The organism is Novosphingobium sp. PhB165, from assembly GCF_004341845.1.
In the GTDB taxonomy this organism is placed as follows: domain Bacteria; phylum Pseudomonadota; class Alphaproteobacteria; order Sphingomonadales; family Sphingomonadaceae; genus Novosphingobium.
On the sequence record NZ_SLVB01000001.1, the window covers coordinates 672584 to 728163 of the forward strand.

The 55580-nt window shown below is 64.1% G+C and carries 53 protein-coding genes and 3 tRNA genes (2 of these 56 running past the window's edge); 19 read left to right on the top strand and 37 right to left on the bottom strand.

Annotation, left to right across the window (positions count from 1 at the left end; translation table 11 throughout):
- Window positions 1-543, top strand: the 3' end of a protein-coding gene (gene carB, locus EDF56_RS03270; protein ID WP_132385280.1) for a carbamoyl-phosphate synthase large subunit. It extends 2781 nt beyond the left edge of the window; the window shows 543 of its 3324 coding nt (coding positions 2782-3324); its start codon lies off the left edge, out of view; its stop codon occupies window positions 541-543.
- A 130-nt stretch (window positions 544-673) separates the two neighbouring features.
- The gene (greA, locus tag EDF56_RS03275) at window positions 674-1150 is read left to right on the top strand and encodes a transcription elongation factor GreA (RefSeq protein ID WP_132385281.1); all 477 of its coding nucleotides are present in this window, start codon (window positions 674-676) and stop codon (window positions 1148-1150) included.
- An 89-nt stretch (window positions 1151-1239) separates the two neighbouring features.
- Here greA and EDF56_RS03280 read toward each other — a convergent pair whose 3' ends face one another.
- From EDF56_RS03280 to EDF56_RS03300, 5 genes are all read right to left on the bottom strand, one after another.
- A complete protein-coding gene (locus tag EDF56_RS03280) occupies window positions 1240-1461 on the bottom strand; it encodes a DUF4170 domain-containing protein (RefSeq protein WP_132385282.1) in 222 nt (73 codons plus the stop codon).
- Window positions 1462-1588: 127 nt separating this feature from the next.
- Window positions 1589-2161 (bottom strand): hypothetical protein, encoded by a 573-nt coding sequence (locus EDF56_RS03285; protein ID WP_207904607.1) that lies wholly within the window; start codon window positions 2159-2161, stop codon window positions 1589-1591.
- Window position 2162: 1 nt separating this feature from the next.
- The gene (locus EDF56_RS03290) at window positions 2163-2492 is read right to left on the bottom strand and encodes a hypothetical protein (RefSeq protein WP_132385283.1); all 330 of its coding nucleotides are present in this window, start codon (window positions 2490-2492) and stop codon (window positions 2163-2165) included.
- Complete coding sequence (locus EDF56_RS03295) at window positions 2492-2872, bottom strand: phage holin family protein (protein ID WP_132385284.1); 381 nt, start codon at window positions 2870-2872, stop codon at window positions 2492-2494. Before EDF56_RS03295 ends, EDF56_RS03290 begins: the two co-directional genes overlap by 1 nt.
- A gap of 26 nt (window positions 2873-2898) precedes the next feature.
- A complete protein-coding gene (locus tag EDF56_RS03300; RefSeq protein ID WP_132385285.1) occupies window positions 2899-3435 on the bottom strand; it encodes a hypothetical protein in 537 nt (178 codons plus the stop codon).
- Window positions 3436-3616: 181 nt separating this feature from the next.
- On the opposite strand from EDF56_RS03300, the gene eno reads away from it, so the two are divergent.
- The gene (eno, locus tag EDF56_RS03305) at window positions 3617-4903 is read left to right on the top strand and encodes a phosphopyruvate hydratase (RefSeq protein WP_132385286.1); all 1287 of its coding nucleotides are present in this window, start codon (window positions 3617-3619) and stop codon (window positions 4901-4903) included.
- A 169-nt stretch (window positions 4904-5072) separates the two neighbouring features.
- On the opposite strand, the gene EDF56_RS03310 is transcribed toward eno, so the two are convergent.
- The 7 genes from EDF56_RS03310 to EDF56_RS03335 all read right to left on the bottom strand — a co-directional run bounded on the left by EDF56_RS03310 (window position 5073) and on the right by EDF56_RS03335 (window position 10811).
- Window positions 5073-5624 (bottom strand): MarR family transcriptional regulator, encoded by a 552-nt coding sequence (locus EDF56_RS03310; RefSeq protein WP_132385287.1) that lies wholly within the window; start codon window positions 5622-5624, stop codon window positions 5073-5075.
- Between the two features lie 228 nt (window positions 5625-5852).
- Window positions 5853-5990, bottom strand: coding sequence for a hypothetical protein (locus EDF56_RS25835; RefSeq protein WP_165912026.1), 138 nt, complete (start codon window positions 5988-5990; stop codon window positions 5853-5855).
- 330 nt (window positions 5991-6320) lie between these two features.
- A complete protein-coding gene (locus EDF56_RS03315) occupies window positions 6321-7262 on the bottom strand; it encodes an aldo/keto reductase (protein WP_132385288.1) in 942 nt (313 codons plus the stop codon).
- An 11-nt stretch (window positions 7263-7273) separates the two neighbouring features.
- Window positions 7274-7693, bottom strand: a complete 420-nt coding sequence (gene ribH, locus EDF56_RS03320) for a 6,7-dimethyl-8-ribityllumazine synthase (protein WP_132385289.1) — start codon at window positions 7691-7693, stop codon at window positions 7274-7276.
- 1 nt (window position 7694) lies between these two features.
- Window positions 7695-9005 (bottom strand): 3,4-dihydroxy-2-butanone-4-phosphate synthase, encoded by a 1311-nt coding sequence (ribB, locus tag EDF56_RS03325; RefSeq protein ID WP_132385290.1) that lies wholly within the window; start codon window positions 9003-9005, stop codon window positions 7695-7697.
- A 58-nt stretch (window positions 9006-9063) separates the two neighbouring features.
- Window positions 9064-9867, bottom strand: a complete 804-nt coding sequence (locus EDF56_RS03330; protein ID WP_132385291.1) for a crotonase/enoyl-CoA hydratase family protein — start codon at window positions 9865-9867, stop codon at window positions 9064-9066.
- 116 nt (window positions 9868-9983) lie between these two features.
- Window positions 9984-10811 (bottom strand): coniferyl-alcohol dehydrogenase, encoded by an 828-nt coding sequence (locus tag EDF56_RS03335; protein WP_132385292.1) that lies wholly within the window; start codon window positions 10809-10811, stop codon window positions 9984-9986.
- Between the two features lie 189 nt (window positions 10812-11000).
- On the opposite strand from EDF56_RS03335, the gene EDF56_RS03340 reads away from it, so the two are divergent.
- Together EDF56_RS03340 and EDF56_RS03345 are read left to right on the top strand one after the other, a co-directional pair.
- The gene (locus EDF56_RS03340; protein WP_207904608.1) at window positions 11001-11480 is read left to right on the top strand and encodes an MEKHLA domain-containing protein; all 480 of its coding nucleotides are present in this window, start codon (window positions 11001-11003) and stop codon (window positions 11478-11480) included.
- Window positions 11481-11512: 32 nt separating this feature from the next.
- A complete protein-coding gene (locus tag EDF56_RS03345; protein ID WP_132385764.1) occupies window positions 11513-12298 on the top strand; it encodes a kinase in 786 nt (261 codons plus the stop codon).
- On the opposite strand, the gene EDF56_RS03350 is transcribed toward EDF56_RS03345, so the two are convergent.
- The gene (locus EDF56_RS03350; protein ID WP_243652411.1) at window positions 12295-13386 is read right to left on the bottom strand and encodes a YihY/virulence factor BrkB family protein; all 1092 of its coding nucleotides are present in this window, start codon (window positions 13384-13386) and stop codon (window positions 12295-12297) included. The genes EDF56_RS03345 and EDF56_RS03350 overlap by 4 nt on opposite strands.
- A 212-nt stretch (window positions 13387-13598) precedes the next feature.
- Between EDF56_RS03350 and EDF56_RS03355 the strand changes: the two genes are divergently transcribed.
- The 3 genes from EDF56_RS03355 to EDF56_RS03365 are packed head-to-tail and all read left to right on the top strand — an operon-like array spanning window position 13599 to window position 20400.
- Complete coding sequence (locus tag EDF56_RS03355) at window positions 13599-15938, top strand: BamA/TamA family outer membrane protein (protein ID WP_347812965.1); 2340 nt, start codon at window positions 13599-13601, stop codon at window positions 15936-15938.
- Window positions 15938-20212, top strand: coding sequence for a translocation/assembly module TamB domain-containing protein (locus tag EDF56_RS03360; protein ID WP_132385293.1), 4275 nt, complete (start codon window positions 15938-15940; stop codon window positions 20210-20212). Before EDF56_RS03355 ends, EDF56_RS03360 begins: the two co-directional genes overlap by 1 nt.
- On the top strand, window positions 20212-20400 hold the full coding sequence (locus tag EDF56_RS03365; protein ID WP_132385294.1) for a hypothetical protein: 189 nt from the start codon (window positions 20212-20214) through the stop codon (window positions 20398-20400). The genes EDF56_RS03360 and EDF56_RS03365 overlap by 1 nt, the downstream gene beginning before the upstream one ends.
- 299 nt (window positions 20401-20699) lie before the next feature.
- On the opposite strand, the gene EDF56_RS03370 is transcribed toward EDF56_RS03365, so the two are convergent.
- The 8 genes from EDF56_RS03370 to EDF56_RS03405 form a co-directional block, all read right to left on the bottom strand.
- Window positions 20700-20775: transfer RNA gene (locus tag EDF56_RS03370), tRNA-Lys, on the bottom strand.
- A 28-nt stretch (window positions 20776-20803) separates the two neighbouring features.
- Window positions 20804-20879, bottom strand: a tRNA-Lys gene (locus EDF56_RS03375).
- 25 nt (window positions 20880-20904) lie between these two features.
- A tRNA-Lys gene (locus tag EDF56_RS03380) sits at window positions 20905-20980 on the bottom strand.
- A 114-nt stretch (window positions 20981-21094) separates the two neighbouring features.
- Window positions 21095-22207 carry a rod shape-determining protein RodA gene (gene rodA, locus EDF56_RS03385; protein ID WP_132385295.1) on the bottom strand — a complete coding sequence of 371 codons (1113 nt, stop codon included), beginning with the start codon at window positions 22205-22207 and terminating at the stop codon, window positions 21095-21097.
- On the bottom strand, window positions 22204-24321 hold the full coding sequence (mrdA, locus tag EDF56_RS03390) for a penicillin-binding protein 2 (RefSeq protein WP_132385296.1): 2118 nt from the start codon (window positions 24319-24321) through the stop codon (window positions 22204-22206). Before mrdA ends, rodA begins: the two co-directional genes overlap by 4 nt.
- Window positions 24318-24863 carry a rod shape-determining protein MreD gene (locus tag EDF56_RS03395; protein ID WP_243652360.1) on the bottom strand — a complete coding sequence of 182 codons (546 nt, stop codon included), beginning with the start codon at window positions 24861-24863 and terminating at the stop codon, window positions 24318-24320. Before EDF56_RS03395 ends, mrdA begins: the two co-directional genes overlap by 4 nt.
- A complete protein-coding gene (gene mreC / locus EDF56_RS03400) occupies window positions 24863-25759 on the bottom strand; it encodes a rod shape-determining protein MreC (RefSeq protein ID WP_132385297.1) in 897 nt (298 codons plus the stop codon). Before mreC ends, EDF56_RS03395 begins: the two co-directional genes overlap by 1 nt.
- A gap of 122 nt (window positions 25760-25881) precedes the next feature.
- On the bottom strand, window positions 25882-26928 hold the full coding sequence (locus EDF56_RS03405) for a rod shape-determining protein (protein ID WP_132385298.1): 1047 nt from the start codon (window positions 26926-26928) through the stop codon (window positions 25882-25884).
- 263 nt (window positions 26929-27191) lie between these two features.
- Here EDF56_RS03405 and mutL point away from each other — a divergent pair, with 263 nt between their 5' ends.
- Complete coding sequence (gene mutL / locus EDF56_RS03410) at window positions 27192-29006, top strand: DNA mismatch repair endonuclease MutL (protein WP_132385299.1); 1815 nt, start codon at window positions 27192-27194, stop codon at window positions 29004-29006.
- Entirely contained in the window at window positions 29003-29557 is a 555-nt protein-coding gene (locus EDF56_RS03415) for a hypothetical protein (protein ID WP_243652361.1), read from the top strand. The genes mutL and EDF56_RS03415 overlap by 4 nt, the downstream gene beginning before the upstream one ends.
- 22 nt (window positions 29558-29579) lie before the next feature.
- On the opposite strand, the gene EDF56_RS03420 is transcribed toward EDF56_RS03415, so the two are convergent.
- A complete protein-coding gene (locus tag EDF56_RS03420; protein WP_132385300.1) occupies window positions 29580-30851 on the bottom strand; it encodes an ectonucleotide pyrophosphatase/phosphodiesterase in 1272 nt (423 codons plus the stop codon).
- 44 nt (window positions 30852-30895) lie between these two features.
- On the bottom strand, window positions 30896-31651 hold the full coding sequence (locus tag EDF56_RS03425) for a glutaredoxin (RefSeq protein ID WP_132385301.1): 756 nt from the start codon (window positions 31649-31651) through the stop codon (window positions 30896-30898).
- 42 nt (window positions 31652-31693) lie between these two features.
- Between EDF56_RS03425 and EDF56_RS03430 the strand changes: the two genes are divergently transcribed.
- Window positions 31694-32131 carry a MerR family transcriptional regulator gene (locus EDF56_RS03430; RefSeq protein WP_132385302.1) on the top strand — a complete coding sequence of 146 codons (438 nt, stop codon included), beginning with the start codon at window positions 31694-31696 and terminating at the stop codon, window positions 32129-32131.
- Between the two features lie 4 nt (window positions 32132-32135).
- On the opposite strand, the gene ychF is transcribed toward EDF56_RS03430, so the two are convergent.
- From ychF to EDF56_RS03455, 5 genes are all read right to left on the bottom strand, one after another.
- Window positions 32136-33236, bottom strand: coding sequence for a redox-regulated ATPase YchF (ychF, locus tag EDF56_RS03435; RefSeq protein WP_132385303.1), 1101 nt, complete (start codon window positions 33234-33236; stop codon window positions 32136-32138).
- A 72-nt stretch (window positions 33237-33308) separates the two neighbouring features.
- On the bottom strand, window positions 33309-33878 hold the full coding sequence (gene pth / locus EDF56_RS03440) for an aminoacyl-tRNA hydrolase (RefSeq protein WP_132385304.1): 570 nt from the start codon (window positions 33876-33878) through the stop codon (window positions 33309-33311).
- A 116-nt stretch (window positions 33879-33994) separates the two neighbouring features.
- Window positions 33995-34606: a 50S ribosomal protein L25/general stress protein Ctc gene (locus EDF56_RS03445; protein WP_132385305.1), complete on the bottom strand. Its 612-nt coding sequence runs from the start codon at window positions 34604-34606 to the stop codon at window positions 33995-33997.
- Window positions 34607-34757: 151 nt separating this feature from the next.
- Window positions 34758-35612 carry a TraB/GumN family protein gene (locus EDF56_RS03450; protein ID WP_132385306.1) on the bottom strand — a complete coding sequence of 285 codons (855 nt, stop codon included), beginning with the start codon at window positions 35610-35612 and terminating at the stop codon, window positions 34758-34760.
- 7 nt (window positions 35613-35619) lie between these two features.
- A complete protein-coding gene (locus tag EDF56_RS03455) occupies window positions 35620-36510 on the bottom strand; it encodes a TraB/GumN family protein (protein WP_132385307.1) in 891 nt (296 codons plus the stop codon).
- Between the two features lie 178 nt (window positions 36511-36688).
- On the opposite strand from EDF56_RS03455, the gene EDF56_RS03460 reads away from it, so the two are divergent.
- The 3 genes from EDF56_RS03460 to ppdK all read left to right on the top strand — a co-directional run bounded on the left by EDF56_RS03460 (window position 36689) and on the right by ppdK (window position 42433).
- A complete protein-coding gene (locus EDF56_RS03460; protein ID WP_132385308.1) occupies window positions 36689-37594 on the top strand; it encodes a glycine--tRNA ligase subunit alpha in 906 nt (301 codons plus the stop codon).
- The gene (glyS, locus tag EDF56_RS03465) at window positions 37591-39708 is read left to right on the top strand and encodes a glycine--tRNA ligase subunit beta (protein ID WP_132385309.1); all 2118 of its coding nucleotides are present in this window, start codon (window positions 37591-37593) and stop codon (window positions 39706-39708) included. The genes EDF56_RS03460 and glyS overlap by 4 nt, the downstream gene beginning before the upstream one ends.
- Before the next feature lie 61 nt (window positions 39709-39769).
- On the top strand, window positions 39770-42433 hold the full coding sequence (gene ppdK, locus EDF56_RS03470) for a pyruvate, phosphate dikinase (protein ID WP_132385310.1): 2664 nt from the start codon (window positions 39770-39772) through the stop codon (window positions 42431-42433).
- Between the two features lie 36 nt (window positions 42434-42469).
- Here the strand turns inward: ppdK and EDF56_RS03475 are convergent, their stop codons facing one another.
- On the bottom strand, window positions 42470-43240 hold the full coding sequence (locus tag EDF56_RS03475; RefSeq protein ID WP_132385311.1) for a methyltransferase domain-containing protein: 771 nt from the start codon (window positions 43238-43240) through the stop codon (window positions 42470-42472).
- A 119-nt stretch (window positions 43241-43359) separates the two neighbouring features.
- Here EDF56_RS03475 and EDF56_RS03480 point away from each other — a divergent pair, with 119 nt between their 5' ends.
- The 3 genes from EDF56_RS03480 (at window position 43360) to EDF56_RS03490 (ending at window position 45643) form a co-directional block, all read left to right on the top strand.
- Entirely contained in the window at window positions 43360-44100 is a 741-nt protein-coding gene (locus EDF56_RS03480; RefSeq protein WP_132385312.1) for a ComF family protein, read from the top strand.
- A gap of 361 nt (window positions 44101-44461) precedes the next feature.
- Window positions 44462-44839, top strand: coding sequence for a phosphoribosyl-AMP cyclohydrolase (hisI, locus tag EDF56_RS03485; RefSeq protein WP_132385313.1), 378 nt, complete (start codon window positions 44462-44464; stop codon window positions 44837-44839).
- Window positions 44840-45238: 399 nt separating this feature from the next.
- Window positions 45239-45643, top strand: coding sequence for a hypothetical protein (locus EDF56_RS03490; RefSeq protein WP_132385314.1), 405 nt, complete (start codon window positions 45239-45241; stop codon window positions 45641-45643).
- A gap of 64 nt (window positions 45644-45707) precedes the next feature.
- Here the strand turns inward: EDF56_RS03490 and EDF56_RS03495 are convergent, their stop codons facing one another.
- The 6 genes from EDF56_RS03495 to tyrS form a co-directional block, all read right to left on the bottom strand.
- On the bottom strand, window positions 45708-46406 hold the full coding sequence (locus EDF56_RS03495) for a dienelactone hydrolase family protein (protein WP_207904610.1): 699 nt from the start codon (window positions 46404-46406) through the stop codon (window positions 45708-45710).
- A 5-nt stretch (window positions 46407-46411) separates the two neighbouring features.
- Window positions 46412-47329 (bottom strand): cysteine synthase A, encoded by a 918-nt coding sequence (gene cysK / locus EDF56_RS03500; protein WP_132385316.1) that lies wholly within the window; start codon window positions 47327-47329, stop codon window positions 46412-46414.
- Window positions 47329-48639, bottom strand: a complete 1311-nt coding sequence (locus EDF56_RS03505) for an MFS transporter (RefSeq protein WP_132385317.1) — start codon at window positions 48637-48639, stop codon at window positions 47329-47331. Before EDF56_RS03505 ends, cysK begins: the two co-directional genes overlap by 1 nt.
- Before the next feature lie 63 nt (window positions 48640-48702).
- Window positions 48703-50817 (bottom strand): TonB-dependent receptor, encoded by a 2115-nt coding sequence (locus EDF56_RS03510; RefSeq protein WP_132385318.1) that lies wholly within the window; start codon window positions 50815-50817, stop codon window positions 48703-48705.
- A 172-nt stretch (window positions 50818-50989) separates the two neighbouring features.
- Window positions 50990-51328 (bottom strand): PilZ domain-containing protein, encoded by a 339-nt coding sequence (locus EDF56_RS03515; protein ID WP_132385319.1) that lies wholly within the window; start codon window positions 51326-51328, stop codon window positions 50990-50992.
- Window positions 51329-51445: 117 nt separating this feature from the next.
- The gene (gene tyrS / locus EDF56_RS03520) at window positions 51446-52675 is read right to left on the bottom strand and encodes a tyrosine--tRNA ligase (protein WP_132385320.1); all 1230 of its coding nucleotides are present in this window, start codon (window positions 52673-52675) and stop codon (window positions 51446-51448) included.
- A gap of 150 nt (window positions 52676-52825) precedes the next feature.
- Here tyrS and EDF56_RS03525 point away from each other — a divergent pair, with 150 nt between their 5' ends.
- Entirely contained in the window at window positions 52826-53362 is a 537-nt protein-coding gene (locus EDF56_RS03525; protein WP_132385321.1) for a DOMON-like domain-containing protein, read from the top strand.
- A gap of 11 nt (window positions 53363-53373) precedes the next feature.
- On the top strand, window positions 53374-54570 hold the full coding sequence (locus EDF56_RS03530; RefSeq protein ID WP_132385768.1) for a DUF1343 domain-containing protein: 1197 nt from the start codon (window positions 53374-53376) through the stop codon (window positions 54568-54570).
- Here the strand turns inward: EDF56_RS03530 and EDF56_RS03535 are convergent.
- Window positions 54564-54854, bottom strand: a complete 291-nt coding sequence (locus tag EDF56_RS03535) for a hypothetical protein (protein WP_132385322.1) — start codon at window positions 54852-54854, stop codon at window positions 54564-54566. The genes EDF56_RS03530 and EDF56_RS03535 overlap by 7 nt on opposite strands.
- Window positions 54855-54918: 64 nt before the next feature.
- Window positions 54919-55580: the 3' portion of a VWA domain-containing protein gene (locus EDF56_RS03540; RefSeq protein ID WP_132385323.1), read on the bottom strand. 520 nt of this gene lie beyond the right edge of the window; the window shows 662 of its 1182 coding nt (coding positions 521-1182); its start codon lies off the right edge, out of view — the gene reads right to left on this strand; it ends in the stop codon at window positions 54919-54921.

The window sequence follows — 55580 nt, forward strand, 5'->3', positions numbered from 1 at the left end:
GCGGTGTTCCCGTTTGCGCGCTTCCCCGGCGTCGATCCGGTGCTCAGCCCTGAAATGAAGTCGACCGGCGAAGTCATGGGCCTTGATGCCGACTTCCCGCGCGCCTTCCTCAAGGCCCAGCTCGGCGCCAGCATGCGCCTGCCCGACAGCGGCACCGTGTTCGTCTCGGTGAAGGACAGCGACAAGGCCGTGATCCTGCCCGGCGTGCAGACGCTGGTGAAGGAAGGCTTCAAGATCGTCGCCACGGCCGGCACCCACAAGTACCTGAGCGAAGCGGGCGTTCCGGTGGAACTCGTCAACAAGGTGGCGGAAGGCCGTCCGCACATCGTCGACAAGATCGTCGATGGCGAAATCGCGCTGATCTTCAATACCACCGAAGGGTGGCAAAGCCTGAAGGACTCGCAATCGATCCGCGCTTCGGCGCTGACCGGCAAGGTTCCGTACTTCACCACGGCCACCGCCAGCGTCGCTGCTGCACAGGCAATTTCCGCACTGCGCGGGACCCAGCTTGAAGTGCGTTCGTTGCAGGATTATTATAGCTGAAATCGATCTAGCCTCCCCACATCGCTGCGGATCGGCCCAGTCCTCGGGAATGACCTGAGGGACGGGACAGGAAACTAGTCTCCCTCGACTGGTTTCGCGGAGCGGGGAGGCAGCAGGAAGGAAGTGTTTGATGGCCAGTATCGAAAAGCTCCCCATGCTCGCTGAAGGGTATGAGAAGCTTACCGCCGAGATCAAGGCGCTGCGTGAAGAGCGCCCCCGGATCGTCGATGCGATCGAGGAAGCGCGCGCGCACGGCGATCTCTCGGAAAATGCCGAGTATCACGCCGCCAAGGAGCGTCAGGGCCAGGTCGAAGCCACGATTGCCGACCTCGAAGACAAGATCACGCGCGCCCAGATCGTCGATCCGGCCACGCTGACCAGCGACAAGATCATCTTCGGCGCCACGGTTACGTTGCTCGATGAGGACGACAAGCCGGTGAAGTACCAGATCGTCGGCCCTTACGAGGCGGACGCCCGTGTTGGCCGCATCAGCTACAACTCGCCGCTGGGCAAGGCGCTGATCGGTCGCCGGGTCGAGGAAGAGGTTGAAGTGACCGTGCCTTCGGGCGACAAGTTCTACCTGGTGCAGAAGATCGAGTTCATCTGAACCGGACTTCGCCGGACGAGAGCAAAAGAAAAGGCCGGCGAAAGCCGGCCTTTTTCGTATCCGCTGCCGTTCGGTAGCGGAAAGCCCGTTCAGGCTTCCGGCTGGTCCGGCTGGAGCAGGCGGTGAAGATGGACGATCACGTACTTCATTTCCGCATCGTCGACCGTACGGTGGGCTGCCGAACGCCAGGCGTCTTCGGCCGAGGCGTAATCGGGATAGACGCCGACAAGGTCCATTTCTTCGAGATTTGCGTATTCAAGGCTGCGCGGATCTTTGACCCGGCCACCCATCACGAGGTGAAGTTTCTGCATGGGGAGGGACCGCTTTCCTGTGGGAGAGAGATGAGGTCCCCATAAGTCTTGGCGGTCTGCAGGGCAAGAGCCGATCGCATGCGCGATACGGCCCTTTACGCTCCTGCAAATCAATAGCAATATTAACTCAGTGAGTCATGCGCTGCGCGAAATCCTGCATGCGTTCCATGAAACGATGCGACTTCTCGCTGGCACTCTCCGCCGCGTCGTGGCCAAGCTTGCTGACCTTTTGTGCGGCAGGGCCGCCGACTTTTTCCGCGCGCTCCGCCGTCGCGCGGCCCAGTGCACTGGCTGCTGCAAGAGCGGCAAGGCCGTAACGCTCAAGCCGTTCAGCTGCATTGCCGCCGACTTTTTCGGCACGGTCGGCGATCTGTCCGGCCTCGCGCTTGGCGCCGATGCCAAGGCTTTGCGCCTTGCTGGAAGCATTGCGGCCCAGAAGCAGTGCCGCGCCGCCCGCCGCTTCGGCAAGTTCCAGCGTGCGCGACATAGCCTTGTCGGTCACCCGGCGTGGCAGTAGGGCACTGACGACCGCCCCGGCAGCCAGCCCGCCTGCGATGACCAGCACCGGGTGTTTCTTCACGAAAGCGATGACCTTTCGCGACGGACTGTCGGCATCGGTCGCCGGCCGGATCGGCACGACGGCTCCGAAGTTGACGTCGGTTGCGGACTGGGCGGGCGTTTTCTGTTCAACGTCGCTCACGTCAGGCTCCTTTTTCGCTCTCATGTTCATCCGATCTGCGGTTCGACAGGGCACCGAATATGTCGGTGATCCAAGCGATGATCGGGTTTCGCAAAATCCAAAGCACCAGCGCGGTGAAAGTTCCGCCCACCACGGCGGGGTGTGTCTCCACCACGGCGACAGCCTCATCGAGAACGTCGAGCGCCTTGTCGATCGCTTCGTCGGCAAGGCGTCCGGCAATCCCGCGTTCTTCCATGTCGGCCTTGAGTGCGGCGTAATGGGCATCGAACGTGGCCTTTGCCTCGTCGCGTACGGCGCGGTGTTCGGCCAGGCGGGCGGCGAGCGATGCCATTAGTCAGTACCTCCGTTCGACAGCACGGACCGCACCCGTTTGACCCGCCCGCGCGCGCTCAAGCCGAGGATTGCGGCGATCACAAGCAGGGCCAGCGTCGCCACCGCCGTCGCCAGCCAGGGCCCGAGGACCGAGGCGAGCGAAAGCACCAAACCAAACACCAGCGCCATCAGTGCGAAGAACACGACAACCGCCGCCAGCACGCCAAACAGCGCGATCGTGCGCGCCTCCGCACCGACGTAGGCGGCCCGGGTTTTCTGGAAAGCCAGTTCCGCCTGCGCCAGCGTGCGCGCCTCCTCGGCCAGAAGCTTGAGGTCCTGGGCGAGCGAAATGTCCTCTATATCGCTGTCATAGCGAAGGGACGTGTCAGGATCGAGCATTGCCGCAGATCGCGCCGGGGGCCGGATCAGCTGCTCTTCTTGAACAGTCGGCCGAACAGGAAGCCGGCCGCCACTGCGACGCCGATTGCCATGCCCGGGCTCTTGCGCACGAATTCGCGTGCATCCTCACCCAGTTCGTCGAGCGTCTTCTCGTCAAGCCGGGCTGCGGCATCGGCCACGGACTTGGAGGCCGTACGGGCATAGTCGCCGTACTTGGGGCCGGCCTTCTCGTCGATCACGCTCACATTGTCGTCGATCAGCTTGGAAAGGCCCACCATCGCTTGGCTGGTCTTGGCCTTGCTCTGGTTGGCAAGGTCGGTCGCCTTCACCTTGGCGTCGTCCGCAAAGGCGCTGGCCTTGGTCTTGGCGTCTTCCGAGCGGCTCTTGGCCTCGTTAGACCATTCGCCCTTGGCCTGGTTCAGTTTGCCAAGGTAACCTTCCGCCACGGTCTGTGCTTCCTTGCCGAGGGCCAGAGCGCCCGCGCGGGCTTCTTCAACGGCCTTGCTGAAGTGGCTCTTGGCGTTTTCGGTTCCGTTTCCCGTGCCGCTGGTGGGTTCGGCCATGGCGTTGTCCTCCTTGTTTCGGGGTAACCCCGGTCTTTCGCCTATATGCGATGTGCCGACAGAGTAACACAACTTGTCCGCGCTGCTGCAACGCAACTTGTAACCTCAAGTTCCCCTGCTAAGACGCCCTCGAGAGCGCCAGGGCCTCTTCCAGTGGCGCCGTTCAGGAGGAAATCCCAGAATGACCGCGATCATCGATATCCACGGCCGCCAGATTCTCGACAGCCGCGGCAACCCGACCGTCGAAGTCGACGTGCTCCTCGAAGACGGCAGCTTTGGCCGCGCTGCGGTCCCCTCGGGTGCATCGACCGGCGCGCACGAGGCGGTCGAACTGCGCGATGGTGACAAGAACGTTTATCTTGGCAAGGGCGTGCTCAAGGCGGTTGATTCGGTAAACACCGAAATCGCCGAAGAACTCGTGGGCATGGACGCCGAAGAGCAGCGCGAGCTTGACCTTGCGATGATCGAACTCGACGGTACCGAGAACAAGGGTCGCCTTGGCGCCAACGCCATCCTCGGCGTCAGCCTCGCCGTGGCGAAGGCGGCTGCCAACGCGCGCGGCCTGCCGCTCTATTCCTATGTCGGCGGCGTTTCCGCGCATGTGCTGCCGGTGCCGATGATGAACATCATCAATGGCGGTGAGCATGCCGACAACCCGATCGACTTCCAGGAATTCATGGTCATGCCGGTTGGCGCCGGTTCGATCGCAGAAGCCGTGCGCTGGGGTTCGGAAATCTTCCATACGCTGAAGAAGGGCCTGCACGAGAAGGGCCTGGCTACCGCAGTGGGTGACGAAGGCGGTTTTGCGCCGAACCTTGCCAGCACGCGCGATGCGCTGGACTTCATCATGGCCTCGATCGAGAAGGCGGGCTTCAAGCCGGGCGTTGACGTCCAGCTCGCGCTCGATTGCGCCGCGACCGAGTTCTTCAAGAACGGCAAGTACGAGATCAGCGGTGAAGGCCTGTCGCTCAGCCCGATCCAGTTCGCGGATTACCTTGTCGACCTGTGCGAAGCCTACCCGATCATCTCGGTTGAAGACGGCATGGGCGAAGACGACTTCGAAGGTTGGAAGGCCCTGACCGACAAGATCGGCCACAAGGTCCAGCTGGTTGGCGACGATCTCTTCGTGACCAACCCCAAGCGTCTCGTCATGGGTATCGAGAAGGGCATGGCCAACTCGCTGCTGGTGAAGGTCAACCAGATCGGCACGCTGACCGAGACGCTGGAAGCCGTCTCGATCGCCAACCGCGCCGGCTACACCGCCGTCATGTCGCACCGTTCGGGCGAGACCGAGGACGCGACCATCGCCGACCTCGCCGTTGCCACCAACTGTGGCCAGATCAAGACCGGCTCGCTCGCCCGTTCGGACCGGCTTGCCAAGTACAACCAGCTGATCCGTATCGAGGAAGAGCTGGGCAAGGCTGCAAAGTTCGCCGGCGCTTCGGCGTTCGGCCGTCTGGCGCGCTGATCGGACTGTCCGTTTAAAGGAAGGCCCGGTTCCCATGGGGAGCCGGGCCTTTTCTTTGACTTTGTAACCGGGTGATCGGCCTGGGTCAGTAGACCGACCACCCGGTCGCCTCCATCGGTTCCGTGCCCGGATCCCCACCCCCAGGGGCGAAACGGGTTGGCTACCGGGATCAGCGCATTGCCGAGAACTCCGTACGAGTGTCATCGAGCAACACGACGGAACGCGATGCGGAGGCGAAATATTCGAGCATCGCGGCATAGCCCCGCGCGCTCAATTTGACGTAGACGCGCCGGGCATCCCCCGGGTCCGCCTCGCGCACGAGCAGACCCTGCTTTTCGAGAATGGTGATCCAGCGCAGCGCCGTGGTCGAGGGAACCGCCGAGCCGATGCAGGCACTCGTCACCGAGACGCGGCGGCGTTCCTTGGCGGCAATGAACAGATCGAGCAGGATGTCCCAGGCCGGTTCGCCGAAAAGCTCCTCCGATCCGAAAATCTTGGTCCGCCTGCGGCGATCGTCATAAGTCTGGCGGGCCAGTTCAACCCAGATGGGGTGGTCCTGGCTGGCGCCCTTGCCGCCGTCGCGCTCGGTTCCGATCGCGGCGTCGGTAGCGATAGTCTGTCCGATTTCGAGTTCCCGCGCCATGGCGAGAAGTTCGTTGGCGATACCGATAAGGCGTATGGCCTTGGCTCGGTTGCGCATAACTTGATCGGTCTTCTCCATAAGCCAGAGCCCACCAAACGCCTGGCTGCAATGGTTCCGTGCCGATCGGGGGTACCGAACACGATACTATTCGCAGCAATTACTCCCGCAGATCATGAATTTTGGCCTTGCTTGTCGATCCGATTAGCTTCCTGACTGAATTCGACAGGAAGGTTCGGGCGCGGCAAAATCGCAATTCATTTTCCGAACGGGGTTGTGGCATGCGGAAGACAGGCCGTCTTGTTCAGCTTATTCCGAATTGGAGTCTTCTTGCTCCGCGTTGGAGGGCACGCGCAGGGCGTCGATCGCCGCCTGGAGATGCGCCGCCGCGACGAAGGCGCCGAACTCCTCAAGATCCGGCAATTTCGCCATGAGGGCTTCGATCAACGCGGCACGCTTTCGTTCGGTGTTCACTGGCATATACTCCGTCGGTCGCGGCTGGTGGCGCGACAGGGCCCGATATCCCCGGGCCGGGGGCTGCGACCCGCCTCTGCGGCGAGGTGTCGAGGTTTGAAGTTAGCTCCGAATAGGATCGGTAACGGATATTTCTGTTATGATCGCTACATCATTCCGGAGATTTGGGAACTCGTCATTCGGCTATGTCCAAGTTGGGTACAGGACATACGGGATTGACTAACCGATCAAATCTGACCTTGCAGTGAACTGATTGTGTAAATTCAGTAATGTATCTGATGAATATAGGTAGATATACGCGGTCTAACTGTGCGTATTGAGGGCATTGAAACACTCATCAGAAAGGATGAGGCGTGCTGCGCCGACAAGTTCGCGGACCTGTTCGGGACTGGTAGCGCTGGCGATCGGTGCTGCAATCGTCGGCTGCGCATTCAACCATGCGAGCGCGACTTGTGCGGGGCTGGCGCCGGAATCGGCTGCAATCGCGCGCAGATCGTCGAGAATGGCCCACCCGCCATGGGCTGCCGCTGCATCGAGAGAGTGGGCGCGCGTGGTGCCTTCCCACTCGCCGGCGCTGGAGTATTTTCCGGTGAGGAAGCCCGCCGCAAGGCCGTAATAGGGCAGGGCCGCGATCCCGCGCTTCTGGCAGAGCGCCATGAGCGGACCTTCGAATTCATCCCGGGCCACAAGGTTGTAGAGCGGCTGGAGCACGGTGAAGTGTTGGACGCCCAGTGTGTCGGCGGCATCGATCACGGCGGCGAGCCGTTCGGCCGTATAGTTGGAAGCGCCCAGTTCGCGGGCCCGGCCGGAGTGGAACAGGTCTCCATAGACGGCTGCGACTTCATCGAGCGGAGTCGTGCCGTCGTCGCGGTGGGCGTAGAAGAGGTCCACGTAATCGGTGCGCAGGCGCTCAAGCGAGCCGTCGAGCGCCGCGCACACCTTTTCGGGTATCAGGGAGCCGGGCGCGCCGCCCTGACCGGTCTTGGTGGCGATGCGCATTTCACTGCGCACGCCGCGCGCCTGTAGCCACTCGCCGATGATCGCTTCGGATTCGCCGCCCTTGTGGCCGGGAACCCAGTTGGAATACCCCTCGGCGGTGTCGATCATGCGTCCGCCCGCCTCGTAAAAGGCGTCGAGCACCGCAAAGCTGCGGTCCCGGTCGATAGTCCATCCGAAGACGTTTCCGCCCAGAACGAGGGGGATGCCGTCGATGTACGCGTGCGCGACCGGAACCGTATCAGCCATTCAACTCTCCGTCAGGCGAAGCGCTCCTTGAGGTCGTAGAGCGCAATCGCGGCCTTGGCGGCTTCACCGCCCTTGTCCTTTTGTGCAGGATCGGCGCGGACCAGCGCCTGTTCCTCGTTCTCCACGGTAAGGATGCCGTTGCCGATGGCAATACCGTCCATCGTCAGCGCCATGATGCCGCGTGCCGATTCCCCGGCGACGATTTCGAAGTGGTAAGTCTCACCGCGAATGACCACGCCGATGGCGACGTAGCCATCGTAATCGCCGGTGGCATCGGCCAGCGAGATGGCGGCCGGGATTTCCAGCGCGCCGGGCACGGTGATGACTTCGGCCTTGTGGCCGGCGGTCTTCAGCGCTGCCTTGGCGCCGGCGATCAGCTGGTCGTTGAGATGGTCGTAGAAGCGGGCTTCGACGATGAGAAAGCGGGCCATGTCAGTTCGCTCCTTCGGGGGCGCAGGGAATGGGGCGCTCATCCACGATGTTCAGGCCATAGCCTTCCAGCGCGACAAGCGAATGATGGGTGTTGGTGAGCAGAATCATGTCGTGGATGCCAAGCTCCGCGAGAATCTGCGCGCCCACGCCATAGTCGCGAAGTTCTTCGATGTCAGGCATTTCGCCGGCACGGATCTGCTGCTTGATGTCCATGACTTTCGACATCGAACTGCCGATCTGGCGATTGATCACGACGATCACGCCGGTTCCTTCCTCGCCGATCATTTCCATCGCGCGGTGCAGCAGGTTGCCGCGCTCGGTCGATTCCTCGCCGAACACGTCGGTGAACATCGAGAGCGTGTGCATGCGCACGAGCGTCGGCTTGGCGGGATCGACGCGGCCCTTGATGAGGGCCATGGTCTCGTCACCGGTGGCCTTGTTGAAATAGCTGCGGGCGAGCCACTGGCCGCCGTGGTGGCTCTGGAACGTGATCTCGTTCTTCTTTTCGACCATGCGGTCGTGCTTGCGGCGATAGGCGATCAGGTCGCGGATCGTGCCGATCTTCAGGTCGTGAATGCGGGCGAAGCCGATCAGGTCGTCCATGCGCGCCATGGTGCCGTCGTCCTTCATGATCTCGCAGATCACGCCGGAGGGATTGAGGCCGGCAAGGCGCGAGATGTCGACAGCGGCTTCGGTGTGGCCGGCGCGGACCAGCACGCCGCCGTCGCGGGCGCGCAGCGGGAAGACGTGGCCAGGGGTGACGATGTCGGCCTTGCTCTTGGTGCCGTCGATGGCGACCGAGATGGTGCGCGCGCGGTCTCCAGCGGAGATGCCGGTGGTCACGCCTTCGCGCGCCTCGATTGAAACGGTGAAAGCGGTTTCGTGGCGGGTGCCGTTGTGGCGGCTCATCAGGTCGAGGCCGAGTTCGTCGACGCGCTGGCTGGTGAGCGTCAGGCAGATCAACCCGCGGCCGTGGGTGGCCATGAAGTTGATCGCCGCCGGGGTCGCCATCTGGGCCGGGATCACGAGGTCGCCCTCGTTCTCACGATCCTCGTCATCGACCAGGATGAACATGCGGCCGTTGCGCGCCTCGTCGATGATCTCCTCGATGGGGACCAGCATCTGGCGATCGTCGTTCGAGAACAACACGCGCTCCAGCTTGGTCAGCGTTTCGGCGGTGGGGTTCCAGTCGGGCTCGGTGCAGTCGCGCAGCGTATTGGCGTGGAGCCCCGCCGCGCGGGCAAGGCCCGACTTGCTCATGCCGCCTTCGGCGACGAGCTTGCGGACCTGTTCGATCACATTGCCTGCCATGAGTCTATCCATTCTCACATTACGGTGTGAGCGCGATATGAACCGATCACATCGAAATTCAAGAGCCCTTGAACTCAGGCCGTCGTTTTTCGAGGAAAGCATCGACCGCCTCGGCATGATCGTGGGTGGCGTGGGCGGCAGACTGCATGGCGGCGGCCATTTCCAGCAGGGTGGCCAGATCGCTGCGGCGACCTTCCCAAAGCAGGCGCTTGGTCATGCGCACGGCGTGCGGCGGGTTGGCGGCGATGCGGCGGGCGAGGGCGCGGGCTTCGTCCATCAACTGATGATCGGGCACGACCTTGGACACGAGCCCGCAGGCCAGTGCCTCTGCCGCGTCGATCATGTCGCCGGTCAGAGCCATTTCAGCGGCCTTCGACCAGCCGACCACGCGGGGCAGCAGCCATGAGCCACCATCGCCCGCAATCAGGCCGATCTTCACGAAGCTTTCGGCAAAGCGCGCACTTTCACCGGCTATGCGGAGATCGCACATGCAGGTGAGGTCGCAGCCCGCGCCTGCCGCTGCGCCGTTGACGGCGGCGATCACCGGCACTTCAAGCGCGGCGAAAGCGAGAGGCAAGCGCTGGATGCCGCGCTTGTAATTGAGGCGGGTGCGGACCGGCTCGCCACCGTTGACGTTGCCGCCCGGCTTCATCTCATTGATGTTGCCGCCGGAAGAGAAGCCCTTGCCGGCACCGGTGAGAATGGCGACGCGCGCGGCGGGATCGCTGTCCAGCCGCTCCAGCGCGCCAAGCAGGCCCTCGATCACTTCGGGATCGGAGATCGGATTGCGCAGTTCCGGCCGGTTGAGCGTGATCGTGACGATGCCTTCGGCGTCGATCTCGTAAAGTACGGCGTCGGTCATGCTGTTGGTCCTGCTCCTCGTTGTTGCGTCCGCCTTAGCAGGTTGACGCATAGGTAAAAGGGCCCGGACGACATGCCGTCCGGGCCCCTTCCGATTTTTTTACATGACGAAAGTCGTCAAGCGGGCTGCTTGCTCATCATCTTGGTGATGTCCACCTGACCGGTGGCAAGGCCGCCCATGAAACCGCCGTCGACCGGCATGACGATGCCGTTGACCACACCTGCAAGGTCGCTGCAGATCAGCACCAGCGGACCAGCCTGTTCGGCGGGGGTGGTGTAGCGGCCCAGCGGCTCGGCAGCGGCATCGACCACGGCCTTGCCCGAGGTGGCGTGGAAGGTCGCCATCATTGGGGTCTGGGTCGGTGAGGGCAGCGAGCAGTTGATGCGGATGCCCTTCTTGATGAGCTGCGCGCCCATGAACTGCGTCCAGACGATCACCGCTTCCTTCGAGAAAGCATAGCCCTCGGCCACTTGGTCAAGGTTGGCTTCGCACCAGGCGAGGCCGGCTTCGAAGCCCTTGGTGGCGAGAAGCTGCATGTGCACCGGAATGCGGCGGCTCCAGCCGAGGCCGCCGGTCGAGGCGATCGAGACGATGGCGGCGCCTTCGCTCATCAGCGGCACAACCTGCTCGGTAAGGTGACGGGTGCCGAGGAAGTTGACCTTCATCACGTCCAGCGGGGGGAAACCACCGCCACCGGCGAGGCCCGCACAGTTGAACAGGGCGTCGACCTTGCCGCCAACTTTGGCAACGGCGGCTTCGATCGAAGCCGGGTCGCGCAAGTCGATCTGGGTGAACGATGCCATCGGCACCGCGCTTTCCTTGAAGTCGAAACCGTGAACTTCCGCGCCGAGTTCGACGAGCAGCTTTGCCGTCGCTTCGCCCATGCCCGAGAAGCATCCGCTGACGATTACGCGCTTGCCCTTGTAGCCGAGAATATCGGTCATCCCGCTTGTCCTTCCTCTCACAGGCTCGGGCAAACGCCGGCCCCAATGTCTTGTCGGCAAGTAGCTAGTCGCAGTGGGGCGGGGGCTTCAACCTTGCGCCGGGCTGATCGCCGTCGCGATGGTGCCGTGCGGGTCGCAAACGGGGCTTTGTGCTGCTATCCGAGAGCAGGCGAAAGGCGGGAGATCGGAATGGGCGAACAGGCGGTGTTGGCGGAGGCAGGTCCAGTGCTGATGGCCTATCGCGAGCCCCGTTGCGCCGGGCCGATCGCACTCGTTGCCGAGAGCTTTGAGCGGCTTTTGGGCAAGCCGCTCGTCGCGATCGGAGGCGATCCGGTCGAGGCGCTCTGGCAGGCACCTTTCGCCGTCGTTGCGCATGGGACTGAGCCCGATCCGCTGTTCTTTTTCGGCAATGCCGCTGCGCTCGCCGCTTTCGAATGCGATGCCGCCCAATTCGTGGGGATGCCGTCCAGACTTTCCGCCGAAGCCCCTTTGCGGGAAGAGCGTCAGCGGCTGCTCGATCGCGTGACCACGCAGGGCTTCATCGACGACTACGCCGGTGTGCGGATCAGTGCGAAGGGCCGGCGGTTTCGCATCGGTCCAGCGGTGGTCTGGAATCTCATGGACGGTGCGGGCCTGTGCCACGGACAGGCGGCGACGTTCGCACCATGAGCAAGGCCGTCCCCCGCATGGTCGAAGCCCTGATGGCGGAAATTCGCGGCGCGCTGTCTGCGTTCCGGCACCGTCCGGTGGTTATCGGCATATGCGGCGCGCAAGGATCGGGCAAATCCACGCTGGCGGAAGCGGTTCGGCGGCAATGCGGGGCCGAAGGATTGGCGAGCGCAGTGCTTTCGCTCGACGATCTTTACCTCACGCATGCCGAGCGTCAGGCCCTGTCGCGTGAGGTTCATCCACTGCTGGCGACGCGCGGGGTTCCTGGCACACACGATATCAAGCTCGGCCTCGACGTTCTCGATGCGCTGGAAAGCGGCGGTCCGGCAGCGCTGCCGCGTTTCGACAAGGCGCGGGACGACCGCGCGCCGGAGCGCAATTGGCCCATCGTTGCGCCCGGCTGCGAGGTCCTGGTGCTGGAGGGCTGGTGCGTGGGCGCCTTTCCGCAGCGGACGAGTGAACTGACTGACCCGGTCAATGCTCTGGAAGCGGAAGAGGACCCGGACGGCCGCTGGCGCCGCTGGGTCAACGATATGCTGGGCGATTCTTATCAGCGGCTCTTTGCAAGGATGGACCGTCTGGTGCTGCTTGCCGCGCCCGGTTTCGAGGTGGTGCAGCGCTGGCGTGCCGAGCAGGAACGCGATCTGGCCGGACACCCTGCGCCGGGCAGCAAGGTCATGACCGAAGCCGAAATTGCGCGCTTCATTGCCCATTACGAGCGGATCACCCGCCTGATCCTGGCCGAGATGCCCGCCCGCGCGGACCTCGTGATCCGGCTGGACGAAGCGCGGCGTCCGCTCGAAATCCTGCGGCGCTAACCGGCCTCGCGGCGCACTTTGTCGGCGCGGCGGTTGCGCTTGCGTTGCAGGTCGTCGAGCGAGGGCACGTGGTCGTCGACGACATCGGCCAGCACTGCGCCGCGCTCGCCGGGAGGGCGGGAAGGGCCCCGGGTCGTGTCGCACACGGTCTGCCGCTCGATCTCGGCATTGAGCAGCGCGCCCAGCAGCACGCCATAGGCCGAGAGGAACAGCCACATCAGGAACACGACAATGGCCGAAAGCGAGCCGTACGTGGCGTTGTAGTCGCTGATATAGGCGACATAGAGCGAGAACCCGAACGACACCGCCATCCACAACAGCGTTGCCAGCAAGGCGCCGGGGCTCAGCCAGCGCCACTTGGCCGGGCGCCGATCCGGGCCGTAACGCATAATGAGCGCGAAGCCGAGGCTGCCGAGCAGGATTGCTGCCGTCCAATTCAGCCAACTGAACAGGGTTTGCGTCGCGTCGCCGAGAAAGGCGCTCGCCTGCGTTTGCAGCCATGCGAACACGCCGCCGGAAAGGATCCCGGTCAACGCGATCAGCACGGCCGAAAGTGTGAGCCCGCCGGCGCGGAAAGTGAGGGCGATGATGCCGCGCGTTTCGCGCTCTTCGTTGATCACGTTGAGCGCGCTGATCATCCCGCTCGCCGCGCGCATACCGCCATAGACTGCGAAGAATAGCGCGATCACCAGCGCAAAGCCGGTCACGCCCCGGCTGGTGGTGACGATCTGGATCAACTGCTCTTCCAGCATGTGGGCGACTTCGGGCGGTACGATTTCGACGATGCTCTGCATCTGCTTGCGCACCGTGTCGACGTCTCCGATGAGGCCGTAAGTCATCACGGTCGCCGCGATCAGCGGGGTGAGCGCAAGAAAGCAATAGAACGCGAGCCCGGCCGCCAGCAGACCGAGTTCGTGAAAGCCGCTCATGACCCAGACGCGCCGGATGACGCGCCACCAGGCCCTTCCGGAAAGCGCCCAGGGTGCGTTGGCATCGGAACCGGGGTGCGACATGCCTGCGCCGACGGGATTGGTGCCGGAAATTGTCTCTATCTGGCCACGGTCCGATGATCCGTCGTGGGTATCCATCACGTACCCCCTTGCAGGTGGGAACTTTCGCTGTTGCAATGCGATACGGTAAAGCACGAGAGGGGCTCTTGCCCAGACTCGACAAGGTTTGGCTTCGTCAGGCCAAACTTCACAGGGCCGGACTCTACAGGGGGTATTCCATCGCGTTCCATATACCCAGGCCAAGCGATCACGCCGCCGCCGGTTCCCGGCTAAGGTGTGAAAGCGTCGGATTGGTTACGCTGGCACTGATGCTGGCGGCTTCCGGCGTGCCTGCTTATGCGCAGGATGCAGACCCTTCGGCGAGCCCGCCGACCGGCTCCGCGCCGCAGAATACCGCGGCTCAGGCGGGGGCGCAGGCCGGCGCTCAGAACGCTGGAAATCAGCCCGCGCGGGCGGACGATTCGCTGCAAGCGGGCAAGCTGGACGTGCCCGCGCCTCCGGCCGATGTGACCCTGCCCGAGGTGAAGCCGATCATCCCCGATGACGAGTTCAACAAGTCGATCCCCAAGCTCGATGCCACCGATGACCCCGAACTCGACAAGCCGCTCGATTCGATCGAGGAGTTCGAGAAGCGGCTGACCGCTCAGCAGGCCCAGCAAGCGAATCAGCCGGCCGGGGAGCAGGCGAATCAGACCGCCGCGGGCGGCGCGAGCACGGCGACGGTCACTGCGACTGCTCCAGCCCCATCTTCAACCGAAGCCATTGGCGAAGCGCCCGTGCGCGATCCCGAATTGATGGCGCCCCTGCCGCCCATAGATCAGTTCGAAGTCACGCCCGTCCAGTTCGCCGAGAGCGAGCAGCAGTCGAAGGACAGCGAAATCGCCTATGCCATGCGGGTCGATGGACTCGACGCCGCCGATCAGGCGGCCGATATCGATCTCAGAGGCGAGTTCAGGTCACACTCGGCGCTGAAGAAGGGCGACGGCAAGGCGGCGAATGTCGCAATGCTGCGGTCGCGCCTCAACGACGACGCGGCACTGATGCAGACCGTCCTCGCGGCGGAGGGATGGTATTCGCCGGTCATCACTACCCGGATCGAGCGCGGACAAGGTGCCGAGCGGGGGGCTGCGTTCACCGCCGTTATCACTGTCGATCCCGGTAAGCGCTATGTCTTCTCCGATATCGTCGTGAAGGCGGATCCGACGATTCCTCCGAACCTCATTGCGGACAATTTCGCCCTCAAGGTCGGTGAACCCATCATCGCCCAGCGGGTTCAGGGAGCCGAAGCGCAAGTGGCGCTCGCGCTGCCCGAAAACGGCTATGCCTTCGCGCAACTGGGCGACCGCGACATCCTGCTCGATCAGGACACCGGCGACGGCGTCTACACTTTGCCTATCGACGTCGGCCCGCGTGGGCGGTTCGGCGGCTTCACCACTTCGGGCGACCTTGCCTTCGACGAGAAGCACATTCGCGTGCTGGCACGCTTCAAGCCCGGCGAGCTTTACGACAGCCGCAAGGTGGACGACTTGCGCAAGGCGCTGGTGGCGACCAGCCTGTTTTCGACCGTCTCGGTTGAACCACGCAAGACCGGCGAATCGGCGGGCGATGACGGTACCGAATATGTCACGCTGCACGTCCAGCAGGATGCCGGTCCGCCGCGCACGATCGCGGGCACCATTGGTTATGCCACGGGTGAGGGCCTGAGCGCGCAGGCGATCTGGACCCACCGCAACATGTTCCCGCCCGAAGGCGCGGTTATCGTCAACGGCACCGCCGGTACCCGGCAGCAGGGCCTGAGCACGACCTTCCGCCGCTCCAATGCCGGCAAGCGCGATCGCACTTTGGAGGTCGTGGCAGAGGCGTTCCACAACGATTACGACGCTTACAGCGCCTATACCGGCCGTATTGCGGTCCGCATGGCCCGCGATTCGACACCGCTGTGGCAGAAGAAGTTCACGTATGCTTATGGCGCCGAGGCCCTGATTACCGGTGAAACCGACTACAACATCGCCACCGGCACGCGGGACCGTAAGCTCTACTACGTCGTCGGCGTGAACGGACAGGCCGGTTTCGACCATACCGATAGCCTGCTGGATCCTACCAAGGGCTTCCGGTTTACCGCGCTCGTTCAGCCCGAGGCTACGGTGAAGGGTGGTTTCAATCCCTATGTCCGGAGCCGGCTCGACGGTTCTGCCTATTATCCCGTGACCGACAGCCTCGTGCTGGCAGGGCGCTTCCGCCTCGGCTCGATCCAGGGCGCGCAACTGTTCGACATTGCGCCTTCGCGGCGGCTCTATGCCGGCGGCGGCGGTTCGGTGCGCGGTTACAGCTATCAGGCGCTGGGCGAACAGGCGCCGGACGGCAAGGCCGTGGGCGGGCGCAGCCTGAACGAGGCATCGGTCGAGGCGCGCTACCGCTTTGGAAACTTCGGCGTGGTGACCTTCGTCGACGCGGGTCAGGCCTATCGGGAAACGACGCCGCAGTTCAACAACTTGCGCTACGGTGTCGGTATCGGCGGCCGCTATTACACCAACTTCGGCCCGGTCCGCATCGATATTGCGACGCCGATCGACCGCCAGCCGGGCGAGTCTCGCTTCAATCTTTACGTTTCGATCGGGCAGGCCTTCTGATGATCGAAGACGACGACACCCTGCCGCCCGAGAACGAAGACGAGATCGGCGGCGAGGAACTCGATCAGAGCCGCCGCGCGCGTCCATCGCTCGGCCGCCGCCTGCGGATCCGCGCGCTCAAGACCATTGTCGGGCTGCTGCTCGGCACCGTGGTACTGGCCGCCGCAGTGATTTTCGGGATCGATACCGGCCCCGGCCACCGCTTCGTGGCCGAACAGATCGCCGGACTGCGCTTCGAAAACGGCATGCGCATCAAGGTCGGCCGCATCGAAGGTTCGCTCTACAGCCGGATGACGCTGCACGACCTTTCGGTGAGCGATCCGCAGGGCGAATTCCTGTTCTCTCCCCAGATCGACGTCGACTGGCGGCCCTTCGCCTATCTGCGCCGACATGTCGATGTGCGCAGCGCCACGACCGAGCGGATGATCCTGCGCCGCACGCCCAAGTTCCTGCCGACGCCGCCCAGCAACGAGCCGCTGCTGCCCGATCTCGATATCGATGTCGGCCGCCTCAAGATCGGCCGTTTTATCGCCGAACCGCCGGTCGCCGGAGTACGGCGCATCCTCACCGTCGATGGCCGGGCGCATATCGCCGACGGGCGCGCGCAAGTCTTCGCCAAGGGCGGAACGATTGCCATCGAGGGCAAGCAGGGCGGAGATCGCTTCGACCTTGAGCTGGATGCAGTGCCAGCGAAAAACCGGCTGGCGCTCAAGGCCGATCTCGATGCCCCGACCGGCGGCGTGATTGCCGCGCTGGGCGGGTTCAAGCAGCCCCTACGCTTCCGGCTGGACGGCAAGGGCGACTGGAAGGCATGGGATGGGCAGTTCGAAGCCGATCTTGCTGGCAGCGAGATGGCGAGGCTGGCACTGACCGCCCGTAACGGCACTTTCGGGATCAAGGGGCCGACGCAGATCGCGCGCCTCTTCACGGGGCCGACAGCAGGGCTGCTGGGGCCGATCACCAATCTTGATCTCACGGCCGCGCTGGATCAGCGGCGGGCAAAGCTGTCTGGCCTCGTTTCCAGCGATGCCTTCACGCTGCGGCCGGACGGCGTGGTCGATTTGTCGAAGAACAGTTTCGACAACCTGCGGCTTCAGTTCGTGCTGCTCAAGCCTACGGTCATGGCCAAGAACCTCAGCGGATCGGGGCTGACAGCCTCGCTTGCGCTTGACGGGGCCTTCACCCGGCCGCGAGTTGCCTATCGCATCAACGCCGCGCGCCTGAAAATGAACGACATGGGCCTCGAAGGCCTGACCGCCGAGGGTGCGGCGCGTGTCAATGCCGACAGGATCATGATCCCGGTCGCGGCGCGTGTTCAGCGCATCGTCGGGCTCGATACGGTGGCCGGCGGCACGCTCGCCAATGTCCGGCTCGACGGCGATCTGGCGATCCAGGGCACCCGGATCCTCTCCGACAACATGCGTATCCGCTCCGATCGCATCGATGCGAAGCTGATCCTTGCCGCCGATGTCGCCAAGGGCCTCTATACGGGCGCAATCGACGGCAGGATCGACAATTATCGCCTCGAAAGCGTCGGCATTTTCGACATCCGTACGAATATGGACCTCAAGAGCGAGCGGAGCGGTTTCGCGCTTGAAGGCACGGTTCAGGCACGTTCCAGAAAGCTGCTGAACTCCAGCCTCGAAAACTTCCTCGGCGGTAATTTCGCGGCCTCGTCGCGGGTTCGCTATGGCTCCGACGGCATTGTACACTTCTCGTCGCTGCGCCTGAACGCGCCTGACCTCAAGGTTGCCGACGGGCAGGGCAGTTGGTCACCCGACGGCCGGATCTCGCTCAATGCACGCGGGACATCGCAGCGCTACGGCGCGCTCGGCGTGCGGGTGGACGGCACGATCGCCAATCCCGACGCGCATGTCACGGCGGAGCATCCCGGCCTGGGCATCGGCCTTGCCAACCTTGATGCGCGTATCACCGGCGTTCATGGCGGCTACCGTTTCGACCTGACCAGCGACACCGACTACGGGCCGCTGAAGGCCGACGTGACCCTGCACATGGGCGCGCAACTGGCGATGCAGATCAACAGCGCCAATCTCGGGGGCGTCGATTTCGCGGGCCAACTTACCCAAACGGCCGCCGGTCCCTTCGCGGGCGAATTGACGGCGCAGGGCAATGGCATCGGCGGTGCCTTGAGACTGGCGGCGGAGGGCAAGTATCAGGCGGTCGACTTCAACTTGCGCGCCAAGGACGCGGTATTCCCGGGCCCGGCCAATCTGTCGGTGGGCTCGGCCCTGATCGATGGCCGCGCGATCCTCTACGACAAGCCTACCGTCGTGGCCGACGCACAGCTTGCGGGAACCAGGATCGGTGCATTCGATCTGGCCGCCGCGCGCGTGCTGGTCGATTATCGCGACGGTCGCGGACAGGCCAAGGCGCTGATCGAAGGCGTGAGCGGCGTGCCGTTCCGCCTTGGCGTCAATGCCGATCTCGCGCCTGATCTGTGGCGCGTGGCTCTACAGGGACGCGTGCGCGGCCAATCGTTGCGCACGCTCAGCCCCGCGCGCATCGTGCCGGGCAAGGATGGCTATGAACTGCTGCCGACGACGCTCACGTTCGGTCGCGGCACCGCGCGCGTTGCCGGCCGTTATGGCGACGGCGGGATCAAACTGGAAAGCCGGCTGGAGACCTTCGACGTCGGCGCCGTCAACGCTTTCGTGCCGGGCTACGGCCTTGGCGGCAGCGCGAGCGGCAGCCTCGATTTCGAACAGACCAGCAGCAGCGCGTTCCCCCGCGCCGATGCGCGCCTGACAGTTACCGATTTCACCCGCACCAGTTCCAATACGGTGAGCCAGCCGGTCGACATCAACTTCCTCGGCAAGCTGGTGCCCGATGGCGGAGAGGCGCATGCGGTGATCCGCCGGCGCGGCAGCGTGATCGGGCGGCTGGCGGCAACGCTGCGCCCACTGCCGTCGGGCGAAGGGTCATGGATGTCGCGTCTGTTGGAAGCCCCGCTGGGCGGCGGCATTCGCTACAACGGCCCGGCCGATACCTTGTTCTCCTTCATCGGGCAGGCGGGCCAGACGCTGAGCGGGCCGATCGGGCTTGCAGCCGACTTCTCGTGCAAGCTTTCCGACCCCTGCGTAAATGGCCTTATCAAGGGTCGGGACCTGACTTACGAATATCAGGCCTTCGGTACCAGACTGACCAACATGAACCTCGAAGGCCGTTTCACCGGCAACAGTTTCGAGCTTCAGTCACTTAGCGCCAATGCCGGCAACGGCACCGTGAGCGCCAGCGGCCGGATGAGCCTTTCGGCAGCGGAAGGCTATCCGATGGCGCTGACGGTCACGCTGGATCGGGCCCGGCTGGCGCGCAGCGCGTCGCTGTCGGCAAGCGCCACGGGTACTCTCAACCTGACCAAGCATGCCGGCGAAAAGGCGCTGCTCTCGGGCGAACTGAGGTTGCCGGAAACCCGATACGAGATCGTTCGCGAGGGGGCGGTGGAAATTCCGCGTCTCACCGGCGTCCGCTTCAAGCCGAAGTCCGGCCCAACGCGCGTCACCGGCGACGAACAAGCCGAGCAGATTGCATCCGCATTCTCGACCCTCCGTCTAGACCTGCACCTCCGGGCGTCGGACAAGCTCTACGTTTCAGGCATGGGGCTCGATTCCGAATGGAGCGCGGACTTCACGGTAGGCGGCACCACAGCGGCGCCGACGATGACCGGCGATGTTACACTGATCCGCGGCAACCTCGATTTCGCCGGCCGCTCGTTCAGCATTTCCGAGGGCAAGATCACATTCAACGGCGGACGCACGATCGATCCCTCGGTGGCGATCACGGCAACCGAATCGATCGAGGACGTCAACGTGACGGTTTCGGTCTCCGGCCGTGCGTTCAATCCGCAGATCGAATTCAGCTCCGAGCCGAGCCTGCCTGAGGACGAGATCCTGTCGCGCATTCTGTTCGGCAGTTCGATCGCCAACCTTTCGGCGATCCAGGCGGTTCAGCTTGCCACATCGCTCAATTCGCTGCGGGCGAGTGGCGGGGGGCTCAATCCGCTGGGCAAGCTGCGTTCGGCGACGGGGATCGACCGCCTGCGTATTCTCAGCCCGGACGAGGCGAGCGGGCGCGGCACAGCATTGGCAGCGGGCCAGTACATAACCGACGACATCTATGTCGAGCTGATCACTGACGCGCGCGGCTTTACCGCGACCCAGCTGGAAGTCAGCGTGACCCGCTGGTTGTCGGTGCTGAGCCAGGCGGGTGGTTCGGGCGTCAACTCGCTCAGCGTGAAGATCAAGAAGGACTACTGATGCGGCGGGCGATCCTCTGTGTCGTATCGCTGGCGGCGCTTGCCGGTTGTCACCGCGAGCCGACGTTCGACGAGCGCTACGCTGCAGCCCGCGCGAAGATCGATACGACGGCGCGGGAGATCGAGGCGCAGGCCTCGGGCTCGGCGGTGCCGACTGCGGAAGAAGATGACGTCGGGGCCGCGAAATAAGGGCTCAGGCGGCCCGTGAAGGCGCAGGCTGAGCGGTACGGTCCCGGTAGACGTTTTCCCGAATTCGGCGCGTGGCGGCTATGGCAGGGAAAATTTCCCGAGCAGAGCGATGCCCTTTGGGCGCCGAGCTCGCCTCAGGCAGCTTTCAGCTCCTGCAGCGTCATGCGCGCGCATAACGACGGCTACGATAAACCGCGCGGATGCCGATTCGAACGGATGAAGGAAGAGGGGCCTAAACGGCGCCCGGAATGCCTCGCAAACAAACCCGAAACGGGATGATGTTCTTTTTAGGGAGGCGGTGGTGGACGCACTTGGGCTCGAACCAAGGACCCGCTGATTAAGAGTCAGCTGCTCTACCAACTGAGCTATGCGTCCACACGCGTTGCCGCGTAAGGTACGGAAATGGTGGACGCACTTGGGCTCGAACCAAGGACCCGCTGATTAAGAGTCAGCTGCTCTACCAACTGAGCTATGCGTCCACACGTTTCCGCGTAAGGACAGGACTGGTGGACGCACTTGGGCTCGAACCAAGGACCCGCTGATTAAGAGTCAGCTGCTCTACCAACTGAGCTATGCGTCCACACTTTGCCCTGGCCGGGCTGCCGTTTCAGAGCCTTGCGGGCTCCTCCTCGGCGGCGGAGAGGCTCCTATAGCGGCAAAAATTTGGATGGGAAGGGGGTAGTTTCAGATTTTTTCAGGAAATGCTTTTTGGTCGGCTGCTCCAGCGGTTGATCGCCATGAGCGTGCCGATGCAGATCATGTTGGTCATCATGGAGGTGCCGCCGTGGCTCATGAACGGCAGCGGGATTCCCACCACCGGGGCAAGGCCCATGACCATCATCAGGTTGATCGCGACGTAGAAGAAGATCGTCGCGGTCATGCCGGCAGCCAGCAGGCTGGAGAAGCGGTCAGGCGCATTGCGGGCGACTCGCGTGCCCCAGGTCAGCACCACCGCGAATACGAACAGTACGAAGTAGCCGCCGACCATGCCCCATTCCTCTGCCATGGTGGCAAAGACGAAGTCGGTATGCGGCTCAGGCAGGTATTGCAGGTGGCTCTGCGACCCGTTGCCGAATCCCTTGCCGAAAATGCCGCCGGATCCGATCGCGATCTTCGACTGGGTGATGTGATAGCCGGTGCCCAGCGGATCGCTTTCGGGATCCATGAAGGTCAGCACGCGGTTGCGCTGGTAGTCGTGCAGCAGCGTGAAGAACGCGATGGGGCCCGCGATCAGTCCGCTGAGGCCCGCGCCGACGAACCACCACATCGGCAGTCCCGCCAGGAACATCGTCACTGCGCCGCCGAAACAGATGGCGAGGGCGGTGCCAAGGTCGGGCTGGATCGCCACGAAAGCGACCGGCAGCACGATGAGCAGGCCCGCCGGGACGAGGCCGCGCCAGCTTGCCGTCATCGCATGCGGCAGGGTTTCGTAGAAGCGCGCCAGCACCAGCACGATGGCCGGTTTCATCAGTTCCGAAGGCTGGAGCGTCATGAAGCCAAGGTTGAGCCACCGCTGGCTACCGCCACCGACAGCGCCGATCGCCTCGACCAACACCAGCAGGATGACGATGGCGCCGTAGAGCGGATAGGCCACCGTGCGGAAGAAATCCCGGCTGAAGCGGGAGATCACGATGGCCATGCCCAGAAACACGATAAATCGCAGCACATGGCTGAGTGCGTAAGGCTGAAGGCTGCCGCCTGCGGCCGAATAGAGCACCGCCGCACCCAGTGAAACCAGCCCCATCAGCGGCACCAGCATGCCCCAGGGCTGGCGGGCGATGGTGTCGGGGACGATGGTACGGCTCATTGCGGAGTTCCGGGAGTTTGCACGGTACCGGCAGCGGCGGACGGAGAAGCGGCGGGCGCGGGCGAGGGGGGCGGCGCCGGATTGTCAGCCGCCACCGGTTCGGGAGCGGGCGACTGGGCGTCGCGCACGATCGGCTGCTGTGCTTCCGCCGTCGATTCGGCCTGCTGGACGGCCAGGTTCTCCTGCTCCGGCGAAACTGCAGGCGCGCCCACGCCATATTCGGTGGCGTACTTGCGGTAGCGCGCCTCAAGACGCTGCTGCGCCGTGCCGCCCCAGTCCTTCTCGAAGCCTTCGAGTACCTCCATGGCCTTCTGCTTGTCCCACAGGTAGGTCATGACGTCACGCGCGATGGGGTAGGCCGCGCCCGAACCACCACCATGTTCGATAGCCACGGCGATGGCATAACGCGGATTGTCGAAGGGGGCGAAGCAGATGAAGTGGCCGTGGTCGCGATGCTTCCACTGGCCGCCCTTGCCGTTGCCGAAGTTGAGACCGACGACTTGCGCCGTACCGGTCTTGCCCGCCATCAGCACGCCGGGAATAGGAATACGTGCCTTGCCAGCCGTACCGCGTCCGTTGACCACTTCGTTCATCGCCGAGTGAATAAGGTCAAGGTGCTCTTGCTTGACGCCGAGCGATTCGGGCGGCGCATCGTGCGCGCCGTGGATCAGGCGCGGCATCAGCTTCTTGCCGCTGGCGATTCGCGAGACTTGCATCGCCTGCTGGAGCGGATTGACCAGGAAGTAGCCCTGACCGATCGTCGCGTTGACGGTGTCGAACACGGCCCAGGGCTTGCCGTACTTGCGTTCCTTCCAGGCCGGATCGGGCACGGTACCGTAAGACTGGCCGCTGACCGGCAGCGGGAATTCCTGCCCGAGCCCAAGCCGGCGCGCCATCGCCGCGATCGGGTCCATGCCCATGCGCTGGGCGAAGTTGTAGAAGTAGACGTCGCAGCTCTGGTAGATGCCTTTCAGCATGTTGACCTGGCCGTGACCGTGGTGGTTCCAGCAGTGGAACACGCGGTTGCCCACGCGCAGGCCGCCGTTGCAGACGACCGATTCGTTCGGGTCGAGCCCGGCTTCGAGGAACGAGAGCGCCACCATCGGCTTTACCGTCGAACCCGGCGGATAGAGGCCGCGCAGCACCTTGTTGCGCAAGGGCACGTGGTCGTCGTCCGACAGCATCTTCCATTCGAGGCGGCCGATGCCGTCCGAGAAGCTGTTGGGATCGTAGCTGGGCATCGAGGCCATCGCCAGGATGTCGCCATTGGTGCAGTCGATCACCACGACCGAGCCCGATTCGAGGCCGATGCGCCGGGAGGCATAGTCCTGAAGCCCGGCGTCGATGGTGAGTTTGATGGTTTTGCCCGGAACGTCCTCGCGCGTGTCGAGGTCGCGAACGATGCGACCGGAGGCGGTCACTTCGACTCGGCGGGCGCCCGGTTTACCGCGCAGATCCTTCTCGAAATACTTTTCGAGCCCGTCCTTGCCGACCTTGTAACCCGGCGTGATGAGGACTGGATCGCGATCCTTCTCGTATTCCTCTGCCGAAGCGGGGCCGACATAGCCGACCAGGTGACCGACCGAGGATCCGGTAGGATAATAGCGCGAAAAGCCGCGCTGCGTGACGACGCCGGGCAGATCGGGCAGGCGCACGCTGACAGCGGCGAACCGCTCGAAATCGAGGCCGCTGGCAACTTCGACAGGCGCGAAACCGCGCGACTTGTCGATCTTGTCTTCCAGATCCTGCATCGCGATCGGCGTAAGGCTGAGCAACTGGCCCAGCGTCGCCAGCGTGTGGGCGCTGTCCACCATGCGCTCGGGAATCACGTCGACGCGAAAGTCGGCCCGATTGGAGGCGAGGGGGGTGCCGAATCGGTCGAGAATCCAGCCACGGCGTGGCGGGATCAGCGAGAGGTTGACGCGGTTGCTCTCGGCTTCGAGCTTGTACTTCTCGTTCTGTCCGATCGCGAGGTAGGCCATGCGGCTTGCCAGCAGCACGCCGATGCCGCCCTGAATGCCGCCTACGACCAGGCTGCGCCGGTCGAAGCTGTTGCGCAGCGTACCGGCGCTGACGTGGCGCGGCTGAATGAGGCGCCGGAAGTTGATCTTCATCGCGAGACCAGGAACGGGGTCAGGCGGAAGCGGTCGGAAATGGCGACAAAGCGCCCAACAAGCGGATAAGCGAGCACGGCAATCACGATCTGCGGCACGATGACACGAATGGGGGAAGCCGCGCCGCCGAAATTGGCCAGAGCGAGGCAGAGCACGATATACGCGATGATCAGGCCATTTGCCATCAGCCACTCGATGACAAAATTGCGCCAGGGAAGACGGTTTTCGACAAGATCGAGGACGATCGACGAGGCCGACCAGAGCAAGACCGCGCAGCCGAAGGGCTGGCCGGAGAACAGGTCATCGAACAGACCCAGTGGCAGACCCGCCCAGATCGGCAGAAGTCCGGGGCGGAGCTGGTGCCAGGACAGGAAGATCAGGTAGCCGATCGGCGGCATCACCGGGGCGGACGCGATCATCAGCCAGGACGGAACCAGCGATCCCAGCAGGACCGTCAGCCACGGCACCGTGCGCGCCATCAGCGGCCAGGGCGCACGGTTGATGCTCCGCCGCGCGTGGTTACGGGCTGTCTTGAACGACATCAGCGCTTACCCAAGGGTTTGCCATCGGGGCTCACCGCAGGCGGCGGCGGCGGAGGCGGTGCCCATGCCCTTTCGACCATGACGTAGTCGGTGTCCGAGGGGTTGCTGAGCACACGGGCCATGGCGCCGTCGCGCAGCAGGTCGGTGACGATCGCCATCGGCGTTCCCGGCCGGTACAGACCGCCCGAGCCCGAGGTTACGAGCACGTCACCCTTCTTGAGCGGATTGATGCCGAGGTTGATCAGGCGGATCCGCAGCGTGCCGTCGGCCGCGCCTTGCGCGAAGGCGGGGACGCCGTCGGTCGCCCGGCGGACGGGGACAAGGCTCTCGCTGTCGGTAATCAGCAGCACGCGCGAGCTTGACGCGCCCACTTCGAGCACGCGCCCGACCAGACCCATTGGCGAGCGCACCGGCATGCCGGTGATCACGCCCTTGTCGCGGCCTGCGCCCAGCGTCGCATAGCGACGGGTGCTGGCGCCGGTGGAGGCGGTCAGCCGCGAGAACGCGACCGGAGTCGCATCACCGTCGCGAATGCCGAGCAGGGCTTTCAGGCGCTGGTTCTCGGCATTGGTGGCCTGTGCCTGCACGAGGCGCACTTTGGCTTCGTCAAGCTCGCGGCGGATGCGCGCGTTCTCGCTGCCGGAATGCAGGAATCCGGAAATCTCGGCCAAGGTGTTGCGGCCGAGTTCCCGCCCGCCGGCCGCAGCCTGGCTGGCTGGCTCGGTCGCATCGCTGGCAAAACCGCGCAGCGAGGAAAACATGTCGGGGTTGACCAGCGAGACCACCACGAGGCCGATGCCCACGACCGCGCCCAGCACGCCCGCAGAATAGCTCAGGAAAGTGGAATATTGCGCCCTGCGCGAATAGCTGGAGCGCCTGTTTGCGGGCGGCGCCATGCGCCATGCACTCCTGAACAATGGGCGGACGGACCGCCGTTAATGGCCTTGCCGACGAAACCTTCGCCGGAATCAAATGCGGGCGGCGCGAGCCCTCATGGCCGCGCCGCCCGCGCGAACGCTTATGCGGACATCAACACGCCGCGATAGACCGGGTCTTCCATCGCGCGGCCGGTGCCGAGCGCGACGCAGGACAGCGGGTCTTCGGCGACGCTGACCGGCAGGCCGGTCTCTTCGCGCAGATAGTCGTCCAGGCCCTGGATCAGCGCGCCGCCGCCGGTGAGCACGATGCCCTGATCGACGATGTCGGCTGCGAGTTCCGGAGCGGTGTTCTCAAGCGCGATGCGCACGCCTTCGATGATCGCGCCGATCGGTTCCGCCAGCGCCTCGGCAACATTGGCCTGGCTGATGGTGATTTCCTTCGGCACGCCGTTCACAAGGTCGCGGCCCTTGATGTGGATGGTTTCGCCGATCCCGTCCGCCGGGATGGTGGCGATGCCGTAGTCCTTCTTGATGCGTTCCGCCGTGGCGTCGCCGATCAGAAGGTTGTGGTGGCGGCGAACGTAGGAAACGATCGCTTCGTCCATCTTGTCACCGCCGACACGCACCGAAGTCGTGTAGGCCAGACCGCGCAGCGACAGCACGGCGACTTCGGTGGTGCCACCGCCGATGTCGACCACCATCGAGCCGACCGGTTCGGTAACCGGCATGTCGGCGCCGATCGCGGCGGCCATCGGTTCGAGGATCAGGTAGACTTGGCTGGCGCCGGCGTTCGAGGCCGCGTCACGGATCGCGCGGCGTTCGACCGAGGTCGAGCCCGAGGGCACGCAGATCACGATTTCCGGATAGCGGAACAGGTTCTTCTTGCCGTGCACCTTGCGGATGAAATGCTTGATCATCTCTTCCGCGATTTCGATGTCGGCGATGACACCGTCGCGCAGCGGACGGATGGCTTCGATGTTGTCGGGCGTCTTGCCCATCATCATCTTGGCGTCATCGCCCACGGCCTTGACCTTCTTGACGCCGTTCAGCGTCTCGATGGCGACTACCGACGGTTCATTCAGCACGATGCCGCGATCCTGAACATAGACGAGCGTATTGGCGGTACCCAGGTCGATAGCCATGTTCTGGGAGCCGAGCTTGAAGAATCGCGAGACGAGCGAAGCCATCAGTAATCCGTTGTCTTTCAGGCCGCTTGCCGCCCGGTCAGGGGACGGCGTGGCCGGCTTGTTTGAAGGAGAGTGAGCCCCTTAGACCATCGATTTGCGAAACGCCAAAATTTTGTGTCGTTTTTTGGGGGGAATCCGCAGGGGCCTGTCTCGAAATCCCCGCGCTTCGTCGCTAGGGACTGGAACAGTTCGTGAATGCGGCGCCGGACCCGATGGAACCGCCCTGCGAAGCACCCCTCCGCTGCCGAACCAGAGACCTGAAAATGCCCACGATCCGCCGCCTTCCCGAGCACCTTGTGAACCGCATCGCCGCGGGCGAGGTTGTCGAGCGACCCGCTTCGGCGCTCAAGGAACTGGTCGAAAACGCGATTGACGCGGGATCGACCGAGATCACCGTGCGTCTGGCCTCAGGCGGGCTCGACATGATCGAGGTGACGGACGACGGCTGCGGCATGCGGCCTGACGAGATCGCCTTGGCGCTGGAACGCCACGCGACATCGAAATTGCCCGACGAGGCGATCGAGCTGGTGACGACGCTTGGCTTCCGGGGCGAGGCCTTGCCCTCGATCGGCTCGGTGGCGCGGCTGACCATCGAAAGCCGCCCACACGATGCCTCCGAAGGCTGGAAGCGGGTGGTCGATCATGGCGTGGTCGCCGTGGATTCGCCTGCCGCGCTGCCGCCGGGAACCCGCATCCGGGTCGAGGATCTGTTCGGCAAAGTGCCCGCGCGCCGCAAGTTCCTGCGCTCGCCGCGGTCCGAATATGCCGCTTGCCAGGACGTGGTTCGCCGCCTTGCCATGGCCCGGCCCGACATAGGCTTCACGCTGGAGCACGAAGGACGCCGCGTTCTGGCGGTACAGCCGCGCGAGGAACTGGCGTCGCGCGTCGCGCGGCTCGTTGCCCGCGAACTGGCTGACGATGGCGTGCTGATCGATGCCGAGCGCGGTTCCGCGCGGCTTACGGGTGTCGCGGGCCTGCCGACCTACAATCGCGGCGTTGCCGATCATCAGTACCTGTTCGTCAACGGGCGGCCGGTGAAGGACCGCCTGCTGGTGGGCGCGGTGCGCGGTGCCTATTCGGACATGCTGGCGCGCGACCGGCATGCCGTGCTGGCGCTATTTCTTGAGATTCCACCTGAGGAAGTCGACGTAAACGTCCATCCGGCCAAGACCGAGGTGCGCTTCCGCGATCCCGCCTTTATTCGCGGCTTCCTTGTGGGCGCGCTGCGCCATGCGCTCGAATCGGCCGGGCAGAAAAGCGCGCAGCCCCCGCAGGCCGCCGCCATGAACATGTGGCAGGTCGAACCGGTGGCGCCCGAGCCCGCCCCGGCTCTGGGTTCGCTCTTCGCGCGGCAATATGCGCCTACTCCGAGTCGTCCGATGGCGCCGCGTGTGGCCGAAGCCGGAGCTGTCTGGCGCTCCTACGAGGCGGAAATGATGGCCGAGCCCTCGGGCCGCGCCGAACCCGCGCCCGAGGATGCGGATGAGGCGGTCAGCTATCCGCTGGGCGTTGCGCGCGGGCAGGTGGCAGGCACCTATATCGTGGCCGAGGCCGAGGACGGTCTCGTCATCGTCGACCAGCATGCCGCGCACGAACGCCTCGTGCTCGAACGGCTCAAGGCCGCCGGTGCCGAGGAAGCCATGGTGCGCAGCCAGGCCCTGTTGCTGCCCGAAGTGGTCGAACTGGAAGAGGCCGCCTGCGACGCGCTGGAAGACAAGATCGCTGAGTTGGCCCGCTACGGCCTCTCGCTAGAACGCTTCGGGCCCTCCGCGATGCTGGTGCGCGCGGTGCCATCGGTGCTGGGCAAGAGCGATGTACATGCGCTGGTCCGCGACGTAGCCGACGATCTTGCCAAGAACGGCGATGCATTGCTGCTGGGCGAAAGGCTCGATCTGGTGCTGGCGACGATGGCCTGCCACGGCTCGGTGCGGGCTGGGCGCTCGCTCTCGGTTGCCGAGATGAATGCACTGCTGCGCGAAATGGAGCGCACGCCGCGTTCGGGCCAATGCAACCATGGCCGCCCTACGTGGGTTAAACTGGCCAACCAGGATATCGAGAAGCTCTTCGGACGAAAATGACGCCGCGCACAATCCCCGGCATGGGCCCCGCGATGGGCCTTACCATGAGCCTGCTGGCTTCCCTCGCGGCCTGCGGTCAGGGAAGCCCGGCCCGCAAGGACGCCGAGGATGCGCACGACATCGCGATGGTCGAACGGATGAGCAAGGAACCGTTCAAGCCGATCCTCCCCAAGCCCATCACCCGGATCGATATCGACCGCTACGGACTCGACAAGCCCGGCTGCACCTTCCGCAAGCAGGGGGATGCCGATCCGCTCTTCATCGCCAATGCCGAAGAAGGCTTCATGCGCATCGAGGGCGACCTCAAGCGCTACGCCGCGAAGCTGGAAAGCGCGCAACTTCCGGGCAATGCGCGGGCAACTTACGTCGGACTCTCAACTTGGGTCGACCTTGTCAGCCTGCCCGATAAAGCCGGTGGTTCGGACAATACGCATTGGCCGGCGCGACTGGTGCTGCACGATTCGCAGGAGCGCGTGGCCTTCCTGGCGGACGGCGAAGTGACGTGCAGGAGCGGCCCCGAGGAGGCCCCGAGTACCCCCGCCCCCGATTGACCGGCAGGCGGGGAAAGCTCGGCTACTTCGTTGTCAGTAGCGGACGGAACGGGGCATCGTCCCCATCGCCGTCGCTCGCCTGCGGCAGGGCGAGCAAGTCGCGCAGCAGTGGGGCGACATCCACATTGTCGAACGCGGGCAGCTTGCCCGCCGGGCGAATCGCCGGGCCCGCCGCTACGAACAGCGCGGCCATTTCGGGCGCGGCGTTATCAAAGCCATGCGATCCGCCGCTCTCGACCTTGGTCGGCGCGGTGGCGGCGATTCCCCAACCGGTTTCGGCAAGGCAGAAGTACGGCGCGATGCGCGGATTGCTGCCGTAGCGGAGGCGAGCGGGAATATCCTGACGCCGCCAGCACTGCATGTGGTCATGGGGTTTGAGCAGGGCCGCTGCCACCATGGCTTCCTTGTCCTTGACGGGGGTGATCGTGGCGAAGGGGCCGGTGTCGCCCAGTTCGTAGAGCTTCGGGTCGGCCACTTTGTCGAGCGCGATCGTGCGTTCGCTGGAGGTGGCGGCCATGCCGTGATCGGCGACGATCACGAGATTGGCCGGCTGACCCAGTTCGCGCAGTTGGGAGACGAGCAGGCCGATATCGCTGTCGGCATCGGCAATCGCGGCATCGGTGTGCGGATCGACGGGGCCGTAGCGGTGACCGGCGGTGTCGACCTGATCGAAATAGAGCGTCACCAGTCGCGGGCGGGTCGCGGCAGGGCGTCGCAGCCAGTCGATCACGGCCGCCACGCGTTGCACGGGGGTGACGGCCTGATTGTATTGCTGCCAGTCGGACGCGCGCATGCCGCCCACGTCCTCGGCCCATGGCTTTTTAACATGGTGGCCGCCCCAGGCGACGTTCGAGCCGGGCCAGAACATCGTGGCTGTGCGGATCCCGGCCTTTTCCGCCGTTACCCAGATCGGTTCGGCGGCGTTCCACCAGAAGGGATCGTCGCTCGCCATCGTGAAGACTTCGCCCGGACGCGCAGGGTCTTCGAAGCGATTGGCGACGATGCCGTGGTGGTCGGGCACTTTGCCGGTCACCAGCGTCCAGTGATTGGGGAAGGTCTTGCTCGGGAACGCGGGGTGCATCGAGGCGCTGATTCCCTGCGCGGCAAGAGCCGAGAGATTGGGGGTGATTCCGCGATCGAGATAGTCGGCGCGGAAACCGTCGATCGAGACGAGGATCGTGACGGGCGTCCGGACTTCGGCGGCAGGCGGAGCGCTTTGGGCCGCTGCGGGAAGGGAGGCGGCGGAAAGGGGGAGGGCAAGGCAGGCCCCCAACTGCAGGAGAAAGCGTTTCATATCCGCGCGCCCTAGCCGCGAAGTGATGACAGGTCGATGTCGGCTCAGCCCATTCGTGCGAGCATCCAGAGCGCCATGGCGACCATGAACAGGTTCTCGGTCAGCGAGACGAAACCCAGCGGCACTGCGCCCGAGCCGCCGACGCAGGCGCACTTGAGATCGCGCTTCTGGATATAGACCGCATAGAACACCGAGACCGCGCCGATGCTGCCGATCACGAGGCCGACCGGGATCGAAAGCCACGGCAGGGCATGCGCCGTCATCAACGCTCCGGTCAGAAATTCGAGCACCGGATAGGCATAGGCATAAGGCACGAAGCGCATGGCCAAGAGGTCGTAGCCGAGGAACATCGTCGAAAACTGCTCGATGTCCTGCAGCTTGAGCATGGCGAGCAGCATCATCGTCATCGAGACGAACCACTCCGCCGTGCGCAAGGTGAACGGGGTACCAAAGGCTGCCCAACTCGCCGCCGCGGCAAGGCCCAGTCCGGTGGCGAAGACGGCAAGGACCGGCCGATAGCTCTTCGCCTTGGGATCGTGGACCCTGAGGCCGACGCGGGCGCGCAAATCGGTGTAACCGCCGATACGCTCACCGCCGATGAAAGTCTGCGGCGTGGTGGAAACGCCTTGCGCGGCCTTGAAGGCATCCGTCTGCTCGCGCGTGGTGAGCCAGTGGTCCTCGACCGCGTAGCCCAGTCTTTCAAGCAAGTGCTTCGACTTCAGGCCCCAGGGACAAGGGTGCCTGTCGATGACCATGCGGTGGAGTACCGCGGTCGGCTTTCCGGTCGGTTGCTGCGTCATGGAAAGAGGCTATACCTTCCGTACCATGGTACGGAGTCAAGCATGGCCCTGACGATTTCCGAATTGGCGCGTTCGAGCGGTGTAGGTGTCGAGACGGTGCGGTTCTACCAGCGCAAGGGACTGTTGTTCGATCCCCGGCCCGCGCGAACCGGCGGCGGTCGGGGCGGGCGGCATTACGGCGAAGAGGACGTGCGGCGCCTGCGGTTCATCCGTTCGGCCAAGGCGGCGGGGTTCATCCTTGATGAGATCGCCGAACTGATCAGCCTCGATCACACCGGAGATCGGCCAAGGGCGCGGGAAATGGCGCAAGTGCGTCTGGCAGCGCTGGACCGCGAGATCGCGGAACTGGAAGCGGCGCGCCGATCGCTGCGCCGTCTGGCCCGGGAATGCGCGGGTTCCGATGAGGGGCCATGTCCCATCCTCGAATCATTCGAGGATACGCAAGGATCCGGCGCGGGACAGAAGCCCCGCGCCGGATAAGGGGTCAGACGTTGAACTTGAAGTGCATGACGTCGCCGTCGTGCACGACGTATTCCTTGCCTTCCTGACGCAGCTTGCCGCCTTCCTTGGCGCCTGCTTCGCCGTTCAGGGCGATGTAGTCCTCATAGGCGATGGTCTCGGCGCGAATGAAGCCGCGCTGCATGTCCGAGTGGATCTCGCCCGCCGCTTCGGGAGCCTTGGCGCCCTGGTGTACGGTCCATGCCCGCGCTTCCTTGGGGCCGACGGTGAAGAAGGTGAGCAGGTGCAGAAGGTCGTAACCGGCGCGGATGATCCGCGCGAGGCCGGTCTCGTGCAGGCCCATTTCCTCAAGGAAGACCATGCGCTCTTCGGCTTCCATGCCGACGAGTTCCGATTCGATCGCGGCCGAAACGATGACGGCAGTGGCGCCGTCGGCCTTGGCCTTCTCGAAGACGCGGGCGGAGAATTCGTTGCCTTCGGCGGCGGCTTCTTCCTCGACGTTGCAGACGTAGAGCACCGGCTTGGCCGTCAGCAACTGAGCCTGCGCAAACACGCGGGCTTCATCTTCGTCCTTGGGCTGGGTGAGGCGCGCGGGCTTGCCTTCGCGCAGCAGTTCCAGCGCCTGACCCAGAACCGAAGCGATGATCTTCGATTCCTTGTCTCCCTGCGCGGCCTTCTTCTGGGCGGCGGGAACGCGCTTTTCGAGGCTTTCGAGGTCGGAGAGCAGCAGCTCGGTCTCGACCGTCTCGGCATCCGCGATGGGATCGACCTTGTTGTCGACATGCTGGATGTCGTCGTTCTCGAAGCAGCGCAGGACGTGGATGACGGCATCCACCTCGCGGATGTTGCCGAGGAACTGGTTGCCCAGGCCTTCACCCTTCGAGGCGCCGCGCACCAGACCGGCGATGTCCACGAAGGACAGCTGGGTCGGGATGATCTTGGCAGAACCTGCGATCGCGGCCAGCTTGTCGAGACGCGGATCGGGCACGCCGACCTGGCCGACATTGGGCTCGATCGTGCAGAAGGGATAGTTGGCCGCCTGCGCTGCCTGCGTCTCGGTGAGCGCATTGAACAAGGTCGACTTGCCGACATTGGGCAGGCCCACGATTCCGCAACGGAAACCCATGTGTAACTCCGGAATAAATGATTGGCCGCGCCTTAGCGCCAGTCGCGGCGGATAGCGAGTCTGGCGCCGCGATCAGTCTTGCTGACGCAAAGCCACGTCGTTCATGAAGCGCACGTCGTCACCGGCAGCAAGGCGATCGGCTTCGGCGGCGACGGCGCCGAGCATGCCGGCAAGCGGGTCCATCTCCGCCTTGGCGTAGTTGCCCAGCACATAGCCATGCACGCGGTCCTTGTGGCCGGGATGGCCGATGCCAAGGCGAACGCGACGGAAATCGGGGCCAAGATGCTGGTCGATCGAGCGCAGGCCATTGTGCCCGGCATGCCCGCCGCCCTGCTTCACCTTGACCTTGAACGGCGCCAGATCGAGTTCATCATGGAACACGGTAAGGTCGGAAACGGCCAGCTTGTAGAAGCGCATGGCTTCACCGACTGCGCGGCCGCTCTCGTTCATGAAAGTCGCGGGCTTGAGCAGCAGCACCTTCTGCGTGCCGATGCGGCCTTCCTGAAGCCAGCCCTGGAATTTCTTCTGGACCGGGCCGAAGCGATGGATCTCGGCAATCGCATCTGCCGCCATGAAGCCGACGTTGTGGCGGTTCATCGCATATTGCGGTCCGGGGTTACCGAGGCCGACCCATAGCTGCATGGCTTAGCTGATCCTGAAAAAGGGCCGATCTCGGGAAGAGGGGCCCAGAAAAGCGAAAGGCCCCTCCCGCGCGCCGGACGTGCCGGGGCGGGAGGGGCCAATCTGGAACCGTCCGATTACTCGGCGTCGGTCTTGGCCGTATCGCCTTCCGAGCTCTTCAGAGCCGAAGGAGCAGCGATCGTCGCGATGGTGAAATCGCGGTCGGTGATCGCGCTCTCGGCACCGGCCGGAAGCTTGACGTGGCTGATATGGATCGATTCGCCCACTTCGAAGCCGGTCACGTCGATAGCGATCTCGTGCGGGATCTTCTCGGCGTCGCAGACCAGTTCGAGGTCGTGGCGGACGACGTTGAGCACGCCGCCGCGCTTCAGGCCCGGCGAGGCGTCTTCGTTCGCGAAGACGACCGGCACGTTGACGTGCACGGTTGCGCCCTTGACGACGCGCAGGAAGTCGGCGTGGAGCGGACGGTCGGAGACCGGGTGGAAGGCAACGTCCTTGGGCTGCGTGCGCAGCTTCTTGCCGTCAACTTCGACCTCGATGATCGAGTTGAAGAAATGGCCGGTCATGAGCTGACGGGTCAGCTCCTTTTCCTCGACGTGGATCGCGAGGGGTTCTTCGTTGCCACCGTAGACGACGGCGGGAACGCGGCCATCACGACGCAGAGCACGGGAGGCTCCCTTGCCAGCCCGTTCACGCGTCTCGGCCGGCAGGTTAAGCGTATCGCTCATAGGACTTGCCTTTCAGAAACTGGATAAAGTTCGGTATCGAACCGCTCATCGGCCCGCACCGTCCCGCCACGCCTCCAGGGATGACCATGACGGGAAGCGCGCGCCCTTAATGGGAAAGCGGCGGAAATGCAAGCGCGGCAGGGTGAGGCGGTCACTCCACGCGCGTGACGGTGAAGCCGTGCGCGGCAAGCATGGCGGGCAGGCCCTCCGTCCCGGCCATATGCGCCGCGCCTACGGCGACAAAGGGGCGCCGTCCTTCCTGCATGGCGGCGGCGATCTTGTCGGTCCAGTCCCGGTTGCGGCCGGTGAAGAGCACGGCGCGCAGTTCCGGGTCGGCCAGCATGCCGCGCCGGGTTTCCTTCTCGATCGCCGCCATATCGCCCTTGCGCCAGCTGTCGGCGAGCCGGGTGTCGTCGTCGCTCTGCTGGTCGGTGACGACGGCGGCCAGAAGGTCGCGCTGGTCGGTCTCGGGCAGGCTGTCGAACAGGCCAAGCTGGCGTTCGGCGCCTTCAAGTTCGACGATGGGCCGGCTGCCGGCTTCATCCATTACCCCTCGGTCGACGCCGTTGCGGGCATCGTCATCGCTCGCACCGATCCGCGCCAGTGTGAGGGCGGCTGCCCAGGTATCAAGCTGCGCGAAGTCGCCATCGGAATAACCGCCACGCTTGAGTAGCGCGGCAAGGGCAGGGCGTTCTTCGGGAGATATGCGTTGTGAAAGAGGAGGTTGCCCATCACTCTTGGCAAGCCTTACGAAAGTGGCTGCGACGGCTTTTTCGTCCGCAAGGTTGCCTACTTCCACCATGATCGTGTCCGACGCTGCCAACGCTTTGCGCACGGCAAGGGTCTGCCACGCAAAGGGGTGCGGGGTGCTGTGGATCGTGCCGAACAGCCAGCCTTGCTCGCCATGCGGCCCTTCGATGTGCCAGAGCGCCGGATTGGCGGGCTCCGGCTGCTGGGCGCAGGCGGCGAGCAGGAGGCTCGACCAGATGGCAAGAAACCAACGCATCGTCTTGTTATTGAACCCTTGTTGCCTTGATTCCAACTTTGGCCAGTTCATCCTGCACGCTGCCTTCCCCGGCCAGATGTCCGGCGCCGACAGCAACGAACACCGTGCCCGGCACGGCCATGCGCGCTTCGAGCCATTTGGCCCAGGCTTGATTGCGGTTGGTGATGAAGGCCTTGCGCATGGCCTCGTCCGATTCGTCCTCATTGAGCAGCTTGGCGAGTTCGTTGGGGCGCCCACTTTTCCATGCGGCAACCACTTTGGTCACGTCCTCGCGCAGCGTTGGAAGCTGGTCCAGCACTTCGCCCAGATAGCGGTTCTGGCTCTCGACCGGCATGCTGTCGAACAGTTCGATCTGGTACTCGGGCGTTTCCAGCGTTTTACGCGCCTTGTGCTCTTCGGCCGCCTTGGCATCGATCAGCGTTTCGACGCCATTGGCCTTGTCGTATCCCGCCGCCTTCAGCGGCAGGAGCGAAAGCAGCAGCCCCGCGTACCATGCTTCGTAGGGATCGAAGGTCTCCGCGGGCAGCCCCATTCCGGCAACCGCTTTCTCGAACGCGGCGCGTTCCTCGGGCGCAAGGCTGGCCCGCAGGGTGGTCCCATCGGCGCGCATGCCTTTTTCGATGAACAGCTTTTGCAACGATTCGGGCGAATCGACCAGCGTCTCGGTCACCAGCAGGTCGGACGAATCGAAGGCTTTCTTCACCGGACCGGCAAACCAGTGAGTGTCCTCGGGCAGGATATGGATCGTGCCGAAGAGGTAGATCGTGGTGTCCTTGTCCTCGATCTTCCACATGGCGGGGCGCGCGGGGGCTTCATCCCGCGCCAGCGTGGGCGCGGCGACGCAGAGGCCAAGTGCGGCTGCGAGAAGGCGAAGGCGGGACTTTCGGAGGATTCGCATCGCCGTTCCATGAAGGGGGAGGGACAAACGGCGCATTAACAGGCCGCCGCCAGGCCCATTAGCGGCCCCGACTGCCTCAGGGTAGCGCTCCCAGTCACCAGACGGTCTTTTTGTGCGGTTGATTTGCCGGGTTCGATCCGCCAAAGGCCGCGCAGCCAAGAGTTTTGACGGGATTTCGATGTCGACCGCCGCCAAACAGCCGCTCAGCTTCCAGGACATGATCCTGACGCTCCATGATTTCTGGAGCAAGCAGGGCTGCCTCATCCTTCAACCGTACGACATGCGCATGGGCGCAGGTACGTTCCACCCCGCCACGACGCTGCGCGCGCTCGGGCCCGAGCCGTGGAAGGCCGCCTATGTGCAGCCCTCCCGCCGCCCGACCGACGGCCGTTACGGCGAGAACCCGAACCGCCTTCAGCACTATTACCAGTACCAAGTGATCCTGAAGCCGAATCCGGACAACCTTCAGGAACTCTACCTCCAGAGCCTCGCGGCGATCGGCGTGGATCCGCTGGCGCACGATATCCGCTTCGTCGAGGACGACTGGGAAAGCCCCACGCTGGGCGCCTGGGGCCTTGGTTGGGAAGTCTGGTGCGACGGCATGGAAGTGACGCAGTTCACCTATTTCCAGCAAGTTGGCGGTTTCGACTGCAAGCCGGTCGCCGGTGAGCTTACCTACGGGCTTGAGCGCCTTGCCATGTATATCCAGGGCGTGGACCGCGTTTACGACCTGCGCTTCAACAACGAAGGCGTGAGCTACGGCGACGTGTTCCTCGCCAACGAGCAGCAGATGTCGAAGTACAACTTCGAGATCGCCGATACCGAGGCGCTGTTCGCGGGCTTCAAGGCCGCAGAGGCCGAATGCATGCGCTGCATCGAGGCGGAAATCCCGCTCGCGGCTTACGATCAGGCGATCGAAGCGAGCCACCTCTTCAACCTGCTTCAGGCGCGCGGCGTGATCTCCGTACAGGAACGCGCCAGCTACATCGGCCGCGTGCGCGATCTCGCCAAGGGATCGTGCGAGGCGTGGATCGAGAAAAACAAGGCCGAATGGGAAGCCAAGTTCCCGGGGTGGACCGTATGACCGACTTCCTTCTCGAACTCCGCTCGGAGGAAATTCCGGCCCGCATGCAGGCCGGCGCGCGCGCCGATCTGGAAAAGCTGTTCCGCAAGGACATGGCGGCGGCGGGCGTCACCGTGGGTGAAGTGACCGTCTGGTCCACCCCGCGCCGCCTCGCGCTGATCGCGCGCGGGCTGCCGCTGGCGACCGAAGCCGTGCACGAGGAAACCAAGGGTCCGGCCACCAGCGCGCCGGAACAGGCGCTTGAAGGCTTCCTGCGCAAGACGGGCCTCACCAAGGACCAGCTCGAAGTCCGCGATCTCAAGGGCAAGGACACGTACTTTGCCGTCGTCGAGAAGCCGGGCCGCGCCGTGGCCGAGGTTCTTGCCGAAGTGATCCCTTCGATCATCCGCAACTTCCCCTGGCCCAAGTCACAGCGTTGGGGCGCGGCCTCGATCTCCACCGAATCGCTGCGCTGGGTGCGTCCGCTCTCGGGCATCGTTGCGATCTTTGGTGAAGAGCTTGTGGCCTGCGAAGTGGGCGGCATCCAGTCGTCCTTTGTGACGCTCGGCCACCGTTTCCACGCACCCGGCGAGATCACCATCGGCGGCGCGCATGACTATGCAGACAAGCTGCACCTCGCTCACGTCCTCGTGAACCACGAGGAACGACAGGACATCATCCGCACCAAGGCGCGCGAGGCGGCTGTGGCTGCCGGGCTCGTGCTGGTCGAGGATGAAGGCCTCGTCATCGAGAACGCAGGCCTCACCGAATGGCCGGTGCCGCTGCTCGGCCGTTTCGAGGAGGACTTCCTTGAAGTTCCGCCTGAGACGATCCAGCTCACCGCGCGTGTGAACCAGAAGTATTTCGTCTGCGAAGATACCGCAGGTTCGCTCGCCAACGCTTTCATTTGTACGGCAAATATTGCCGCTACCGATGGCGGTGTGGCGATCGTCGACGGGAACCGCAAGGTGCTGGCGGCGCGTCTGTCGGACGCGCACTTCTTCTGGCAGCAGGACCGCAAGACGCCGCTCTCGGCTCAGGCAGAGAAGCTGGCCCGTATCACCTTCCATGAGAAGCTGGGCACCGTCGCCGACAAGGTCGAGCGCGTGGCCAAGCTGGCGGAATGGCTGGCGAGCGAAGGCATCGTCCCGAATTGCGATCCGGCACTGGCGCGTCAGGCTGCCGAACTCTGCAAGGCCGATCTCGTCACCGAGATGGTCGGAGAATTTCCTGAACTTCAGGGGCTTATGGGCGGATATTACGCCCGTGCCGAAGGTCTGCCGAACGCCGTGGCCGATGCCATTCGCGATCACTACAAGCCGGTCGGGCAGGGCGACGAAGTCCCCACCGCGCCGGTAACGGTGGCTGTCGCGCTGGCGGACAAGCTGGATACGCTCCGCAGCTTCTTCGCGATCGACGAGAAGCCGACCGGCTCGAAGGACCCCTTCGCGCTACGCCGTGCGGCGCTCGGTATCATCCGTCTCATCACCGACAACGGGCTGCGTTTCGGCGTTGCCGAGGGCGACCTGCTCGATTTCTTCGCGGACCGTCTCAAGGTCCAGCAGAAGGAAGCCGGCGTCCGCCACGATCTGATCGACGCGGTCTTCGCGCTCGGCGGTGAGGACGATCTCGTCCGGCTGCTGGCACGCGTCCATGCGCTTCAGGCTTTCGTCCAGACCGACGACGGCGTGAACCTGCTCGCCGGGTACAAACGCGCGGCGAATATCCTCAAGAAGGAAGACTGGCACGGCGTTGAGGGAGAAATCTCCCGCACCGGCGAGGAAGATCCGCTCGCCATGGTCGACGATCCCGATCTCGCGCCAGTCATTGCCGCCAAGATGGCGGACCGCCATGCGGGCGACGATGTGTTGCCTTACGCGGCCGAACCCGCCGAGCAGGCGCTCATGTCTGCGGTAACGGCCGCCGAGCCCGAAGTTGCCCGCGCCGTGGCGGCGGAAGATTTCGCCGCCGCGATGACCGCGCTGGCATCGCTCCGCGCGCCGATAGACGCGTTTTTTGAGCAGGTTATCGTCAACGACAGCGATCGGGTCAAGCGCCATTCAAGGCTTGCCTTGCTTGATCGATTCCGTGCTGCAGTGCACAACGTCGCGGATTTTTCGAGGATCGAGGGCTAAGGGCTGATCCCCGGAGTTCTCGAAGAGTTTTATCAACCAGGACAGGAAAGTCAGGGGATAGATGAGCAGGCAGGTCTACACGTTCGGCGGCGGCGTCAAGAATGAAGACGCACGCGCGCGCGACAAGGTCGTAGTCGGCGGCAAGGGTGCCAATCTTGCCGAAATGGCCGGAATCGGCCTGCCGGTTCCTCCCGGTTTTACCATTACCACTGAAGAGTGCGTGAAATACCTTGCCGAAGGCGGTGACTTCTCGGCCGAGCTGCGCGCCGACGTTGCCGAAGCGCTGACGCATATCGAAAAGACCGTGGGCAAGAACTTCGGCGATGCCGCCGATCCGCTGCTGGTTTCGGTCCGTTCGGGCGCGCGCGTTTCGATGCCGGGCATGATGGACACCGTTCTCAACCTGGGCCTCAACGACGCCACCGTAGAGGGCCTCACGCAGACCTCGGGTGACGAGCGTTTCGCCTGGGACAGCTATCGCCGCTTCGTCCAGATGTATTCGGACGTTGTCCTTGGCCTCGATCACGGCCGCTTCGAGGAAGCGCTGGAGATCGCCAAGGAAGACAACGGCTACATGAACGACGTCGAGATGACGGCGTCGAACTGGAAGGCCATCGTCAAGGAATACAAGGGCATCGTCGAGGAAGAACTCGGCCGCCCGTTCCCGCAGGACGTGCATGAACAGCTCTGGGGCGCGATCCAGGCAGTGTTCGATTCCTGGGATTCTGACCGCGCCAAGGTCTATCGCCGCCTGAACGACATCCCGGGTGACTGGGGCACGGCCGTCAACGTGCAGGCCATGGTCTTTGGCAACATGGGCGATACCTCGGCCACCGGCGTTGCCTTCACCCGCGACCCGGCGACCGGCGAAAAGGCCTATTACGGCGAATGGCTGGTCAATGCGCAGGGCGAGGACGTCGTCGCCGGCATCCGCACTCCGCAGTACCTGACCAAGGCCGCGCGTGAGCGTGCCGGGGCCAAGCCGCTGTCGATGGAAGAGGCGATGTCGGGCGCGTACACCGAGCTTGCCGCGGTGTTCGAGCTTCTCGAAAAGCACTACCGCGACATGCAGGACATCGAGTTCACCGTCGAGCGCAACAAGCTGTGGATGCTGCAGACCCGTTCGGGCAAGCGCACCGCCAAGGCCGCGCTCAAGATGGCAGTCGACATGGTGGACGAAGGCCTGATCGACGAGGCAACCGCGATCAAGCGCGTCGATCCGATGGCACTGGACCAGCTTCTGCACCCCACGCTCGATCCCAAGGCCGCCCGCGACATTCTCGGCAAGGGCCTGCCCGCATCGCCTGGCGCGGCTTCGGGCGCGATCGTGCTCGATGCCGATACCGCCGAAAAGCGTGCTGAAATGGGCGAGGCCGTGGTGCTCGTTCGCGTCGAGACCAGCCCTGAGGACATTCACGGCATGCACGCCGCGAAGGGCATCCTTACGGCGCGCGGCGGCATGACCAGCCACGCGGCGGTCGTGGCGCGCGGCATGGGCCGTCCCTGCGTCTCGGGCGCTTCGGGCCTGTCGATCGACATGAAGACCCGCACCTTGCGCATGGGCAACCGTGAGCTGAAGGAAGGCGATATCATCACACTCGACGGCGCGACCGGTGACATCATGGCCGGCGAAGTGCCGACCATCGAGCCGGAACTGGCCGGCGATTTCGCCACACTGATGGTCTGGGCCGACAAGCACCGCCGCATGAAGGTGCGCACCAACGCCGAGACTCCGGCCGACTGCAAGATGGCCCGCCAGTTCGGCGCCGAAGGCATCGGCCTCTGCCGCACCGAGCACATGTTCTTCGATGCCGGCCGCATCTCGGCCGTGCGCCAGATGATCCTGGCCGAAGACGAAGCCGGCCGCCGCGCCGCGCTGGAAAAGCTGCTGCCGGAACAGCGTGCGGACTTCATCGCGATCTTCGAGGTGATGGCCGGCCTGCCGGTCACCATCCGCCTGCTCGATCCGCCGCTCCACGAGTTCCTGCCGCACGGCGATGCCGAGTTTGCAGAACTTTCGGAAACGATCGGCATCGGCGTCGACACGCTGAAGCGCCGGGCCGACGAACTCCACGAGTTCAACCCGATGCTCGGCCATCGCGGCTGCCGCCTGGGCATCACCTTCCCAGAGATCTACGAGATGCAAGCCCGCGCCATCTTCGAGGCCGCCTGCGAAGTCGCAGCCGCTTCGGGCGAGGCGATCGTGCCGGAAGTGATGATCCCGCTCGTCGCCACCAAGCGCGAACTGCAGATCCTCAAGAAGGCGGTGGATGAAACCGCTGCCAAGGTCTTCGCCGAGAAGGGCCGGACGCTCGACTACATGGTCGGCACGATGATCGAACTGCCGCGTGCCGCGCTGATGGCGGGTGAGATCGCCGAGGAGGCCAAGTTCTTCTCGTTCGGCACCAACGACCTGACGCAGACCACGCTGGGTGTTTCGCGCGACGATGCTGCGCGCTTCCTCAGCCCCTATGTCGAAAAGGGCATCTATCCGCGCGATCCATTCGTCAGCCTCGATATCGAAGGCGTCGGCCAGCTCGTGCAGTTGGGTGCCGAACGTGGCCGCGCAACTTATGCCGATCTCAAGCTCGGCATCTGCGGTGAGCATGGCGGCGATCCGGCATCGATCGCGTTCTGCGAGAAGGTCGGCCTCGATTACGTCAGCGCCTCGCCGTATCGCGTGCCGATCGCGCGACTGGCGGCGGCTCAGGCCGCGCTGGCCTGAAAATGAAAAGGCCGGGGTGATCCCCCGGCCTTTTTCTTATTTCTTCCAGCCCGAGAGGGTGAGGATTTCGAAGCGTTCCACGGTTCGCCCGTCCGTCCCGGCTTCGGCGAAAGCCCTCCGGGCACGTTCGAGCGCGGCCTTGCCAAGTGGCGGGCCAGGGTCTGCCAACAGACTGCCGTGACCTTGTGCCCGCAGATCGCCAACGAGGCGTTCGAGACTGCGGAAGGAAACTTGAAGCGGACGCTGGTCGATCACGGGATCCGCGAAGAGCGTACGCTGGAGCAGTTGCCCGCCCGCGCGCACGTCCACCATCGGATGAATGCGCGCGGCAGGGCGCTCAGCATCGGCGGCCATCATGATCTCGCGCAGCCGGGGCAGGCTTCCGAGCGACAGGAAGCTGGCGATCAGCATGCCGCCCTGTGCCAGCGCGCGACGGGCGTGGATAAGCGCGCCGGGCAAGTCGTTGACCGTGTCCAGCGTGCCGAGGCTGACGATGAGGTCGAAGCCATCGAAAGGGTAGGGCGCTTCCTCGTCGAAGCCCATCGCGGGTTCAGCTTCGACAACTTCGACACTGCGAGCAGCCAGTGAACGGGCCAGCGTTCCCGTCCAGTCACCCACGATCAGCGCGCGTTTGGGCTCGAAGCGGAGGAACGAGAGGCGTTCTTCCACGTCCTCGATCATATCCTCAAGCAGATAGCGCGGAGCATCCGGCAATCGTTGGAGAGCCAGCGCGCGGCGTCGCGCGGCGATGCGGCGGGAAGGGGCAAAGATGCGGGGGGGGGACGCAGGGGGAGCGGTTTCAGCCATCCCGCGTTCCCTGCCGCGTCCTGACGGCTTGCGCAACCGTGCCGATCAACCATGCGAGGCGCGTGGCGATGAACAGCTTGTAGCTTGAGCTTGCACATCGGCTGCCTAGGCTTGGCGAGATGAAGATCGCCGCCGCCTTCACACCTGTACTGGACCTCATCTTCCCGCCGCGTTGTCCGCTTTGCGGGGCCTCGCTTGCTGCACAGAACGGGCTGTGCCCGGATTGCTGGAGCAGTCTGGCCATCCCGGGCGACCCTTCGTGTGCGTCCTGCGCGCGGCCCTTCCCGAGAGACATTCCGGATGGATCAGTCTGCGCGCCTTGCCTCGCGGAGCCGCCTCGTCACGACGGGATCGCTGCTGCCACGCTGTATAACGATGCCTCGCGCAAGCTCGTTCTCGCGCTCAAGCACGGCAATCGTCTGGCACTTGCAGACATGCTCGGTGCTTTCATGGCAGCACGTGTGCCGCAGGTCGGCGAAGAGTGGCTGGTCGTGCCGGTGCCGCTGCATCGCTGGCGCATTTGGCACCGGGGTTACAATCAGGCAGCCGAACTCGCGCGCGTGATCGCCCGCCTGAGAGGCGCGCGACTCGAAGTGGACATGCTGGAGCGGCGCAAGGCCACGCCGTCGCTGGGCGGATTGGGCGGCAAGGCGCGACAACGGGTACTCTCGGGAGCCATCGGCGTCTCCCCGCGACGGCGCGCGCGGATCAAGGGCGCTCGCATCGTATTGGTGGACGATGTGCTGACCAGCGGCGCCACCAGCCAGGCCTGCGTGTCGGCGCTCAAGCGTGCCGGTGCCAAAGAAGTTCTGATCGCCTGTTTCGCGCGCGTCCTCGATGAGGCGCTGGATATCGTGTGAGCCAGATACGAAAACGCCCGGAACCGAAGGTTCCGGGCGTCTCGTGACGAAACTCTTGGACTCCGCTGAGCGGTTCGGCGGCCCCCCTGCAGGCCGCCTAGTCCGATCCCTCATTCTTTCGCCGACCGGAAGGTCGACATTTCCCTGAACCGTGGCGCCTGTTCTCGGTAACTTTGCCTGAGGCTTTTGTTACCAGTCAGCGACCTGTGGTCGGAAGCAGCCCCCCAGCTGCAAGGCCACAATCCACGCAAAGCCGGGGGTTGAAAAGAGGCATGAGGGCGTTACGGGGATTTTGGTCATCGGCTGTGGTTATCCTGCAACATCGGCAGGCCGGTGCGAGAGCAGAGGGAATTTTCCGAAAATGCGTGAGATCACCAAGGCAGAACGCGAGCTGGGCAGCGAATTTCTCCCTAAGTTCGATGCACATGGACTGCTGGTGGCGATCGCGGTGGATTCGCAAACGCGGGAGATCCTGATGGTTGCCTACATGGATGCCGAGGCACTGGCCAAGACGCGCGAGACGGGGCTTGCGCACTTCCATTCACGCTCACGCGGAAGCCTCTGGCTGAAGGGGGAGACTTCCGGGCATTTCCTCAGAGTCGAAGAGATTCGAGTCGATTGCGATCAGGACGCACTGGAACTCCTTGTTCGGCCGGAAGGCCCCGCCTGTCACACGGGCGCTCGCAGCTGTTTCTATCGGCGACTCGCGGGTAATGACCTCGAATCATTCGAAAGCTGACAGTTGCCTTACAGCCCCCACATCGCGTGAAGGCTGGCAGGTGGGGCTATAATCTCTTAAAAACAATAACTTTCCTTACTTGTGTTCAAAATCCCCTCTTTCGGACCTGACGGTGGCAATTTCGGCTTAACCCATCAGGCGGACATATCGCCGCAAGCGGCTCGTATGCTGCATCGCGGAAGGCAAAGCTGCGGACGACAGCACTGATTTCTCGTGAGAAATCCGCTGTCCTACGATGAAGCAAAGAAAATATGTGGCTGCTCCATGCCGGTGTCCTGCCCCGTCACCGGTCAACGGGTAGGGCATGCCTTCGACGGGGACGCCGAGGCTTTTCCGTCGCGGGCATGATGGAGGGAAGCCGAGAGGCTTTTACGGGGCGCAAGAAGGAAGGGAAATGTCATGAACCGACGAGTGACAGTCGTTGCGGCGATTGCTGGCCTGCTGGCCGGCATTCCAACCGCTGCGCTGGCGGATCAAAGACCTGCCAGTTCCACGCTAAACTACCAGAAGTTCAAGCTGGCCAGCTATTTCGGCAGGGGCGACTCCGGCCGTGGCTTTAGTGGGAACAACGGCGGTCGCGATCACGACTACCGGCCCAGTGACAACAACTATGGCCGCCACGATGGCAATAACGGTCACTATTATGGTGGCGGCAATGGCCACTACAATGGTGGCGGTAACGGCCATTACAATGGTGGCGGTGATAACGGTCATCACAATGGTTGGGGCGACAGCGATCATCATTACGGTGGTGGCGACAATGGTCACCACGATGGTGGTGGCACCAAGTCTCACGGCTGCTAAGCTTTGGGAACCGATCGTGGCCGCCGCTTATGGCGGCCACGGTTTTATGCCTTGAAAATGTACCTCAGCCGAGGATTTCGTCGAACAGGCTGATCATGGCGGCCCAGCTCTGGCGGTCTGCGCTGGCATTGTAGCCGATGGCCGCGATCCCACGCGCGTCGCTGCCCGGATCGGTAAAGCCGTGACGGACGCCGGAATAGGAATGGAAGTGCCAGTTTGCGCCGGCGCGATCCATCTCGTCCCAGAATTCCAGAACCTGTTCGCGTGGAACCAGCGGATCGGCATCGCCGTGACAGACGAGAATGCGCGGTTTGACCGCACCCGCTTCGGCCGGTTTGGCCGTGGCGAGTGTGCCATGGAAGCTCACCGCCGCCAGCAGGTGCTGCCCGTCTCGTGCAGCTTCGAGTACGGCCTGCCCGCCCATGCAATAGCCGATACCGAACATCGGCAGGTCGGCCGCGTCCGGAACCCGGCGCAGCGTTGCTATCGCCGCCGCCAATCGGCCGCGATAGTGATCGACGTTGGCGCGGAGCTTTTCGGCCAGCGGGAACGAGGCTTCGAAACTTTCCACCGGCTCGCCGTAGAAATCCGCAACCATGGCGAGATAGCCAAGGTCGGCCAGCATCCGCGCGCGGCGTTCCACCGGAGGGGCATAGTTGGCGATAGTCGGGAAGACGATCACAGCCGCGCGGGGCGTACCCTTCGGACGAGCGAGCCAACCGGTAAGGGGCTGCCCCGCGTGGTTGTAGGTGATCGCCTCCATTTCGGTCACTCCGGAAGGAAGTCGGGTACCGAGAGGTAACGTTCGCCGGTATCGTAATTGAAGCCCAGAATGCGCGAACCGGTGGGAAGCGACGGCAGCTTCTGCGCGATTGCGGCCAGCGTTGCGCCCGAACTGATACCCACCAGCATGCCTTCCTCGGTCGCGCAACGGCGAGCCCATTCCTTGGCATCGGCCGGATCGACCTGAATCGCGCCGTCGATCGCCTGGGTGTGAAGGTTCCCGGGGATGAACCCGGCGCCGATGCCCTGGATCGGATGGGGGCCGGGCTGGCCGCCGGAAATGACCGGCGACAGCGTGGGCTCCACCGCATAGGCCTTGAGCGAAGGCCAGACCGCTTTTAGCGTTTCGGCGCAGCCGGTGATGTGGCCGCCGGTGCCGACGCCGGTGATCAGGGCATCGATGGGCGTATCGGCAAAGTCCGCGAGAATTTCGCGGGCGGTGATTTCCGCGTGAACCGCGACGTTAGCCGGGTTGTCGAACTGCTGCGGCATCCACGAACCGGGCGTTTCCGCGATCAGTTCCTTAGCGCGCTCGATAGCACCCTTCATGCCCTTTTCGCGCGGCGTCAGGTCGAAGGTGGCGCCATAGGCGAGCATCAGGCGGCGACGCTCGATCGACATCGATTCGGGCATGACGAGGACCAGCTTGTAGCCCTTGACCGCCGCCACCATGGCAAGGCCGATGCCGGTGTTGCCCGAAGTCGGCTCGATGATCGTGCCACCCGGCGAAAGCGTGCCATCGGCCTCCGCAGCCTCGATCATGGCCAGTGCGATGCGGTCCTTGATCGAGCCGCCGGGATTGCCGCGCTCGGCCTTGATCCAGACCTCATGGTCGGGAAACAGCCGCGAAACGCGGATGTGCGGCGTATTGCCGATGGTGGCGAGGATGTTGTCGGCCTTCATCAGTGGTGCTCCCAACGTGGTGCGAAGGTTCGGGCCCGGCGGATCTCAGGGAAACCCCAAGCCCAGATTGCGGTAATGACTATGGCAGCGGTGCCGCCGAAGACAACAGCCCCCGTCGCGCCGAGCAGTGCGGCGGCAACGCCCGACTGCATCTCGCCCAGCTCGTTCGAGGCGGAGATGGCAAGGCCGGAGATGGCGGAGACGCGGCCGCGCTTGTCGTCCGGCGTGCGCAGCTGGACGAGCGAACTGCGGATGAACACAGAGATCATGTCGGCAGCGCCGAGCAGGGCAAGGAAGCCCAGCGAGATCAGGAAGCTGCGCGAGAGGCCGAAGCCCACTGTCATGGCGCCATAGGCGGCGACCGAGAGCAGCATCTTGACGCCGACGTTCTTCGCCAGCGGGCGGAACGAAAGCCAGAGGGCGACCACGGCCGCGCCGGCCGCCGTTGCAGCGCGCATCTGGCCAAGGCCCTCCGGTCCAACATGCAGGATGTCGCGCGCGAAGACCGGCATCAGCGCGGTGGCACCGCCCAGCAGGACCGCGAAAAGGTCGAGCGTGATACAACCGAGCAGGAAGCGTTCATGCCAGATGAAATGGAAGCCATCGACGATCTGGCGCAGCGGGTGGGCCTTTCGCGCGTCCTTCGCCAGCGGCGGAAGATTGCGGATGGCGAGGATGCTGATCGCCGAGAGCGCCATCAGGACGGCCGCGATCCAGTAAGGGAGCGCGTGGTGCCTCGCGAAAAGGAAGCCGAAGGCTGCCGGTCCGATGATCGTGCCGGCCTGCATGGCGATCGAGTTGAAACCGATGGCGCGGGGGATCAGTTCGGCGGGAACGATATTGGGTGCGATTGCGCTCATCGACGGGCCGACGAATACGCGCACCGCTCCGTGCACTGCCGCGAACATGTAAAGCACCGGCAGGCTGCGCCATTCAAGCGTAGTCGCGATGCCCAGACCGATCGCTACCAGAATGTCGACTGCTATCGCCAGACCGGCCACGCGGCGGCGGTCGAACCTGTCGGCGATGACGCCCGAGACCGGGGTCAGCAGGAAGATCGGCAGGAACTGCGCGAAGCCCAGCAGGCCCAGTTGGAAGGATGCCTGCGTGATCGACATGCCATAGTCGCTGCGGGCAACGTCGTAGAGCTGGTAGCCGATGATGACGACCATACCGGTCGAGGCGAGTACCGCGAAGAAGCGGGCAAGCCAGAACTTGCGATAATCGGCGATGCGAAGCGGCGAAGTGGGCTGCGCGGCGGCGCCCGTGGAATGCGGGGGAGACGAGGGCGTATTCACGACCGGCTGCATGGCAGCATGACCCGGCCTTGCCAAGTCATGCCGCCGATCTTTCTCGAAAGGTTATGTTTGCAGTCAATAAGTAAACCGCGCGGTGAGCCGCACGTCACGCCCGGAGATGGGCACGAAGTCACGCGTTTCCGAAGCGGCAAGGCGGCCGGTCACATCGAAGAGATTGTCGGCTGCGAGGATCAGGGACAGCGGGCCATGCTCGCCCAGCGGGCGCCAGGTCGCGCTGAGGTTGACCAGCGTAAAGGCGCTCGTCGGGTTCTCGTTCTCGGTGACGCGGCTCTGCTTGGCGTTCCATTCGACTTCGCTGCGCAACGTGACTGCGGGCGAGTCGAATTCCAGACCGCCACGGGTGCGCAGCGGCGGAATGCGCGGGACCGGCCCCATGTCGACCAGCTTGGCATGGGTATAGTCGACGCCCGCATCGGCCTTCAGCGAATTGTCGCCCCAGCGGGCGAACGTGACGGCGCCCTCGGCCTCGACGCCGCGGAAGCGGGCAGGGGCCTGGATATACTGATAGACCGGGAAGTCCTGAATTATCTCGCCGGTGGGTACGGCCGTGATGAAGTTATCGAAATTGATGCCGTAGAGCGTCACCGAGCCGACCACCGCGCCGCCATTGTAGCGCATGCCTGCCTCGACGCCGTTGCTGCGCTCGACCGTGAAGTTCGGATCGCCGCGCTCGTAGGACTGGGTGGCATCGTGCAGGCCGTCCACGAAGAGTTCCTCGGCCGATGGCGCGCGCTCGCCATGTGAGAAGTTGGCCGAGAACGTCAGCGTATCAGTCGCATGCCAGGCGACGCCGCCGACCGCCGCATACTGATCGAAATTGCGCTGGTCACCGTCCGGTATCGTGCGGATCTGCGTGTTTTCGTAGCGCAGAGCGCCTTCGAGGTCGAAGTGGCCCACTTCGAACTGTTGGAGCGTGAAGACCGCGAAACGGTCAGTGTTGTTATCCGGCAGCAGCGATTCGTCGCCGCTGATGGAGAGGCGCGAGGAGGAGTACTGAACACCGCTCGATCCGCTCCAGATCCCGTGCTTTTCCTGATCGGCCTGAAGACGGACCTCGACGGCCTTGTTGTTGAACTGGGTGCCGATGTTGCCGTCCTCGATTTCGGCGTGCTCATAGTCGCCGTAGGCGCCGCGCACTTCGAGGCGCTTGAGGAAGCCGGTGAGGTTGAGGCCTGCGCGCAAGTCCACGCGAGTCTGGCGCAGGGAAATGCTGGTCGAATCCGGGTCGGTCGAGGGGCGCGGCGGAATGCCGTAGTCATTGGCAAGGCGCTGCACGGAAACGCCGATGTCGCCGCCATCGTCGATGAAGGCGAGGCCGCCGCCCACTGTCCAGCCTTCGGTGCCGCTGTTGGTGAGCTTGCCCTTGCTGTTGGCCTGCGCGGTCAGCGTTGCGGCGCCCACGGCATCGCCGGCGGCGGCAAGGTCGTTCGCCTGCGTCAGAGTCTGCGCGCGCAGTTCGGGCGAAAGGACATAGCCGCCGATGTTGAGATCATCGCTGTGGTTGTACGAGGCGTTCAGGTGGGCAACGAGGCGGCTGGCGAGGCGCACGTCGGCGGCAATCCCGCCGTTCACCATGTTCGCCGCCGTGCCGTAGGAGCCGAGTGCGTCAACGGTGAAGGCCTTGTCGGGAACCTGACGCGGGATTCGCTTGTCCACCGCATTCACCACGCCGCCCGAAGGATCGCTGGCATAGAGCAGAACGCGCGGGCCGTGGAGCACTTCGACGCGTTCGATATTGAGCGTGTCGAGCGAAACCGCGTGGTCGGCCGAGACCGATGAGGCATCGAGCGAACCGATACCGTCGAGCAGAACCTGAACGCGCGGACCGTCAAAGCCGCGCAGCACCGGGCGCGAGACGCCGGGCGCAAAGCCGCTGCTGGAAACGCCGGGAAGGCTTGCCAGCATCTCGCCGATCTGAGGCTTCAGATCGCGGGTCAGGCTGTCTCCGGTCAGCACCACCGGTGCATTGATCGGATCAGCATTGCCCGAGATCACGCGTCCGGAAACGATGATCTCAGGGCCGCTCTCCTGCGGATGCGAACTGTCGTCAGCGGCAGCCGGTGCGGCGGCCGTCTCGGCGAATGCCGTGCCGGGGACGGCGAGCAAGGCTGCGGTGGCCAGGGCGCCGGCGGAGGCCAGCAGGGCGATTCGGGCTTGAGGCGTCGTCATGGCGACTTGGCTAAGGGTGATGATATACTATATCAAGTGCCAATCGCACATGACGGAAATTTCATGTTGCGATGCGGCGCGAACGCCACACGAAGACGCCGCGCGGAACTAGTCCACGCGGCGTCTTCGTGCTTCGCCAATGGCTTGAAGGAGTGCCCGACAGGGCGGGCGCTCAGCGGCGCGGGCGCAGTCGGGGGTTGGGCTGGGCGGTGTCCACCAGCTTCAGGAAATCGTCGATGCGGATGATCCGCTCGAACTGAAAGCCTGAACGGCCCTCGTGCGACCAGATCATGTGCGCTTCGATCCTGCCGATGACCGGAAGGCGCATGACGAGGCGCTCTCCGCGATCCAGGGGAAGTTCGCCCTTGGACATGAAGCCCTGAGCCGAAAGGTTGATGATATGCAGATGAACGTCGCCCATCTGGCGATGCTCGGCAATCAGCTTGTGATCGACAGGGTGGCGAGCCGCCCGCCGCTTGTCGGTTACAGAGAGCTGTGCTCCTGCACTCATGTCCATTTAGCCTCTGGTTGTGACCGTGAGGGGACACAGTGCATCAAAATGGCAAACAATCCGTAAACCCGGCAGAATTTTGCCGTCCTGCCGGGTTCAACGGTGCCTCACCTGCGATCAAGCGTTGCGCAGGATCGCGTGCTTCTTCTTGCCGAGGCTGAGCTTGCGGGTTTCCCCGGCAGCCACTTCGATCAGGAAACCCGGATCGTTCATGAGGACGTCGTCCAGACGGACGGCGCCTTCGCCGATCTTGCGCTTCGCCTCGCCATTAGACGCGGTGAAGCCCAGTTCGGTGAGCGCGGCGCCGAGCCGCACGCCTTCGCCCGTCACGTCCAGCGTCGGCAGATCGTCGCCCATGCCGCCGCCCGCGAATGTCGCCTTGGCCGTGGCTTCGGCAGCGACGGCGGCATCCTCGCCGCGGCACAGCTTGGTCACTTCATTGGCGAGCACGACCTTGGCATCGTTGATCGCGGCGCCTTCGAGGGCTTCGAGGCGGGCGATCTCATCCAGCGGCAGGTCGGTGAACAGGCGCAGGAACTTGCCCACGTCGCGGTCGTCGGAATTACGCCAGTACTGCCAGAAATCGTACGACGGCAGCATTTCCTCGTTGAGCCAGACCGCGCCGGCGGCCGACTTGCCCATCTTGGCGCCATCCGCCGTGGTGAGCAGCGGCGTCGTCAGGCCGAAGACTTCCTTGCTGTCCATGCGGCGGGTCAGTTCTACGCCGTTGATGATGTTGCCCCACTGGTCGGAGCCACCCATCTGCAAGCGTACGTCCTTGTCCTTGCAGAGGTGACGGAAGTCGTAGCCCTGCAGGATCATGTAGTTGAATTCGAGGAAGGTCATCGGCTGCTCGCGCTCAAGGCGCAGCTTGACCGAATCGAACGAGAGCATCCGGTTCACCGTGAAGTGCGTGCCCACTTCTTGCAGCAGCTGAATGTAGCCGAGCTGGCCCAGCCAGTCCTGGTTGTTAACCATCACCGCATCGGTGGGGCCGTCGCCGAATTTCAGCAGGCGCGAAAAGATCGAGAAGATACCCTTGATATTGGTCTCGATCGTCTCGTCGGACAGCATCTTGCGGCTCTCGTCGCGACCGGTGGGATCGCCGATGCGCGTGGTGCCTCCGCCCATCAGCACGATGGGCTTGTGGCCGGTCTGCTGGAGGCGGCGCAGCATCATGATCTGCACGAGGCTGCCGATGTGGAGCGACGCCGCCGTGGCGTCGAAGCCGATATAGCCCGGCACGACCTGCTTCTCTGCGAGAGCGTCGAGGCCCTCGGCATCCGTCGTCTGGTGGATGTAGCCGCGCTCTTCGAGGACGCGGAGCAGGGAAGATTTGTAAGTCATGACCGTGCTTTTCGTTAATGGGAGCCGGGCGCCTAGCATGCGAAAGGCTCAAGATGAAGCAGCCAAGCGAAAGCGGTTGGTCGCTTTCGTGGTGACATCCGGCCGAATCCGGATTGTCAGGCGGACAGGCAGCCCTCTACGGATGCCAGCATGGCCGACCTGACCTGCCACCCGGCACATCCTCCTGTCCTTGTCCGCAGTATCGAAACGCGTGTGATCGGTTTCGACGAGAGCTGGCTGCGCGTGCGCTGGCGTATTCTCGGCGCCGGCAAGCTGGTGGTGCCGGCTTTCGCGGGCAAGGGCCGGGCGGAAGGTCTCTGGCAGACCACCTGTTTTGAGTTGTTCCTTCAGCCGCCCGGCGGGCCGTCCTACGTCGAGATCAACCTTTCCCCGTCCGAGCGGTGGAACGTCTATGACTTCACCGGCCGCCGCGAAGGCATGGCCGAGCGATCGATGCCGCGCGAGCCCGACTGCACCATGCGCAAGGGTTCGGACATCGCGATCTTCGACGCTGCCATTCCCGCTGCCGGCTTGCCCGCGCTGCCGCTGAACTACGGTTTCACGGCGGTGATCGAGGAAGAGGGCGGCGTTAAGAGCTACTGGGCGCTTTCCCACAGCGGTGACGAGCCCGACTTCCACGATCCGTCTTGCTTCACGCTCGAGCTTGCGGCACCGACCGGTTCATGAAATTCGGCCCTGTGAAATTCGGCATCGACCGCCTGCTGGCGGATCCTGAACTGCGTGCGCCTCTCGAAGGGCGCCGCGTGGCGCTTGTTGCGCATCCCGCCTCGGTGACCGAGGATCTCGTCCATTCGCTCGACGCGCTGATCGCGGCGGGCGTGAACGTGACGAGCGCTTTCGGCCCCCAACATGGGCTCAAGGGCGACAAGCAGGACAACATGGTCGAGACCGCCGACGAGCTGGATCCGGCTTACGGCATTCCGATCTACAGCCTTTACGGCGAAGTCCGCCGCCCGAGCGAGGCGATGATGGCCAGCGCCGATGTGTTCCTGTTCGACCTTCAGGACCTCGGCTGCCGCATCTACACTTTCGTGACGACGCTGCTCTATCTGCTGGAAGCGGCTGAGAAGCAGGGCAAGAGCGTCTGGGTGCTTGATCGTCCCAACCCCGCCGGTCGCCCGGTCGAGGGGCTGACGCTTTTGCCTGGGCAGGAGAGCTTCGTCGGTGCGGGGCCGATGCCGATGCGGCATGGCCTGACGCTGGGCGAGATGGGTCACTGGTTCGTCCGTCACTTCAAGCTCGATGTCGATTACCGCGTGATCGCGATGGAAGGCTGGGAGCCCGAAGGCCCCGGCTTCGGCTGGCCGCAGGACCGCATCTGGATCAATCCCAGCCCCAACGCGGCCGATCTCAACATGGCCCGCGCCTATGCCGGCACAGTGATGATCGAGGGCGCGACGCTTTCGGAAGGTCGCGGCACCACGCGCCCGCTGGAAGTGCTGTTTGGCGCGCCCGATATCGATGCCAAGGCGGTTCTGGCCGAGATGCAGCGTTTTGCGCCTGAATGGCTCGAAGGCTGCGCCCTGCGCGAATGCTGGTTTGAGCCGACCTTCCACAAGCATGCCAAGACCCTGTGCAGCGGCTTGATGATCCACGCCGAAGGCAAGTTCTACGATCACCATGCCTTCCGCCCGTGGCGACTGCAGGCGCTGGCGTTCAAGGCGATCCGTAACCTCTATCCGGACTATCCGATCTGGCGCGACTTCCCGTACGAGTACGAGTTCACGCGCCTTGCCATCGACGTCATCAACGGCGGCCCCGGCCTGCGGGAGTGGGTGGATAATCCCGCAGCGCTTCCCGAGGATCTCGATGGGGCGGCCGGTGCCGACGAAGCCGCGTGGAAGGCCGAGATCTCGGACCTGCTGCTCTACTGAGCGGGCGACAAGGCCGCTTTCCCATCGGCAACGGGCGGGGGCGCCATCATCTTGCCGTCGGCGAGCACGAGAACCGGGCAACCGGCCAGGCGTGTGTCGACCGCGCGGATCATTCTCGGCTTGTCGTCATTGGAACGGGGCGTGCCATGCCCCGCCGCCTCGTTGGCGCGCTGAATGGTATAGCCGCATTTAGCCTTGGCGGCCGGAGCCTTGCCTGCACCTGTTGAAGGTGTCGCGCCCATCGTCAGGGCACCGATGACGAGAATTAGTACAATGTCTTTCATCGTCGCACTCCCGTTTCCGGTTACCGCTGCATCATCTTCCCGTCGCCAGATGTAGGCAAGCCCGTCACGCCTTCTTGCGTGTCAGTTCCCGCATCGCCGCGTCGAGCCCGTCGAGTGTCAGCGGGAACATCGCCCCGCCCATCAGATCGCGGATCATCCGCGTGGAGCTGGAATAGCCCCACTGGATCTCGGGCGTGGGGTTGAGCCAGACAGTGGCCGGATAAGTCTGCGCCACGCGCTGGAGCCAGACCGCGCCGGCTTCCTCGTTCATGTGCTCCACCGAGCCGCCCGGATGGCTGACCTCGTAAGGGCTCATCGCCGCATCACCGACGAAGATCACCTTGTAGTCATGCCCGAACTTGTGGAGCAAATCCCAGGTCGGCGTGCGCTGCGACCAGCGGCGGCGATTGTCCTTCCACACGCCTTCGTAGAGGCAGTTGTGGAAGTAGAAGAACTCCATGTTCTTGAACTCGGCGCTGGCGGCGCTGAACAGCTCTTCCATCAGCTGGATGTACGGGTCCATCGATCCACCGACATCGAGGAACAGCAGCACTTTCACCGCATTGTGCCGCTCGGGCCGCATGCGGATATCAAGCCAACCCTGCCGCGCGGTGCCGGAGATGGTGGCGTCGAGATCCAGTTCCTCGACTGCACCCTCACGCGCGAACCGTCGCAGTCGGCGCAGCGCCACCTTGATATTGCGCGTGCCCAGTTCGCGGGTGTTGT

What these genes read in the sequence shown, in the direction of transcription:
- greA (WP_132385281.1), top strand. Translation starts at nt 674, where the DNA reads ATGGCCAGTATCGAAAAGCTCCCCATGCTCGCTGAAGGGTATGAGAAG.
- EDF56_RS03280 (WP_132385282.1), bottom strand. Translation starts at nt 1,461, where the DNA reads ATGCAGAAACTTCACCTCGTGATGGGTGGCCGGGTCAAAGATCCGCGC.
- EDF56_RS03290 (WP_132385283.1), bottom strand. Translation starts at nt 2,492, where the DNA reads ATGGCATCGCTCGCCGCCCGCCTGGCCGAACACCGCGCCGTACGCGAC.
- EDF56_RS03295 (WP_132385284.1), bottom strand. Translation starts at nt 2,872, where the DNA reads ATGCTCGATCCTGACACGTCCCTTCGCTATGACAGCGATATAGAGGAC.
- EDF56_RS03300 (WP_132385285.1), bottom strand. Translation starts at nt 3,435, where the DNA reads ATGGCCGAACCCACCAGCGGCACGGGAAACGGAACCGAAAACGCCAAG.
- eno (WP_132385286.1), top strand. Translation starts at nt 3,617, where the DNA reads ATGACCGCGATCATCGATATCCACGGCCGCCAGATTCTCGACAGCCGC.
- EDF56_RS03310 (WP_132385287.1), bottom strand. Translation starts at nt 5,624, where the DNA reads ATGGAGAAGACCGATCAAGTTATGCGCAACCGAGCCAAGGCCATACGC.
- EDF56_RS03315 (WP_132385288.1), bottom strand. Translation starts at nt 7,262, where the DNA reads ATGGCTGATACGGTTCCGGTCGCGCACGCGTACATCGACGGCATCCCC.
- ribH (WP_132385289.1), bottom strand. Translation starts at nt 7,693, where the DNA reads ATGGCCCGCTTTCTCATCGTCGAAGCCCGCTTCTACGACCATCTCAAC.
- ribB (WP_132385290.1), bottom strand. Translation starts at nt 9,005, where the DNA reads ATGGCAGGCAATGTGATCGAACAGGTCCGCAAGCTCGTCGCCGAAGGC.
- EDF56_RS03330 (WP_132385291.1), bottom strand. Translation starts at nt 9,867, where the DNA reads ATGACCGACGCCGTACTTTACGAGATCGACGCCGAAGGCATCGTCACG.
- EDF56_RS03335 (WP_132385292.1), bottom strand. Translation starts at nt 10,811, where the DNA reads ATGACCGATATTCTCGGCTACAAGGGCAAGCGCGTAATCGTCAGCGGA.
- EDF56_RS03340 (WP_207904608.1), top strand. Translation starts at nt 11,001, where the DNA reads ATGGGCGAACAGGCGGTGTTGGCGGAGGCAGGTCCAGTGCTGATGGCC.
- EDF56_RS03345 (WP_132385764.1), top strand. Translation starts at nt 11,513, where the DNA reads ATGGCGGAAATTCGCGGCGCGCTGTCTGCGTTCCGGCACCGTCCGGTG.
- EDF56_RS03350 (WP_243652411.1), bottom strand. Translation starts at nt 13,386, where the DNA reads ATGGATACCCACGACGGATCATCGGACCGTGGCCAGATAGAGACAATT.
- EDF56_RS03360 (WP_132385293.1), top strand. Translation starts at nt 15,938, where the DNA reads ATGATCGAAGACGACGACACCCTGCCGCCCGAGAACGAAGACGAGATC.
- EDF56_RS03365 (WP_132385294.1), top strand. Translation starts at nt 20,212, where the DNA reads ATGCGGCGGGCGATCCTCTGTGTCGTATCGCTGGCGGCGCTTGCCGGT.
- rodA (WP_132385295.1), bottom strand. Translation starts at nt 22,207, where the DNA reads ATGAGCCGTACCATCGTCCCCGACACCATCGCCCGCCAGCCCTGGGGC.
- mrdA (WP_132385296.1), bottom strand. Translation starts at nt 24,321, where the DNA reads ATGAAGATCAACTTCCGGCGCCTCATTCAGCCGCGCCACGTCAGCGCC.
- EDF56_RS03395 (WP_243652360.1), bottom strand. Translation starts at nt 24,863, where the DNA reads ATGTCGTTCAAGACAGCCCGTAACCACGCGCGGCGGAGCATCAACCGT.
- mreC (WP_132385297.1), bottom strand. Translation starts at nt 25,759, where the DNA reads ATGGCGCCGCCCGCAAACAGGCGCTCCAGCTATTCGCGCAGGGCGCAA.
- EDF56_RS03405 (WP_132385298.1), bottom strand. Translation starts at nt 26,928, where the DNA reads ATGGCTTCGCTCGTCTCGCGATTCTTCAAGCTCGGCTCCCAGAACATG.
- mutL (WP_132385299.1), top strand. Translation starts at nt 27,192, where the DNA reads ATGCCCACGATCCGCCGCCTTCCCGAGCACCTTGTGAACCGCATCGCC.
- EDF56_RS03415 (WP_243652361.1), top strand. Translation starts at nt 29,003, where the DNA reads ATGACGCCGCGCACAATCCCCGGCATGGGCCCCGCGATGGGCCTTACC.
- EDF56_RS03420 (WP_132385300.1), bottom strand. Translation starts at nt 30,851, where the DNA reads ATGAAACGCTTTCTCCTGCAGTTGGGGGCCTGCCTTGCCCTCCCCCTT.
- EDF56_RS03425 (WP_132385301.1), bottom strand. Translation starts at nt 31,651, where the DNA reads ATGACGCAGCAACCGACCGGAAAGCCGACCGCGGTACTCCACCGCATG.
- EDF56_RS03430 (WP_132385302.1), top strand. Translation starts at nt 31,694, where the DNA reads ATGGCCCTGACGATTTCCGAATTGGCGCGTTCGAGCGGTGTAGGTGTC.
- ychF (WP_132385303.1), bottom strand. Translation starts at nt 33,236, where the DNA reads ATGGGTTTCCGTTGCGGAATCGTGGGCCTGCCCAATGTCGGCAAGTCG.
- pth (WP_132385304.1), bottom strand. Translation starts at nt 33,878, where the DNA reads ATGCAGCTATGGGTCGGCCTCGGTAACCCCGGACCGCAATATGCGATG.
- EDF56_RS03445 (WP_132385305.1), bottom strand. Translation starts at nt 34,606, where the DNA reads ATGAGCGATACGCTTAACCTGCCGGCCGAGACGCGTGAACGGGCTGGC.
- EDF56_RS03450 (WP_132385306.1), bottom strand. Translation starts at nt 35,612, where the DNA reads ATGCGTTGGTTTCTTGCCATCTGGTCGAGCCTCCTGCTCGCCGCCTGC.
- EDF56_RS03455 (WP_132385307.1), bottom strand. Translation starts at nt 36,510, where the DNA reads ATGCGAATCCTCCGAAAGTCCCGCCTTCGCCTTCTCGCAGCCGCACTT.
- EDF56_RS03460 (WP_132385308.1), top strand. Translation starts at nt 36,689, where the DNA reads ATGTCGACCGCCGCCAAACAGCCGCTCAGCTTCCAGGACATGATCCTG.
- glyS (WP_132385309.1), top strand. Translation starts at nt 37,591, where the DNA reads ATGACCGACTTCCTTCTCGAACTCCGCTCGGAGGAAATTCCGGCCCGC.
- ppdK (WP_132385310.1), top strand. Translation starts at nt 39,770, where the DNA reads ATGAGCAGGCAGGTCTACACGTTCGGCGGCGGCGTCAAGAATGAAGAC.
- EDF56_RS03475 (WP_132385311.1), bottom strand. Translation starts at nt 43,240, where the DNA reads ATGGCTGAAACCGCTCCCCCTGCGTCCCCCCCCCGCATCTTTGCCCCT.
- EDF56_RS03480 (WP_132385312.1), top strand. Translation starts at nt 43,360, where the DNA reads ATGAAGATCGCCGCCGCCTTCACACCTGTACTGGACCTCATCTTCCCG.
- hisI (WP_132385313.1), top strand. Translation starts at nt 44,462, where the DNA reads ATGCGTGAGATCACCAAGGCAGAACGCGAGCTGGGCAGCGAATTTCTC.
- EDF56_RS03490 (WP_132385314.1), top strand. Translation starts at nt 45,239, where the DNA reads ATGAACCGACGAGTGACAGTCGTTGCGGCGATTGCTGGCCTGCTGGCC.
- EDF56_RS03495 (WP_207904610.1), bottom strand. Translation starts at nt 46,406, where the DNA reads ATGGAGGCGATCACCTACAACCACGCGGGGCAGCCCCTTACCGGTTGG.
- cysK (WP_132385316.1), bottom strand. Translation starts at nt 47,329, where the DNA reads ATGAAGGCCGACAACATCCTCGCCACCATCGGCAATACGCCGCACATC.
- EDF56_RS03505 (WP_132385317.1), bottom strand. Translation starts at nt 48,639, where the DNA reads ATGCAGCCGGTCGTGAATACGCCCTCGTCTCCCCCGCATTCCACGGGC.
- EDF56_RS03510 (WP_132385318.1), bottom strand. Translation starts at nt 50,817, where the DNA reads ATGACGACGCCTCAAGCCCGAATCGCCCTGCTGGCCTCCGCCGGCGCC.
- EDF56_RS03515 (WP_132385319.1), bottom strand. Translation starts at nt 51,328, where the DNA reads ATGAGTGCAGGAGCACAGCTCTCTGTAACCGACAAGCGGCGGGCGGCT.
- tyrS (WP_132385320.1), bottom strand. Translation starts at nt 52,675, where the DNA reads ATGACTTACAAATCTTCCCTGCTCCGCGTCCTCGAAGAGCGCGGCTAC.
- EDF56_RS03525 (WP_132385321.1), top strand. Translation starts at nt 52,826, where the DNA reads ATGGCCGACCTGACCTGCCACCCGGCACATCCTCCTGTCCTTGTCCGC.
- EDF56_RS03535 (WP_132385322.1), bottom strand. Translation starts at nt 54,854, where the DNA reads ATGAAAGACATTGTACTAATTCTCGTCATCGGTGCCCTGACGATGGGC.